Genomic DNA, 57671 nt, shown 5'->3' with positions numbered 1-57671 from the left:
CACCACCGACGCGGTGGCCGGCGGCACCTCGGCGTACGCGGCCATCGGGTCGGCCTTGTCCCGCCAGTGGCCGTCCGCGCCGAGGATCCGGTACTTGTACCGCTGCCCGACCGTCGCCCCGGGCACCAGGATCTCCCACACCCCGCTGGAGCCGAGGCAGCGCATCGGCCACCCGTCGTCCGGGCCCCAGCCGGTGAACTCGCCGACCACCTGGACGCCGCGTGCGTTCGGTGCCCACACCGCGAAGGCCACCCCGGCTTCGACGACCCGTGCCCCGAGCGCCTCCCAGAGCCGCTCGTGCCGCCCCTCACCGATCAGGTGCAGGTCCAGTTCACCGAGGGTGGGCGGGTGCCGGTACGGGTCGTCGTGCGTGGTGCCGTCCGCCTCGACCCGGTAGTCGGTCACCGTGCCCGGCACGGTCACCTCGAACACGCCGGCGTCGTGCACCCGGCGCATCGGGTGTCGCCCACCGTCCGCCAGCAGGGTCACCTCCGCCGCGCCCCGGCGCAGTGTGCGGACCGTGGTGCGCCCGTCGGCGGGGTGTGCCCCCAGCACGGAGTGCGGGTCGTGCGCCGCACCGGCGATCAACTGCTCCATTCCACATCCTTCCCAGCGGGGGCGACCGGCGCGGTGCCGCCGGAGAGGTCGTCCGGCACCGCCTCGATGGTCAGCTCGTTCGGTGCGGCCGGGACGGCGGCCGGCGGTTCGGCGGAGGTGGGCCGCCGGATCGTGAACACGTGCGCGGGTTGCAGGTACGGGTCGAGTCGCACGGCGTTGCGCTGCCCCCACTCGTAGCTGGCTCCGGTCAGCTCGTCGTGCACGGTGAACCGCTCGTGCCAGTCGAAGCCGAGGGCGGGCAGGTCCAGGGTGGTGTTGCCCCACTGCACGCTCCGCGCGTCGAACGAGCAGACCACCAGCACGGTGTTCCCGGTGTCGGCGTCCTGCTTCGACCAGCACAGCAGCATCGGGTTGTCGATCTCGTGGAAGACCAGGTTGCGCAGCTGGTGCAGGGCGGGGTTGTCCCGGCGGACCCGGTTGAGGGTGGCGATGAACGGTGCCAGCGAACGGCCGTGCGCCTGCGCGCCGGCCCAGTCCCGGGGGCGCAGCTCGAACTTCTCGTTGTCGAGGTACTCCTCCGCGCCGGGGCGGGCCTCGTGTTCGAACAGCTCGTAGCCGGCGTACATGCCCCAGGAGGGGGAGAGCAGGCTGGCCAGCACCGCCCGGATCTTGAACATCGGCGGGCCGCCGTGCTGCAACGTCTCGTGCAGGATGTCCGGGGTGTTCGGCCAGAAGTTCGGCCGCATCCAGTCGACCGAGGCGACCAGCTCCTCGCAGTACTCCCGCATCTCCGCCGGGGTGGTCCGCCAGGTGAAGTACGTGTACGACTGGGTGAAACCGATCTTGCCGAGCCCGTGCATCATCGCCGGCCGGGTGAACGCCTCGGCGAGGAAGAGCACGTCCGGGTCGACCTGCTTGACCTCGCCGATCAGCCAGTACCAGAAGTCGACCGGCTTGGTGTGCGGGTTGTCGACCCGGAAGATCTTTACGCCCTCGCCGACCCAGTGCAGCACCACGCGGAGGATCTCGGCGCGGATCCCCTCCGGGTCGTTGTCGAAGTTCAGCGGGTAGATGTCCTGGTACTTCTTCGGCGGGTTCTCCGCGTACGCGATGGTGCCGTCGGCGCGGGTGGTGAACCACTCCGGGTGCGCGGTGACCCACGGGTGGTCCGGCGCGCACTGCAACGCCAGGTCCATCGCCACCTCCAAGCCGACGTCGGCGGCGGCGGCGATGAAGTCGCGGAAGTCCTCCGGCGTACCCAGGTCGGGGTGGAGGGCGTCGTGGCCGCCCTCGGCCGCGCCGATCGCCCACGGCGAGCCGACGTCGTCCGGCCCGGCGACCAGCGTGTTGTTGCGGCCCTTGCGGTTGACCCGGCCGATCGGGTGGATCGGCGGCAGGTAGAGCACGTCGAAGCCCATCGCGGCGACCCCGGGCAGCCGGTCCATCGCGGTGACGAAGGTGCCCGAGCGGGCCGGCGCGTCGGCGGTGGCCGGGATCGCCCCCTCCGAGCGGGGGAAGAACTCGTACCAGGCGGAGAAGAGGGCGCGGGGACGGTCCACCCAGAGCGGGTACGCGTCGGCGGAGGTGACCAGCTCGCGGACCGGATGCTCCCAGAGCAGCTCGGCCAGTTCCAGGGCCGGGGCCACCCGAGCGGGCACCGGCAGTTTCCGGTCGCGCAACGCCTTCGCCGCCGCCCGGACCCGCTTCCGCTCGGCCGTCGGCACCGACTTCGCGGCGGCGTCCAGCACCTTCGCCCCGTCGGCCAGGTCGTTGGCCAGTTCGGCCGCCCCCTGCCCGGCGGCGATCTTCTTCGTCACCGCGTTCTGCCAGGTCAGGTACGGGTCGGAGAACGCCTCGACGGTGAACGTCCACCGGCCGACCGCGTCCGGGCGGATCGCGGCGTGCCAACGGTCCTGCCCCGGCTCGCCGGGACGCATCCGCACCGCCGGCCGCTCCCGCCCGTCCGGGCTCTGCCAGCGCACCGTGCAGCCCAGCGCGTCGTGCCCCTCCCGGTACGCGCGGGCGGACACCGGCACCAGCTCGCCGACGACCGCCTTGGCCGGGTAGCGACCGCAGGCCACCGAGGGGGTGATGTCTTCGATCGGAAACCGTCCAGTCACCCCGTCAACCTACTGCCCGAGATCGCCTCGCGCTCGGCCGAGCGCGCCCCTGCCCCCGGCGACGCCGACGTCGTCCGGTTCACGTCCCGGTGGTAGTCACAGGTCGTCGGTAGTTGTCGATTCTGATCACGGTTGCCGCCTTCCCGGTACCTCCGGCACTCTCGGTGCCAGCAGAGCCTGGAACGCCACGCCATCGGGGAGGAACGACCAAGGTGCATGACCATCGATACGTCGGTGATCCGCGACCGGAGGTCGGCGCGGATCTCGACCTGGGTGCGGTACGGGCGTTCCTCGCGGTGGTCGACGACCGCTACTTCGGCGCGGCGGCCGACCGGTTGCGGATAAGCCAGCAGGCGGTGTCCAAGCGCGTCGCGACCCTGGAACGCGACCTCGGGGTACGCCTGTTCACCCGGACGCCGCAGGGCGCCGCCCTCACCGTGGACGGTCAGGCGTTCCTGCCGCACGCTCGCGACCTGATCCGGCTGGCCGAGCGGGCCGTCGGCTCGGTCCAGCCCCGCCGTCGCGCGTTGCGGGTGGACGTGCTCAACCGGCGGATCGGACCGGCCGCGCTGCTACGCGACTTCCACCGGGCGTACCCGGAGACCGACCTGGACGTGGTGACCCTGGTCGAGTCGGATGCCGCCGCCGCGATCGCCGCCGTCGAGGCCGGCACGATCGACGCGACGTTCCGGGCCGTCACCGTGCCGCCTGCCGCGTTGCCGCCGGACGTTCGCGCCGTACGGGTCCTGGACGACCCGCACCAGTTGCTGACCGGGCCGGCTCACCCGCTCGCCGCCGCCCCCCACGTCACCATGGCCGACCTGCCCGGCTTGCGGATCTGGATACCCGGGATCGTGCCCGGCACCGAATGGGCCGCCTACTACGACGCCCTGGCCGGCGAGTTCGGCCTCACCATCGAACGGATCGGCCCCAACTTCGGCACCGACCACCTGCTCGACGTGCTGGCCGACTCGTCGACGCTGACCTCGCTGGTCGGTGCGAAGACCCGCATGCTCTGGCCGCCCACCCACGACCTGCGCCGTATCCCGGTCCTCGACCCGACGCCGGTGTACCCGCACTTCCTGATCTGGCGCACCGACAACCCGCACCCGGGACTGGCCCTGCTGCGCCGCCACATCGCGTCCGCGTCACACGACCACAGCGCCGGCCGGACATGGGTCCCTGACGGGACGGCCGAGCCGGTCGCACCCTGAGCCGGAACGCGGATCCAGGGGTCGGGGTGGGCCCGCACCGACGCTCGCGCGGGCCCCTGTGGCTCAGGTGTCCCAGCTCCTGCGCGCGGCGGCCGCCGGGCCCGTGGCGAGCGTGTTCGGCGGGACGTCCCTGGTCACCACCGCCCCGGCGCCGACCACGGAGTTGCGGCCGATCGTGACGCCCGGCAGAACGGTCACGGCGGCACCGAGCCACACGTTGTCCTCCAGCACGATCGGCGCCGCGTTGATGTACTCGCGCCGCTCCGCTGGCGGGACCGGATGTCCGGAGGTGACGAGGCTCGTCTTCGGACCGATCATCACGCCGGCGCCGATCCGGATGCCACCCTGGTCCAGGAACGTGCAGCCCTGGTTCACGAAGGCGTCCTCGGCGAACTCGGTGCCGAGGCCGTAGTCGGTGAAGAACGGCGGGAAAATCCGTACGGAATCCGGGAGAGGCCCTGCGAAGATCTGCGCGAACAGCGCGGCGCGTCCCTCCGCGTCGTCGAACGGCAGCACATTCAACCGTGACGTCAGGTCCGTGACCTGGTGGATCCGCTCGGCGACGCGGGCGAACTCCGGCGTCCGGACGTACCTGCGCTGGGTCGTTGCAGCAATCATGTAGTGATCTGAGCAGACGCCCCGAGCAGGTGGCAAACAACCGAAAGCTGCTTTCCCACAACCGCCGGTTGTGGGAATTCGTCACTCCTGGCAGTGGTACTACCCGAGGCCGTCATCGCGTGCGTCACGCAACCGGAGAATGTATGCCGCAGTGAGCGCGACAGCGCGATCTTCGTCATTCGACAGGTCTGTGAGGGCATCGGACGCCGTGCTTCCCGGGATGTCCGCGAGCGCCTGGGCCAGCCGTCGACGTGCCGACGGGTCGACCGTGTCGTGGGTGAGACGGTCGACGAGCCCGGTGGCGATCCGATCCGCCGACGCCGGGTCGCCGGCCAGCGCGCTCAGCCTGTCGGCCGCCTCGACGTCGTTCGCCTCCTCGACGACCATGTCGACGAGCGTCGGTACGGCGTCGGCGACTCCCCGTGCCCCGAGTGCCAGCGCCGCCTGCCGCCGGACCACGACGTCGGAGTTGGCGAGGGCGTCCTGCAACAGTGCGGTCGCGTTCCCGCCCGGGATCTCGGCGATCGACTCGACGGCGCGTTTCCGCACCTCCGCCACGGGGGAGTCGAGGCCCTCCGCCAGCAGTGCCAGTCCGCCGTCGCCCGCTTGCGCCAGCGCCCACCGAAGGGCGCCGGCCACGTTCGGGTCCGTCTCGTGCAGCGCTGCCTCGACCAGCGCCTCCACCGGCACCGGCACCTCGTCGACCGAGGACAGAGCCGCGCGCTGCCGCCTGCCGGCGCTCTCCGAGCCCAGTGCCTGGAGAAGGGCGACGATCTGGAGGACGTCCTCCCAGTCGGCGGGGTCCGCGGCATCGATCCGACGGAGCCGGGTGAGCAGCTCCGTCTCGGCGGCGATGCGTTCGCGCGTCCGGCGGACGAGGTCGTCGACGAGTGCCGAGGGTGTGACGTCGGGATCGTCGAGCGCCCGCCCGACGTCACGCAGGGACAGCCCCAGGGACCGCAGGATCTCGATGTGGAAGATCCTCCGGATGTCCTCGCGGGAGTACTCCCGGTAGCCGGCGACGGTGCGACCCGTCGGCCGCAGCAGGCCGAGCTGGTCGTAGTGCCGGAGCATGCGGGCGCTGACCCCGGACCGTCGTGCCACGTCGCCGATCAACATCGCCTCTCCTCACCCCTCCGGGCCGGTGCCGCCGAGCGCCACGACGCGCTTCGCCTCCTCGATGGCGAACGCGAAACCGGCGTCCGGGTCGCGCAACAACCGTTCCGTGGCGATCGCGTGCGCGCGGACGCCAGGGTCGCGGCCCGCCGTCGCCGCGTCCAGGGCCGGCATGATCACCTCACCGAGCGCGACCAGCGCCCGGCTCAGACTCAGCTGCGTCTCCCGCCCGCCGCGTCCGAGCTGTGTGGACAACACCGCGGCCAGCCCCGGCTCCTCACCGGCGGGCACGAGCACGACCGCCGCCCGCCAGGCGCTCCGCGCCACCTCGTCGTCGGCGTCGGTCAGCAGCGCCCGGGTCAGCGCCGGCCACGCCTGCCGGTCCCCGATCTTGGACAGCGTGTGCAACGCCTGGCTGCGTGCCTGCGCACCTCCCGAGCGGAGTTCGTCGAGGAGCCTCGGGACCGTCATCGCGGACGGGTGGCGGGTGAGTGCCCAGGTGAGCATGTCGCGCACGAAGAACTCGGGCTCGACGGCGCACCGCTCGACGAGCTTGTCGACGTGACCCGGGTCAGGGGTCGTGCCGACCGCCAACGCGGCCCGCAGCCGCACCGACGCGTCGCTGCTCTCCAGCCCGCGCAGGGCCGGCATCGGACCGTTCTCCTGGTTCGGCATGGTCGATCACCTCCCTGACGCAGTGAAGACCTTCTCACTGTGTCAAGGTCAAGCGGGGCGCACGGTGGGACGGCCGGGCAAGGGCCCCGACGCGTCGGGGCGGGACTGATCGGGGAGGGGTGCGATGAGCACCAGCGTCGAGGAACTTGGCCGCTGGTTCGACGAGGGTGTCGGACGGGGCGCCACGCACATGGTGGTCGTCTGCGACCAGTACGACCACACCGACTTTCCGGTCTACGTCCAGCCGGGGCAGGACGCGACCGAGGTCTTCGAGCAGGAGTGCGCGCGGTCGTTGCAGCAGGTGATGGAGGTGTACTGCCTCTCGATGGACCGGGCTGCCCAGCTGGCCGAGCGGCGCGCGTTCCACCTCGATCCGCCGCCGTCGCCGCCGGCTGCGGGCCAGGACTGCCGAGCCCGGCACTAGGGTGCTCTCATCGCTCGCGCAGCCGGGCGGAACGACGACAGGAGACCCGGCATGGGCAAGTTGATCTACTCGATGAACACGTCACTCGACGGCTACGTCAGTGACCCGGACGGCAATTTCGGCTGGGGTTTTCCCGACCAGGAGTCGCACGAGTTCATCGGCGAGTTGTCGCGCTCATTCGGGACGTACCTCTACGGCCGCCGCATGTACGAGACGATGGTCTACTGGGAAACCGCGCACACCCTGCCCGATGCGCCCCCGTTCGTCGTGGAGTACGCGCGGGTCTGGCAGGCCACCGACAAGATCGTCTACTCCACGACGCTGAACGAGGCCACCAGCGCGCGGACGCGGATCGAGCGGACGTTCGACCCGGACGCGGTGCGCGCGCTGAAGGCGGAATCGGATCTCGACCTCACCGTCGACGGGCCCAACCTCGCGGCGCAGGCGATTCGCGCCGGACTGGTCGACGAGTTCCAGGTTTTCGTCGGGCCGATCGTCGTCGGTGGCGGCAATCCGTTCTTCCCTCCGGTGCGCGTCGACCTCGAACTGCTGGACAAGCGTCGTTTCGGCAACGGCGTCGTCTACCTGCGGTACCGCGTCCGACACGACGCGTAGGAGCGTGTTCGGGATCAGTGCTGATCCCGAACACGGTTGCTAGCCGGGCGGGTCCGATGCCACGTACGAGCCTTTGCCCTGGTGCACCTCGATCCAGCCCCGTTCGTCGAGGACCCAGAGAGCTCGTTTGATCGGGTTGTCGGAGGAGCTGTACTGGCGGGCGAGTTCGGCGATCGTCGGCAGTTTGTCGCCGGGTTTGAGCGTGCCGTTGCGGATCGACGCGGTGACGTCATCAACCACCTGCTCGTACACGGGTTTGCGGGGCATGGGGGACCACCTCTCGTCAGCCTGTCCAGACTCTCACCAAGCGCGACACGGTGTGGACCCTGTGTTGACTCTGGCTACTGAGGGTCCTAAGTTGCTAAGCGGTAGAGGTCCTCTCGTCAGCAGCGGAGTGCCTCGGATCCGGGCGGGGTGGTTCCTCCCCGTGCCACCCCGCCCCTCCCACCGACAACCCCGAGGAGGCACGGATGCGTGAGCGTCCGCATGACGGGCCGTTGCCGGCGGCCCGCCCGGTGCCGGGTGCCCGGCCGCCGCACCCCGATGGTGATCAGGTGCCAGGTCCGGCCCGCCCGGATCGCGCGCCGCTCACCCGCCGGCAGTACGCCTACGGCCTGACGGTCGCGGTGCTCGTACTGATCCTGCTCCTGGTCGGGATCCTCGGATGAGCGGGACGGGCCGGCGGTGAACGAGCTGCCGGTGGGTCGCCGGGTGGCCCAGTGGCGGGCCCGGCGGAACATGACCCAGCAGCAGTTCGCCGACCGCCTCGGCCGGTCGAAGAGCTGGGTGGACAAGGTCGAGCGCGGGGTGCGCCGGCTGGAACGGGTGTCCAGTCTCCGGGAGGTCGCCGACGCGCTCCGGATCGACCTGGAAGTGCTGCTGGCCGACCAACCCGGCCGGCCGGACCAGGCCGCCGCCGGTGTGGAGGGGGTCGGTACCGCCCTGTCGCGGTACCACGTCGAGGCCCCGACCGGACCGCTCGACGTGGTGGAGTTGCGGACCCGGCTGGACCACGCGGAGCAGAGCTACCGGCACGCCCGCTACCCGCAACTGCTCGCCCTGCTGCCCGGCCTGCTCGACGCCGCCCGCACCGCGCGGGCTGTCCGCCCCGCACGGGCGACCGCCACCCTGCTGGTCTCCGCGTACGGGCTCACTGCCCTGGCGCTGGTCAAGGCCGACCAGGGGGAGCTGGCCTGGCTGGCCGCCGACCGGCAGATGGCGCTCGCCCAGGCCACCGGCGACCTGCGGGTCGCCGCCGCTGCCACGGTGTCACTCGCGCAGGTTCTGCGGCACGGGGGCCGGCGACGCTCGGCGATGGAGGCCGCCGTCGTCGCCGTACACCGGCTGAGGTCGGTGTCCTCCGGTGCCCCGGCCGATCCGTCCCTGCTCGGGCCGCTGTTGCTCCAGGCCGCGTTCGCGGCTGCCGACCGAGGGTTGGACCGGGACGCGCGGCAGTTGCTCGACCAGGCGGCGGAGGTGGCGAGGGACGTCGGGGCCGGTGACGGCGGGTTCGGCCGGGCGGCGGTCGAGGCCGCGCGGGTGGTGGCCGAGGCTGCCCTCGGGGACGTCGCGGCGGCGACGGTACGACACGAGCGGCTGATTGCCGGCGGCGAGTGGCGGTGGCTGCCGACCGAGCACCGGGCCGCCTACCTGCTCGACGCTGCCCGCGCGTACGTGCTGGCCGGCGACCTGCGACGGGCGGGCCGGGCGCTGCTGGAGGCGGAACGCACCGCCCGGGGTGAGGTGCACGACCGCCCGGCGGTTCGGGACCTGGTCGCCGTGGTGGCGCGGTCCGCTGCCGCCCCGCCCGACCTGGCCCGCCTCGCCGCCGCCCTCCGCGTCACGTGAGTCATCCGCATGGCGGAGCCACGCGGTCGGCGCAATGTGCACGACGGTGAGGAGGTGGACGTGACCGAAGAAGCAGACGAACCGCGTGCCGACGGTGCCGACACCCCTGGGCGACGCCTGGTCCGGCACATGCGCGGACGGGGCAGCGCCCACGAGACCGAGGGCATGACGACGGACGAGCTGATGGACATGCTCCGCCCTCGTGACCCTGACGCTGACCGTCCCCAGGAATGACCGACGGTCAGGCGGTTGCGCCGACCGAGCGGTACACCTCCACGGTGCGTTCGGCGATGGCGTCCCAGGAGAAGTGCTCGACCGCGCGGCGGCGGCCGGCGCGGCCGAACTTCTCCACCCGTCCCGGGTCGGCGAGCAGCGCGTTGACCGCCCCGGCCAGGTCGGCGACGAACCGCTCCGGGTCCAGCGGGGTGCCGCTGCCGTCGGTCGCCTGCTCGATCGGCACGAGCAGCCCGGTCTCGCCGTCGGCGACCACCTCGGGGATGCCGCCGGTGGCGGTCGCCACCACCGCCGTCTCGCAGGCCATCGCCTCCAGGTTGACGATGCCCATCGGCTCGTAGACCGACGGGCAGACGAAGACGGTGGCGTGCGTGAGCACCTGGATCACCTCGTGCTTCGGCAGCATCTCGGCCACCCAGACCACCCCGGACCGGGTGGCCCGCAGCTCGTCCACCAGCCCCTCCACCTCGGCGGCGATCTCCGGCGTGTCCGGTGCGCCGGCCAGCAGCACCAGCTGCGCGTCCGCCGGCAGCGACCGGGCCGCCCGGAGCAGGTAGGGCAGGCCCTTCTGCCGGGTGATCCGCCCGACGTAGACCACGCTGGGTCGGGACGGGTCGACGCCGAGCCGGGCCAGCACGTCGGTGCCGTGGTCCGGGGCGTACTGGGCGGTGTCGATGCCGTTGTGCACCACCCGGACCTTCGCCGGGTCGACCGCCGGGTACGCGGTCAGCACGTCCCGCATCATGCCGGCGCTCACCGCGATCACCGCGTCGGCGGCCTCGATTGCCGTCCGCTCGCACCAGGAGGAGAGCGCGTACCCGCCGCCGAGCTGTTCGGCCTTCCACGGCCGCAGCGGCTCCAGGCTGTGCACGGTCACCACGTGCGGCACGCCGTGCAGCAGCTTCGCGGTGTGCCCGGCGAGGTTGGCGTACCAGGTGTGGCTGTGCACCACGTCGGTGCCGGCACAACCGGCGGCCATCGCCAGGTCGACGCCCATGGTCCGCAGCGCCGCGTTTGCCCCGGCCAGTTCGGCCGGCTCGGGGTACGCCGTCACGCCCGGCTCGGTGCGCGCAGCGCCGAAGCAGTGCACCCGGACGTCGGTGAGTCTGCGCAGCTCACGGGCCAGGTACTCGACGTGCACCCCGGCCCCGCCGTACACCTCCGGCGGGTACTCCCGGGTGAGCAGGTCGACGCGGAGCGGCGCGGAGCCGTCGGTGCGCGGCGGCGCGGAGTGGGTCATGTTCCGCAATGTAGTGCACCCGCCGCCGGCCCACCCGATACGCGGGCCATCCACGTGTACCGCCGTCCCGCCGAGTGAGGCGGCCGACGATGTGTCTGTACGAGTGGTGAAGTTCTACGCGGGTGGTTAGCGTCAGTCCATGGCTGAGAAGGTGCTCGCTGATGGCTGAGAAGGTGCTCGCGATCGTCCTGGCCGGCGGGGAGGGCAAGCGCCTGATGCCGCTCACCGCCGACCGGGCCAAGCCCGCCGTGCCGTTCGGCGGGATGTACCGGATGGTGGACTTCGTCCTGTCCAACCTGGCGAACGCCGGGTATTTGAAGATCGTCGTGCTGACCCAGTACAAGTCCCACTCGCTGGACCGGCACATCACCAAGACCTGGCGGATGTCGACCCTGCTCGGCAACTACGTCACCCCGGTCCCGGCCCAGCAGCGGCGCGGCCCGTGGTGGTTCGCCGGCTCGGCCGACGCGATCTACCAGAGCTTCAACCTGATCCACGACGAGCAGCCGGACCACGTGATCGTCTTCGGCGCGGACCACATCTACCGGATGGACCCCCGGCAGATGGTGGAGGACCACATCGCCTCCGGGGCCGGGGTGACCGTCGCCGGGATCCGGCAGCCGCTGTCGATGGCCGACCAGTTCGGCGTGATCGAGGTGGGCGAGGACGGCCGGCGGATCCGGGCCTTCCGGGAGAAGCCCACCGACGCGGTCGGGCTGCCGGACGCCCCGGACGAGGTCTACGCCTCGATGGGCAACTACGTCTTCACCACCAAGGCGCTCTGCGAGGCCGTCGAGCGCGATGCGGAGGACAAGACCAGCAAGCACGACATGGGCGGCAGCATCATCCCGATGATGGTGGAGCGGGGCGAGGCGAACGTCTACGACTTCCGCGACAACGAGGTGCCCGGCAGCACCGACCGGGACCGCGGCTACTGGCGGGACGTGGGGACGCTCGACTCGTTCTACGACGCGCACATGGACCTGATAAACGTCCACCCGGTCTTCAACCTCTACAACTTCGACTGGCCGATCTACACCGGGCAGCTGACCTACCCACCGGCGAAGTTCGTGCACCAGTGGGGCGAGCGGGTCGGCCGGGCGGTCGCCTCGATGGTCTCGCCGGGTGCGGTGATCTCCGGGTCGCTGGTGGAGAACTCGATCGTCTCCCCGAAGGTGAAGGTCCACTCCTGGGCGCACGTGGACGGCGCGGTGCTGATGGAGGGGGTCGAGATCGGCCGGCACGCGGTCGTCCGCCGGGCCATCCTGGACAAGAACGTGTACGTCCCCGAGGGCGCCGAGATCGGCGTCGACCTCGAGAAGGACCGGCAGCGCTACACCGTCTCGGACAACGGCATCGTGGTGATCGGCAAGGGTCAACGCGTCGAGGTCTGAAGCTGTCGTCCCCGTCCGCCGGGCCCACCCGGGCCGGCGGTCCGCCCGTGTAGGAGGTTGCAGAAGTGGTCCACGCCCGTGCCGGAAAGCCCGCCGAGCCCGCCGACCTGGTCGACGTGCCCCGGCTGGTCACCGCCTACTACGCCGAGCACCCCGATCCGGCCGATCCGGCGCAGCAGGTTTCCTTCGGCACCTCCGGGCACCGTGGGTCGAGCCTGCGCAACGCCTTCAACGAGGACCACATCCTCGCCGTCACCCAGGCGCTCTGCGACTACCGGCGGGCCAACGGCGTCGACGGGCCGCTCTTCCTCGCCCGGGACACCCACGCGCTGTCCGCCCCGGCGACGGTGAGCGCGCTGGAGGTGCTCGCCGCCAACGAGGTGACGGTGCTGGTCGACAGCCGGGACGGCTACACCCCCACCCCGGCGCTGTCGCACGCGGTGCTCACCCACAACCGGGGCCGTACCGCCGGGCTCGCCGACGGCATCGTGATCACGCCTTCGCACAACCCGCCGGACGACGGCGGGTTCAAGTACAACCCCACCAACGGCGGCCCGGCCGACACCGACGTGACCCGGTGGATCCAGGACCGGGCGAACGCGATCCTCACGGCCGGCCTGACCGGGGTGAAGCGGATCCCGTACGCGCGGGCCCGCGCCGCCGACACCACCGGGGAGTACGACTTCCTCGCCGGCTACGTCGACGACCTGCCGGCCGTGCTGGACATCGCCGCGATCCGCGACGCCGGAGTGCGCATCGGCGCGGACCCGCTGGGCGGGGCGAGCGTGGCGTACTGGGGCGAGATCGCCGAGCGGCACAAGCTGGACCTGACCGTGGTGAACCCGACCGTCGACCCGACCTGGCGGTTCATGACCCTGGACGGCGACGGCAAGATCCGGATGGACTGCTCGTCGCCGAACGCGATGGCCTCGCTGATCGCCGCCCGCGCCGACTACCAGGTCTCCACCGGCAACGACGCGGACGCCGACCGGCACGGCATCGTCACCCCGGACGGCGGGCTGCTCAACCCCAACCACTACCTCGCGGTGGCGATCGGTCACCTGTTCCGGACCCGTACCGGCTGGGGGCCGGACGCGGCGATCGGCAAGACCCTGGTCTCCTCGTCCATGATCGACCGGGTCGCGGCCGACCTGGGACGGCCGCTGCTGGAGGTTCCGGTCGGCTTCAAGTGGTTCGTGCCGGGGCTGCTCGACGGCACGGTCGGTTTCGGCGGCGAGGAGAGCGCGGGGGCGTCGTTCCTGCGCCGGGACGGCAGCGTCTGGACCACCGACAAGGACGGCCTCCTGCTCTGCCTGCTCGCCGCCGAGATCATCGCGACCACCGGCCGGACGCCCAGCCAGCACTACGCCGACCTGACCGAGCGGTTCGGCGCGCCCGCGTACGCCCGGATCGACGCTCCGGCCAGCCGCGAGGAGAAGGCGGTGCTCGGCAAGCTCTCCCCGGAGCAGGTCACCGCCACCGAGCTGGCCGGTGAGCCGATCACCGCCACGCTCACCGCCGCGCCGGGCAACGGCGCGTCGATCGGCGGCCTGAAGGTGACCACCGCCTCGGGCTGGTTCGCCGCCCGCCCCTCCGGCACGGAGGACGTCTACAAGATCTACGCCGAGTCGTTCCAGGGACCGGAGCACCTCACCCGGATCCAGGAGGAGGCGCGGGAACTGGTCTCGACGGTGCTCGGGCAGAGCTGACGCCCGGGGCCGGGGCGTGACGGTCCCCGCGTGCCGGTGGGACCGTCACGGCCCCGCTTCGCCGCCCGGACCGTCGTCCCGGTCCCCGGGTGCCGGTGGGAGCGTCACCGCACCGCCGTCCCGTCGTTGGCCCCTCCGTGGCGTCGACGAGGGGAGCACGACCGTGACCAGGGTGATGACCGTGGTCGGCACCCGGCCGGAGATCATCCGGCTGGCCCGGGTGATGGACCGGCTGGACCGGACCGTGGATCACGTCCTGGTGCACACCGGGCAGAACTGGGACCACTCGCTCTCCGAGGTGTTCTTCAGCGAGCTGCGGCTGCGCCGGCCGGACCGGTTCCTCGACGTGGACACGTCGTCCCTGGGGCGCACCCTCGGCGGCGTGCTGGTCGGCATGGAACAGGCGATCGCCGAGGTGCGCCCGGACGCCCTGCTGGTGCTGGGCGACACGAACAGCTGCATCGCCGCGCTGATGGCCCGCCGGATGCGGGTGCCGGTCTACCACATGGAGGCCGGCAACCGCTGCTACGACCTGAACGTGCCGGAGGAGACCAACCGCCGTCTCGTCGACCACGTGGCCGACTTCAACCTGGTCTACACCGAGCACGCCCGACGTAACCTGCTCGCCGAGGGGCTGCACCCGCGCCGGATCCTGCACACCGGCTCCCCGATGCGGGAGGTACTGGAGCACCACCGCCCGGACATCGACGACTCGGCCATTCTCGACCAGCTCGGCCTGACGCCGCGCGGGTACTTCCTGGTCAGCGCGCACCGGGAGGAGAACGTCGACGCCCCGGCCCGGCTCGGCCGACTGCTGGACTGCCTGCGCGTGGTCCGGGAGGAGTGGGGCCTGCCGGTGCTGGTCTCCACCCATCCCCGCACCCGTAAGCGGCTGGAGGCACTGGCCCCGGACGACAGCACCCTGGACGGCATCACGTTCCACGAGCCGTTCGGCCTCTTCGACTACGTACGGCTCCAGCTCGGGGCGAACTGCACCCTGTCGGACAGCGGGACGATCAGCGAGGAGGCGGCGATCCTCGGGTTCCCGGCGGTGACCCTGCGCGAGTCCATCGAGCGTCCCGAGGCGCTGGATGCCGGAGGGATCATCATGACCGGGCTGGACCCGGCGGGCGTGGTCGAGGCGGTCCGGGTGACCGTCGACCAGGTCGGGGCCGACGGGGTGCCCTGTCCGGCCGACTACCGGGTGCCGGACACCTCCCGTCGGGTGGTCGACTTCATCCTCTCCACGGTCCGCCGGCACCACGCCTGGGCCGGCGTCCGCCGCTGACCCCCGCCCGGACCGCCGGGGCGGGTCAGCGGCGGGGGCGGCCGAGTAGGTGGGTCAGTGACCGGGCGACCAGGTCGTCGCGGGCCGCCGGGGCCAGTCCCTCCAGCCCGAATCCGAGGTAGACGCTGTCGGCGGTGACCACCGCCGCGCCCTCCTCGAAGGCCCGCTGGCTGCGCGACCAGTCGTTCGAGCCGGGCAGGGAGCCGGGCGGCGGCCCGGCCACCGTCCAGCCGCCCAGGTCGGCCGTCTCGAACGAGGTCTCCGCGACGGTGGCCCCGTCGACGATCACCCGGGCGTCGTCCAGGAAGACGCCGAGCCCCTGGGTGCCCCAGTCCGAGACGTACGAGATCGCCACCTCGACCCGCTTGCCGGCGTACGCCGACAGGTCGACCGAGAACTCCTTCCAGCCGTTGGACGCGCCGGTGGCGGCGTGCCACTGCCCGGTGCTGCCGGTCGGCGAGCAGTCCGCGCCCTGGTAGTGCAGGAGGAACGGGTGCAGCTCGGTCGCCAGGCCGCTTTCGCAGCTGTCCCCGGTGTCGGTGCTGGTCTTGCCGTTGCGGTCCGGCAGGGTGGTCCAGTTGTCGGTGCCCACCTCGTGCGCCTCGACGATCATGAAGTCCCAGCTCGGCTCGATGTCGTACGAGGCGAAGAAGCGCAGCTCACCGCTGGTGGCGGAGGTCAGGTCGACGGTCCGGGTGAGCCGCTTGTACGCCTCGTCGGCCCGCCCGCTGTAGAGGTACCACCCGCCGGTGCGCGGGTCGAACGGTGCGCCGCCGGGACGCACCCAGTCCACCACCGCCGTGGCGGAGAACTGCGGGAACTGGTCCGGCGGCAGGAAGCTCGACGTGCTGAGCAGGGACGCCGTGTGGTCCTGGTTGCCGGCCGAGCCGGGGGCGTTCAGGGTGCCCTGGAAGCCGGCGAACGGTCCCTCGGATCCCCGTACCGGGTACGGGCTGCCGTCCGCGCTGCCGCCGTCGCTGACGTAGTTGAACGCGCCCAGCCAGTACTGCTGGAAGTCGTTGGACAGCGGCAGGCAGGTGGTGTCGTCCGGGTCGGTGCACTCGGCCGGCGCGGTCGGCTGGTAGACGTACCCCCCGTCGGAAGCCTGCGCGTACAGCGCGTACTTACCGCTGACCAGCACCTTGCCGCCCTCGTTGAGGTAGTCCCGGACGGCCAGCTCGGTTTCGGCAGCCGCGCGGGCCGCCGTGCCCGGCACCTGGCCGGGGGAGCGGGGGATGACGTCGTCGCCGGTCTCCCAGACCACCGCCCGGTAGTGCGACAGCACGCCCAGGTGGTGCGGGGCCGTGCGGCCCATCCGGTCGACGTCGTACACGTCGCTGGTGCGTCCGGCGGCGGTCAGCGCGGCGGCCACCTCGTCGGCGTACCTGGCGCCGGTCCCGTCCTGCTCCGGGCTGAGGCCGGTGACGTCCTCGGCGGCGAGGACCAGCACCTGTCCACCGATGTCGGTGTGCACCCGGTAGGTGAAGTGTTCGCTGGCGACCACGCCCCGGCCGCGCTTGGCGCCGGTGAACCAGACCTCCACCCGGTCGCCGGGCCTGGCTCCGGTGACCGTGCCGCGCAGCTCGGCGTAGTAGTCGTCGTGGGTGTCGCCGTACCGTTCGCCGCCGCGCCACTCGCGCACGCCGACCGTCTTCGGCCGGCCGCCGTTGACGGTGTAGTGCATCCGCACGGTGGTCAGCGCCCGCCGGGTGATCGCGGCGACCTGCTGGGTGCGGCCGTACGAGGTGTCGAAGGCGTCGACCACGAAGTCCGGGGTGCTCCGGCCGACCACCGAGACCGGGTCGTCCGGGTCGTGGGTGGACCGTGCCACCGCGAGCGCGAACGGAAGGTTCTTCGCCACCTCGGCGGCGATCAGCTTCTCGTCGTCGGGGAAGACGAAGCTGCTGACGCAGTCCTCGGGACGCCACTGGTCGTCGGGGTCGGACGCCGCCGCCACCTGGCAGGTGGACATCTCCGGGGTGAAGCCGAGCGCCCCGTAGTGGACGGTGGCGTGGCTGTCGGTGTCGCCGTTGGTGCTGTACAGCTCGGCGGAGAGATCCGGATCGTAGCCGGGGACGGCCGAGTGGTGGTCGTCGCCGACCATCGCCTGGTAGATCACGTCGTCCGGGGTGGGGGTGGCGACCTGCCAACCGACGCCGTAGAGCAGCAGGTTCGCCGCCGAGTGGTAGTTGACGAAGAACTCGAAGCCGACCCGCCGGAAGAGCCGGTCCAGGGCCTGGGTCTCCGGCTCGGAACCGGGGCCGGGGCCACGGTAGGTGTCGCTGGCCGGGTCGGGCGAGGAGCCCTCGTTGTCGTAGCCCCACTTGTAGGCGAAGTTGCGGTTCAGGTCGACACCGTCGGCAGAGGTGATCTTCCCGTCGTTGTCGTTGTCCCGCAGGTTCTTGCGCCACAACCGGTTGCCGGGGGTGAAGGTGTGGTCGTACCCGTCGGGGTTGACCACCGGCAGGAACCACAGCTCGGTGCTGTCCACCAACCGGGTGATCTCCCGGTCGCGGCCGTAGTTGTCCAGTACGTGGTGCATCAGCCGCCGGGTCATCTCCGGGGTGATCCACTCCCGGGCGTGCTGGGTACTGGCGTAGAGCACCGCCGGCCGCCGGCCGTCCGGCACGGTCCGGGCGTTCTTGGTGACCTTGACGGCGAGGATCGGCTTGCCCTGGTGGGTGCGGCCGATGCTCTCCACCTTGGTCAGCTTCGGGTACCGGGCGGCGGTGGCGGTGATCTCGTCCCGGATGCCACCCGGCGCGGAGTACGGGCGGAACGCCGTCCAGCCGTCGGCCGCCTGCTCGCGCAACGCCTGGGAGGCGTCCCGGCCGGCGACCCGCTTCACCCGCAGCGGGACGCCCCGGGCGGTCAGCCGGTCGGCCTGCCGCCGGGTCAGCACCGTCTCGACCGCGGTGGCGCCGCCGGGCCCGGTGCCCCGGTGGTCGTGGCCGAGGTCGACGCCGGCCGCCCGTAGCTGTTCGAGCTGCTCCGGGCCGACCGTGCCGACGTACACCTCCAGGCCGTCGTTGCGACCGGCTGCCTCGGACGGGGGCCGCGCGCTCGCCGGAGCGGTCAGCGCCAGCGCGCCGACCAGCGTGAACACGCCGACGACCGCCAACCGTGTGCGCCTCATCGGGCTCCCTTCGGTGGGGACGGACCTCTAGCGGCGAGCCTTCCGGACGCACTTTATGTATGTCAATGAGTCGATCGGATCGTCACTCCCTCCCTGGCCGGTTCGTTGGCGAAGGCGGATATATGTGTTCTTTCCCGGCTTTTGTCCTGTTGTCGTCGAGTAGGGTGCGGTCCTGCCCGAGCCGGGCAGCTGCTGTCCACCGACCCGCCGGCAAGGAGTGGACCACGACATGCGCACGCGTGAGACGTACGGCCCGCCACCCCGCACGGGGCCGGAGAGCGGCGGCCCCCCGGGACCGGCCCGCCACCGGCCGCCACCGGGCCGCCGCTGGTTGACCCTGCTCGTGCTGGCCGGCTACGTCGCCCTGTTGCACCACGTGTACCAGCACGACGTCGCGCCGCTGTTCGAGTACCTGAACCTGGTGTACCGCACGCCCGACCCGTGGAACTACGCCCTGGTGCTCGGCATGGTCACGCTGGTCGCCCTGGCGATGCCGCAGCGGATCGGCCGGCCGTCGGACTTCGTCCTCTGGATCCTGTTCGTGATGGTGGTGACGCCCAGCATCGTGGTTCCGCAGTACGCCGACATCCTGTCGACCGGCGCGTCGGTGGAACTCGCGGCGGTGGTGGCGGCGGTCTTCCTGTTGGTGATCTTCGGCGCGCGGATCGGCCCGTCCTGGACCCTGCGGGTCAGGGGAATCCACGTGCTCGACGTCTGGGCGATCGTGGTGGTCCTCTCCCTCATCACCTACGCCTACATGGCGGTGACGGCGGGGCTGAGCTTCCGGCTGGTGGGTCTCGGTGACGTGTGGGAGATCCGGTCGGCGTACCGGGACCAGGTCGTCGCCAGCGGTCCCGTGCTCGGCTATCTGGTCCGACTTCAGGGCCACGTGCTCAACCCGCTGCTCCTCGCCCGGGGCCTCTACGCGCGGCGGTGGACGATGGCGCTGCTGGGCGCGGTCGGCCAGATACCGATCTTCGCCGCCACCGGGTTCAAGCTGACCCTGCTCTCGATCCCGGCGATCGTCCTCCTCGTACTCCTCTTCCGCTGGCAGAACCGGCCCCGGGGCTGGACGATCCTGGCCGGCATCGTCGGGGTCGTCGTGGCCGCGCTGGTGGCCGACGCGCTGCTGGACTCCCTGCTCTACACCCAGGTCTTCGTCAACCGCATGTTCCTCGCGCCGGGTGTGGCCACCGCCGCGCACGTCATGGTCTTCGCGGACATTCCCAAGGCGCGGTGGGGGCACAGCTTCCTCCGGCCGTTCGTCGACTATCCGTACGACCAGGTGCCCGACCACCTGGTCGGCGCGGTGATGTTCGGGCGGCCCCAGACCTCGGCGAACGCCAGTCTCTTCGGCGACGGCTACAGCAACCTGGGGTACGGGGGCGTGCTCGTCGAGGCGGTCGTCCTCGTCCTGCTGCTGTGGGCGGTCGACGGCGCGGCCCGGCACCTGCCCCTGAAGGTGAGTGGCGCGATCCTGCTGGTGCCCAGCATCGCGTTGGCCAACGTCAGCGTCTTCACCAGCATCCTGTCGAACGGCTTCCTCTACGCGATCGTGCTGATGGCCTGTCTGCCGGCCGCTGGTTGGGAGCGTGGCGGACCCGCCCGTCCACGGCACCGCCCGCCGGCCGGGGTATCCGGTTGACCTCGGGCGTTCCGTACCTGGTTGGGGTGGTTTGTCGTTGTGGGGGAGTGCGTGCCGGACAGGAGGGTGGCCCGATGGGCTTGGGGCGAGGTGGTCCGCTGCTGCTCGGGACCGACCCCACCGGGGATCGGCCGAGGGCGGCGCGATCGGACGCAGGTGCGGTCCTGGCCACGTCCGGGGCCCGGGTCGGGGTGCGCGACGTCGCGATGGTGCTGCCACTCGTCGCCCTTCCCGCGGCCACCGCACTGGACGCCTCACGCGTGGTGACCGACCTGGTGTCGCCCCTGTCCGGCGGGACCGGCCCACTGCGGCACCTGCTCCTCCTCCTCGTCCTCGCCGCCGTCGCGGTACTGATCGTGGTGACCTGGGCCGCCCGGCGTTTCCGGGCACCGGCGGGAGCCCTGCCGTTCCTCGGCCTGTTCCTGTCCTTCCTGCCCGGCTTCGCGTTGACGTCCATGGGTGGGTACCAGTCCGGCAAGGCGTTGCAGATGCTGACCACGACCCCGGCCTTCGTCGTCGCCACGCTCCTCGTGGTCGACCGACCGGCCCGGCGGGTGGCGCTGGCCTGGGCCAGCGCGGGGATCGGGGTGCTCGTCGCGCTGCTGGCGGCGGTCCGTCCGGACCCGGCGTACCAGGCCGTCGACACGGTCGTCCTGGCCGGCACCGTCTCGATCACCACGGCCCGGCTCATCGGGTACGGCGTGGTGGGCCTGCTCTGCCTGGCCGTCCTGGTGCGCCGGTGGCGACTGGTGGCGTTGCTCGGGGTCGTGGCGCTCGCCGTGCCGCTGCTGAGAACGGGTTCCCGGGGGCCACTCGTCGCGCTGGCCCTCGCCGGACTGGTGCTCGCCGTCACCGTCAGCGGTACCTGGCGCTGGCGACTGCTGCCGCCGCTGGCCGGGCTGGGCGGCGTCACCGCCCTGACCGTCGCGACGGTCCTGCCGGAGGCGGTGGCGTCGCGCTTCGCGGTGCTCTGGGGCGGGCCGCTGGACGCCTCCGCGGAGACCCGGGTGATGCTCTCCGGGCTGGCCGCCGAGGTCTTCCTGGATCGTCCGCTCGGAGTGGGCTGGGGCGGCTTCGGCTCGGTGGTGCCGAGCGGCTCGCTGATCGTCCTGCCCGGCCTCGAGGACGCCATCTATCCGCACAACCTGCCGCTCGAGGTGGCCGTGGAGGGCGGTCTCACCGCGCTGGCCGGGCTGGTGCTGCTGGCGGTGGCCGTCGCCCGGGTGCTGTGGCGGCGCCGGGCGGACAACTCCGTGGTCGCCGTCGCCACCCTGCTGACCTTCGCCCTGGTCAACTCGCTGTTCAGCGCGGACCTCAACGGCAACTACCTGGTGTGGGTGTTCGCCGCCGCGGTTCTGGCGGCCGGGGGGCGGGGTCCGCGTCGGAGCGGGCCGGACCCGGCTCGCCAGGCGAGGGAGGGGCCGCGCCCGGAGGCCGGGACGCGATGAGACGGCTCCCGGCGCTGCCCGTGCCGAGCCGCGACCGGGTGGGGACGGCCGCCCTCATGATGGCGGCGCAGGTGGTGAACCTCGCCGGAATCCTGCTGGTCACCCGCCTCTACACCCCCGCCGCCTTCGGCCGCTACGCGGCGGTGGCGGCGGTGGCGGCGGTGGCCGGGGGAGCCGGGGCGCTGCGACTGGACGTGGCCGCCGCCACCGCCACCGAGCGGGACGCCCCCCTGCTCCTGCGGATCGCCGCCCGGCTCAACGGTGTCGTCGGCGTCGTCGTGGCGCTTCTCGCGGTGGCCTGGGCGGTGGTCGTCGGCGACCTCGACCGTTCCGCGTTCGTCGAGGCGGTCGCGCTCGGTGCGCTGACCACGGCCCTGGGCCTGTCCGGCACGATGGTCTACGCCCGGGTCCGGGACCGCCGCTACCGGCTGGTCGCGGTGGTCAAGCTGGCCACCGCGCTGGTGCAGAGCGTCGCGATGGTGGCCTTCGCGCTGTCCGGCGACCGCTCGGCGACCGCGTTGCTGGCCGCCATGGCACTGGGCTACGCGACCGGCGCGCTGCTGCTGTTCCGCCCGCGAAGGCCGGCCGCGGACGTGGGTGTCCGGGACGTGTTGCGGCGACACCGGCCCTTCATGACCGCCTCCGCCCCGGCGAGCCTGATCAACGGCCTGACCCTCAACGTTCCCCTGTTCTTCGCCGCCGCCGTGAGCAGCGTCGCCGCGGCCGACCTGGCCCTGGCCCTGCGGGTCGGCGTGCTGCCGTCCGCGCTCCTCGGCCAGGCGCTGATGCCCATCCTGTTCGGCGAGATCGCCCACCAGTTGCGGTCCTCGCCCCGACGCGCCCGCTCCAGCTACGACCGCGCGCTGGTCGGACTCTTCGTGGCCGGTGCCGTCCTGCTGACGGTGCTCGCGGTCGGCACGCACCTCGCCGCGCCGTTCGTGTTGGGCCCGGAGTGGGCCGGCGCGGCGACGGTGCTCCTGCTCCTGCTGCCGTTCCTGGTCGGGCAGTTCGCCGTCGTCCCGCTCAGTCAGACGCTCGCCGGCACCGGGGGCAACCGGGAGCAGCTGCGCTGGGACGTCGGGCGGCTGCTGACGACGGGACTGGTCTTCCTGCCGGCCCTGGCCGGCTGGATCAGTTGGCCGGTGTCCCTGCTGGTGTTCTCCCTCGCGATGGTCGGGTGGTACGGCGTCCACGTCCTGCTGACCCGCGCGGCCCTGAGCCGGGCCCGTGCCGTCGAGGGTCAGCCGGTGGACGGCGACCGGGTCGCGGACACCCGATCGGGGACCGCGCGGCGGGGCACCGCCGGCCCGCTGACCCCGGCCGGGAGCGGCCGGACCGCCGGTGAGCAGGCGTGACCGGGGCGACGTGGTGCCCACCACCCCGACGAACCCACACGGAGGAATCATGATCGTCGACGCAGACCTGATCACCACCGCGCACTGGCGGCTGCGGGTGCCGACGGAGCCGCCGGCCGGTCGGACGGTGTGCGTGCCCACCGTCCACCCGGTCGGCGACCGGCGGGTGCTCCGGTGTGCCCAGGCGGTGCTGGACGCCGGCTTCGACGTCCACCTGATCTGGCTCGGGGGCGAGCCGGGCGAGTCCCGCCCGCACCCCCGGGTCCGGGAGACCCGGCTGCCCGAGCCGACCTCGGTCCGGCAGCGGCTGCGGCTGGTGCCGGCGGTCGCCGCGGTCGCCGAACGGATCCCCGCCGACCTGTGGCACATCCACGACTACTACCTGCTGCCGCACGCCCGGCGCTGGTCCCGCCGTACCGGCCGACCGGTGCTGTACGACGTGCACGAGTACTACCCCGAGTACTACTCGCAGCGCTTCGCCGCCCCGGCCCCGGTGCAGCACGCCGCCCTCCGGTTGGTGGCCGGGGCGGAGCGGTGGTACGCCGGCCGGCTCGGCGCCGCCAACGCGGTCAGCGAGCAACTGGCCGACCGGTTCCGGGCGCTGGGCCTGCCCGCCGTGGCGACCCCGAACTACCCGTCGGTCGACGCCTTCGCCCGGCCGCCCCGGCCGCTCACCCCGGAGCTGCTGCGCCGGGTCGTGCACACCGGCAGCCTGACCACCGACTACGGGGCCGACGTGCTGGTCGGGCTGGCGGTGGAGTTGGCGCGGCGGGCGCCCGAGGTGGAGGTGCTGGCCGTCTCCCGGTTCCCCAGCGAGGCGGCCCGGCGGCGGTTCACCGAGGCGGTGGAGCGGGCCGGCCACCCGACGAACCTGCGGATGCTGGACCCGGTGCCGGCGCACGAGGTGGCGGACCTCCTGGCCACCTGCGGGATCGGGCTGTCCCTGATGCAGGACGTGGGGGAGGCCCGGCTCTCGGTCAATTCCAAGTTCTACGAGTACGCGATCATGGGGCTGGCGGTGGTCACCTCGGACCTGCCCGCCGCCCGCCACTTCGTCGAGAACTCGGCGGTGGGGCGCTGCGTGCCGCCGGCCCGGCCCGACCGTTTCGCCCAGGCGGTCACCGACCTCGTCGCCGACGCCGACGCGACCTGCGCCGCGGTGAACCGGGTCGCCGAGCGGGCCCGGGACGAGTTGTCCTGGGAACGGACCTGCGCGCCGCGACTGCGGGCGCTCGTCCGCGACCTGGTCGGCACGGATGGCGGGGTGCCCGGTCAGGTCGTTCCCGGGCGTACCTCGGTCGCCGCCGACCGGTCGTAGCGGCCGGCGGCCCAGAGCCGTGGTGGGGCACCGAGCGTACGACTTCGCGGATCCCCAGCTGCCTCACCAGTCACTATCGTGCCAATCTTCCGAATTATGCGTTTCTTCGCTTTTTCGGTGCTCGTTGTTCCGGTGTCACGACATGTGGGAACGACGAAACGGGGGCTCCGCGTGACCGTGTTGCCTGCCGGGTGCCGGGTGTTGATCACCGGTGGTACCGGCTCCTTCGGACAGACGATGGTGCGACGCCTGCTCGACCGGGACGTCGCCGAGATCCGGGTGCTCAGCCGGGACGAGGCCAAACAGGACGCCATGCGCCGGGTGCTCGGCGACGACCGGGTCCGCTACCACGTCGGCGACGTCCGGGACCTGGACTCCGTCCTGAACGCCACCCGCGACGTCGACCACGTCTTCCACGCCGGGGCGCTCAAACAGGTGCCGTCCTGCGAGTTCTTCCCCCTGGAGGCGGTCCGGACCAACGTCCTGGGCAGCGCCAACGTGATCGAGGCGGCGGACCGCCACGGCGTCGGTTCGGTCGTGCTGCTCAGCACGGACAAGGCCGTCCACCCGGTCAACGCCATGGGGATCAGCAAGGCCCTGATGGAGAAGGTCGCCCAGGCGTACGCCCGGAACAACCCGCGCAGCCGGACCACCGTCTCCTGCGTCCGGTACGGCAACGTCATGTACTCCCGGGGCTCGGTGATCCCGCTCTTCGTCGAGCAGATCCGGGCCGGGCGCGCGCCGACGGTCACCAACCCGACGATGACCCGGTTCCTGATGTCGCTGGAGGACTCGGTCGAGCTGGTCGAGCACGCCTTCACCCACGCCCGCCCCGGTGACGTCTTCGTCCGCAAGGCGGTGGCGTGCACCATCGGCGACCTCGCCGAGGCCGTCTGCCAGCTGTTCGACGTGCCCACCAAGATCGAGATGATCGGCGTACGGCACGGCGAGAAGCAGGACGAGACGCTCGCCAGCCGGGAGGAACTCGCCCGCGCCGACGACTTCGGCGACTTCTTCCGGGTGCCGGTCGACGCCCGCGACCTGAACTACGCGCTCTACGTCACCGAGGGCGACCTCGGCGGGTCCACGGCCGAGGACTTCACCTCGGCCAACGCGCCCCGGTTGGACGTACCGCAGATCGTGGAGCTGCTCCGCACGCTCCCGGAGATCCGCGCGGAGCTGGCGCTGCGCGACCCGGTGCTGGCGTGTTGAGGGTCGCGGTCACCGGGGCGGGTGGCTTCCTCGGCTGGCACGTCCGGGTGCTCGTCCGGGCGCTCGGCTGGCCGGACCCGGTCGTGCTCACCCGCGCCGACCTGACCGACCCGGCGACGGTGGCCGCCCGGATCGCCGGCGTCGACCGGCTGCTGCACCTGGCCGGCGTCAACCGGGGCGACCCGACGCAGGTGGCCGCCGGCAACGTCCGGCTGGCCGCCGCCCTGGCCCGGGGACTGGAGCGCTGCCCGGAGCCGCCGGCTGCCGTGGTCTACGCCAACTCGGTGCAGGCCGGCAACGGCACCCCGTACGGCGACGCGAAGGCCACCGCCGCCGCCTCCCTCGCCGCGGTCCGCCCGGACCTGGTCGACCTGCGCCTGCCCAACCTGTACGGCGAGCACGGCCTGCCGTACTACAACTCGGTGGTGGCCACCTTCTGCCGGCTGCTCGCCGAGGGCGGTCGACCCGAGGTGCACGACGACCGCACGCTGACCCTGGTGCACGTCACCGACGCGGCGGCCCGGCTGCTGGGCGCGCCCGCCGGCCACCCCTGGGACGCCACCATGCCCGGGTTGCGCATCGGGGTACGCGAGCTGGCGGCGCTGCTCACCGGTTTCGCCACCACCTACCGCACCGGGGAGATCCCCGACCTGCCGGACCGGCACGCGGTACGGCTGTTCAACACCTACCGGTCGCACTGCTTCCCGGAGCACTACCCGATGCCGCTGACCCGCCGCGCCGACGTGCGGGGCGACCTGGTCGAGACGGTGAAGGCGCACGGCGGCGGGGGGCAGACGTTCTGTTCCACCACCCGACCCGGAGCGGTCCGGGGGGAGCACTTCCACCTGGCCAAGCTGGAACGGTTCTGCGTGCTCCGGGGCACGGCGGAGATCCGGCTGCGCCGGGTCGGTGACGACACCGAGGTCCGGTTCCCGGTCCGCGGCGACGACCCCGTGGTGGTGGACATGCCGACGATGTGGGCGCACCACATCGTCAACACCGGCCCGGAGGACCTGCTCACGCTCTTCTGGACCAACGAGGTCTTCGACCCGGCCCGCCCCGACACCTGGCCCGAGGCGGTCGGGCAGTCCACCCCCGAGCCGGCCGCCGCCCTGGCCGGCTGACCCCCGGCCGGCGGCACACGCTCCCCCGGCCGGACGCCCGGAGCCCCGCCGACCGGACGGTCGGCGGGGCTCCGGCTCACCGCCGCGCCGGGCTCAGCGGCCGAGGACGGCCTGCACGGTACGGGCCAGGATCAGCAGGTCACCGAGGAAGCTGCGGGTCTCGACGTACCGGACGTAGAGCTCCACCTTGCGCGGCAGCACCACCGAGACGTAGTACTCCTCCGGCCGGTCCGCGTGGGCCAGTTCCGCCGACTCGTTGCGGTACGCGATCGACGCCGGATCGGTGATGCCCGGCCGGACCGACAGGATGCGCCAGCGGGCCACCGACGGCCAGTGGTCGACGTAGCGCCGGACCTCGGGCCGGGGGCCGACCAGGCTCATCCGGCCGAGCAGCACGTCGTAGAGCTGGGGCAGCTCGTCGAGTTTGCCGGCCCGCAGGAGCCGACCGACCCGGGTGATCCGGTCGTCGCCGTCGGAGGTGACCTCCGGTCCCGGCGCGGCGCGCATGCTGCGGAACTTGTGGATCCGGAAGGGGCGGCCACGTCGGCCGGTGCGCTCCTGCCGGAAGAGCACCGGTCCGCCGTCCTCCGCGCGGATCGCCAGGGCGATCACGAGCAGCAGCGGGGCGCAGAGCACCAGCCCCACCGCCGCGACGACGATGTCGAAGAACCGTTTGATCATTGCAGAACCTTGCTGACGGTACGGATGACGAGGTCCACCTGTCCGTCGTCCATCGCCGAGAAGAGCGGCAGGCTGACCACCCGCCCGAACTCCCGGCTGGCGACGGGGAACATGTCGTCGGTCAGGGCGAGCCGACGACGCCAGTAGGTGTGCTGGTGCAGCGGGATGAAGTGGACGCTGCACCCGACGCCGTGCCGGGACATCTCGACGACGAACCGGTCCCGGTCGACCGGCGCGTCCGGACGCAGCCGGGCCACGAAGAGGTGCCAGGCGTGCACGTCCGCCTCCGGCGCGGGGGCGGGCAGGTCCAGCGGCAGACCGGCGAAGGCCGCCCGGTAACGACCGGCGATCTCCTCCCGTCGTCGCCGCATCGACTCGGCGCGGGCGAGCTGCACCAGCCCCATCGCCGCCGCCGGGTCGGTCAGGTTGTTCTTGAAGCCGGCCTCGACGACGTCGTACCGCCAGGCGGGCCGGTCGCTGCGGTACCGGTCGAAGCCGTCCCGGTCGAAGCCGTGCAGCCGCATCACCCGGACCCGGTGGGCGAGGTCGGGATCCCGGGTGACCAGCATGCCCCCCTCGCCGGTGGTGATGGTCTTGGTGGCGTAGAAGCTGAAGACCGTGGCGGCGGTCGGGCCGGCACCGACCGGCACGCCGGCGCTGGTCGCGGGGAAGGCGTGCGCGGCGTCCTCGACCACGGCCACGCCGTGTCGGCGGGCGAAGTCGTGCAGCCGGGGACCGTCGACCGGCTGGCCGGCGAAGTGCACCGGCAGGACGGCGACCGTGCGCCCGGTGACCTTGCCAGCGGCGTCGGCGAGGTCGATGTTGAGGGTCGCCGGGTCGACGTCCACCAGCACCGGGACCGCACCGAGGTGCACCACCACCTCGGCGGTGGCGGTGAAGGTCCAGGTCGGCACGAGAACCTCCGTGCCGGGGCCGACGCCCAGCGCCTCCAGCGCCAGGTGCAGCCCGGCGGTCGCCGAACTCAGCGCGACGGCGGTGGTACCCGGACCGCAGTACGCGGCGAACCGCTCCTCGAACTCGCGCACCAGCGGGCCGCTGGAGAGCCAGCCGGACCGGATCGCCGACGTGACCGCAGCGATCTCCGCCTCCCCGACATCGGGGAACGCGAAGGGAAGAGTGCGGTCGTCCATGCCGATCCTCCTGCATATGCGTTTTACGCACCAATTGATGCGGCTGAGGATAGACTTTCGCCGTCCGTTAGATGGCTGATTTCACGTATTGCAGCCGTTTGAGAAGAATCGAGGTGCGGGTGTGCGCGTCGGCCTGCTCAGCCAGTGGTTCGACCCGGAGCCCGGCCCGGCCGCGCTGCCCGGCGTCCTCGCCCGTGGCCTGGCCGCCCGGGGCCACCACGTCCGGGTGCTCACCGGGTTCCCGAACTGGCCCACCGGGCGGCTCGCCCCCGGCTACCGGATGGCCCGCCGCGCCGACGAGGTCGCCGACGGGGTCCACGTCCGGCGGGTGGCCCTCTACCCGAGCCACGACGGTTCGGCCCTGCGCCGGCTGGCCACCTACGGCTCGTTCGCCGCGTCCGCGCTCGTCTCCGGCACGCCCGCGCTGCGCGGCCTCGACGCGCTCTGGGTGAGCAACTCGCCGATCACCGTCGCGGCGCCGATGTGGTTGGTCCGGTACGCCCACCGGGTGCCGGTGGTGCTGCACGTGCTGGACCTGTGGCCGGACAGCGTCCGGGCCAGCGGCTTCCTCGACGCCGGACGCCCCGGGCGTCCGCTCGCCGAACGGGCGATGCACGGCTGGTGCGCGGCGATGTACCGGGCCGCCGCCCGGGTCGCCTACATCTCGCCCGGCGTCGGCGAGCTGCTGGCCCGGCGTGGGGTGCCCGAGGAGAAGCTCGTGCACATTCCGATGTGGGCGGACGAGAACCCGGTGCCCCCGACGCCCGACCTGCGCGCCGAACTCGGCATCACCGCGGACCGGATCGTGCTGGTCTACGCCGGCACGCTGGGCGAGGCCCAGGGCCTCGACACCCTGGTCGACGCGTGCGCCCAGGTCGACGACCCCCGGCTGCTCTGCCTGGTCGCCGGCTCCGGCACCGCCGAGCGGCGGTTGCGCGACCGGGCCGCGACGGTCGGCCTGACCAACCTCCGCTTCCTCGGACGCCTGCCCGGGGCACGGATGCCCGCCCTGATGGCGGCGGGCGACGTCCACTACGTCGGGCTCCGGCCGGGCGGCATGTCGGCGTACACCATGCCGAGCAAGGTGCAGGCCACCCTCGCCGCCGGTCAGGCCCTGCTGGTGGCCGCCGAGGGGGACGCCGCCACGGTCGCGCGGGACAGCGGAGCGGGGATCACCGCCCGCCCCGGCGACCCGGCGTCGGTCGCCGCCGCCATCCGCGAGGCCTGCCAGCTCGGCCGGGAGAAACTGCACCTGCTCGGCGCGGCCGGCCGGGAGTACTACGAACGGACCTTCTCCGTCGCCGCCGGGGTCACCCGGATCGAGGCGGCGTTGCGGGAGGCCGTGGCGGTCGGGGGCCGACGGTGACCGGAGCCGACCCCGGCGGGACCGCCGCGCTGACCGGCCACGACGTGCCCGCCGCGGCCGACCTGCACCTGCGGGCCTTCCCACGGTTCTTCCTGTCCAGCCTGGGCGCGCCGTTCCTGCGCGAGTTCTACGCCGGGTTCGTCGACGACCCGGACGCGGTCACCGTGGTGTCGCGGGGCGACGACGGCCGGCTGCTCGGGGTCGTGGTCGGCACCGTCACGCCCGACGGCTTCTTCGGTCGGCTGCTGCGCCGGCGCGGTCACCGGATGGCCGTGGCCGCCATCCGTCCCGCCCTGCGCGATCCTCGCGCCGTCGGGCGCCTGGTACGCGGCCTCGCGTACCGGGGGGACGTTCCGGTCACGACGCGTGGGGCGTTGCTCAGCTCGATCTGCGTCGACCCGCTGGCTGCCGGTGGCGGCCGGGGCCGGCAGCTGATCGACGCGTGGTGGCGGCAGGTGCGCCAGCGCGGGGTACGCGACGCCTACCTGACCACCGACGCCGACGACAACGACCCGGTCAACGCCTTCTACCGGCGGGCCGGCTGGACGCTGACGGGGGACTACGTCACCCGGGAGGGACGGCGGATGAACTGCTACACCGTCTCGGCCGGTTCGACCGTCCGGGCAGGACGCGTCGGGACGACCCCGGACGGGTAAAGTGCTGCGGCCGGCGGCAGGAACGCCGCCCGACCGCGGGGAGCTCGTCCGTGCTGCACCTGAGGATCATCACGCCGGCCGACCGGTCCGAGGCGGTGGCCGACCTGCTCGCCGCCGACCCGGGGGTGGCCCACCTGGCCGTCGTTCCGGGCGCCGCCCGCCAGCCGGCGGGTGACCTGATTCTCTGCGACGTGGTCCGGGAGAGCGCCGACCACGTGCTGCACCGCCTCCAGGAACTCGGTGTGGAGGCCCGGGGCGGGGTGAGCGCGGACGACGTCGAGCTGACCCTCTCCGCCGCCGCCGAGCGGGCCGCCCGGGATGCTCCCGGCCACGCCGACGACGCCGTCGTCTGGGACGAGATCGCCGCCAAGACGGGCGAGCAGACCGAACTCTCCGGCACCTACCTGGTGCTGATCGTCGTCGCCACCATGCTCTCCGGCATCGCGGTGCTGCTGGACCAGCCGATCCTCATCGTCGGCGCGATGGTGGTCGGTCCGGAGTTCGGGCCGCTCGCCGCGCTCTGCGTCGCCCTGCTGCGCCGCAACCCCCGGATCATCGTCCGGTCGGTGCAGGCGCTGGTCGTCGGCTTCCTGGCCGCGATCGTGGCCACCATCCTGAGCACCTGGGCGTTGACCGCCGCCGGCCTGGTGGACAAGGGGATGCTGCTCGCCGAACGGCCGGTGACCGATTTCATCTGGCGTCCCGACGCGCTCTCCTGGGTGGTCGGGCTGCTCGCCGGGGTCGCCGGCATGCTCTCCCTCACCTCGAAGAAGTCCGGCAGCCTGGTCGGCGTGCTGATCTCGGTGACCACGGTGCCGGCCGCCGCGAACGCGGCGGTCGCCCTGGCCTACGGGGTGTGGCACGAGGCGGGCGGTTCGATGCTCCAACTGCTGATCAACGTCTGCGCGATCGTGGTCTCCGGGCTGCTCACCCTGGCCGTGCAGCAGTTCTGGTGGTGGCGCGTCGCCCGACGCGCCACCGGACCGGTCACGGCCAGTCGTCCCCCGCGTCGAGTCGTCGGGTGAGCAACTCCCGTAGCGGGACGGAGTCGCCGTCCCGGCCGCCCTCCCCGACGACCAGCGGTGCCGGGTGGGGCTGCGGCGTCGCCCCGAACAGCCGGGACCGCAGGCCACCGGGGACGGTCAGCAGGTAGAACCGCCCCTCGACGTCCACCGCCCGGGTCGCGGCGCGGTCGACGTACCAGCCGGTCAGGCCGGTCCGGTAGCGGCCACCGCCGGAGTAGGAACCGGCCACCAGCGGAGTCGGCCGCAGCCCGCGCCGGGTCGCCTCGGCGACGAACCAGGCGACCATCCCGGCGGCCTCGGCCCGCTCGGCGGCACGGCGCCGCTCGTCCGCGTCGGCGTGCGCCCGCACCGCCCGCTGTCGCTGCTCCCGCCAGTCCCCACCCACACCCCGACGGTACGCGCCCCGCCCGCCCCGCCCCGGGGGTGGCCCGCTGCGTCGGAGTGGCCCGCTGCGCCCCGCCCCGCGGGTGGCCCGCTCCGTCGGAGTGGCCCGCAGCGCCCCGCCCCGCGGGTGGCCCGCTCCGTTCCGCCGATCCCGGGGCATCCAGGCCGCCGGACGCCCCGGGGATCGGCGAAACGAAGTGGATCAATGGTCGGCGGTGCGGTCAGAGCAGGCCGGCGCGGCGCAGGGCGTCGGCCATGGCGCCGGTCGGCGGAGGGGCCGCGCCGCCGCCCCGGCCCTGCCGGGCAGGAGCCCCACCCCGGCCGCCGGAGCCGGCCCCCGTGCCGCCGGAGCCGCCCCGCGCACCGCCACCGCCCCGCGTGCCGCCCTGGCCGCCGGCACCGCCCCGCGTGCCGCCACCGGCGCCGCCCTGGCCGCCGGTGCCGTCGCGGGCAGCGCTGCGACCACCGGCGCCGGCCCGGTCGCCGCGGGCACCCTGGCCGCCCCGGGCACCCTGGTCACCGCGCGGTCCCTGGTCACCGCGGGGGCCGCGCTCGCGCCGACCGCCGTCGCCCTGGCCCCGGTCGCCGCCGGTGGACGGCTCGTCGTCCAGTCGCAGGGTCAGCGAGATCCGCTTGCGCGGCACGTCCACGTCGAGCACCTTGACCCGGACCACGTCACCGGACTTCACCACGTCCCGGGGGTCCTTGACGAAGGTGTGCGACATGGCCGAGACGTGCACGAGGCCGTCCTGGTGCACGCCGACGTCCACGAACGCGCCGAAGGCGGCCACGTTGGTGACCACGCCCTCCAGCACCATGCCCGGGGTCAGGTCACCGATCTTCTCCACGCCCTCGACGAACGTGGCGGTCCGGAACTCCGGGCGCGGGTCGCGGCCCGGCTTCTCCAGCTCGGCCAGGATGTCGGTGACCGTGGGCAGGCCGAAGGTGTCGTCGACGAACTCGGTCGCCCGCAGCCCGCGCAGGATGCTCGACCTGCCGATCAGCGACCGCAGGTCCTGCCCGGTCGAGGCGAGGATCCGCCGCACCACCGGGTACGCCTCCGGGTGCACGCTGGAGGAGTCCAGCGGGTCGTCGCCGCCGGGGATGCGCAGGAAGCCGGCGCACTGCTCGAACGCCTTCGGCCCGAGCCGGGCCACCTTCTTCAGCTCCGCCCGGGTCCGGAACGGCCCGTTGGCGTCCCGGTGCAGGACGATGTTCTCGGCCAGCCCGGCGCCGATGCCGGAGACCCGGGTCAGCAGCGGCGCGGACGCGGTGTTGACGTCCACGCCGACCGCGTTGACGCAGTCCTCGACCACCGCGTCCAGCGAGCGGGAGAGCTTCACCTCGGAGAGGTCGTGCTGGTACTGCCCGACCCCGATCGAGCGCGGATCGATCTTGACCAGCTCGGCGAGCGGGTCCTGGAGCCGACGGGCGATGGAGACCGCCCCGCGCAGCGAGACGTCCAGGTTGGGCAGTTCCTGCGAGGCGTACGCGGACGCGGAGTAGACCGACGCGCCGGCCTCGGAGACCACCACCTTGGTCAGCGTCAGCTCCGGGTGCCGCTTGATCAGGTCGGCGGCGAGCTTGTCGGTCTCCCGGCTGGCCGTGCCGTTGCCGATCGCCACCAGCTCGACGCCGTGCGCGGCGGCCAGCTTGGCCAGGGTGGCGACCGAGGCGTCCCACTGCCGGCGCGGCTCGTGCGGGTAGATCGTGTCGGTGGCGACCACCTTGCCGGTGGCGTCCACCACGGCGACCTTCACCCCGGTCCGCAGCCCCGGGTCCAGCCCCATGGTCGGGCGGGTGCCGGCGGGCGCGGCGAGCAGCAGGTCCCGCAGGTTGGTGGCGAAGACCCGGACCGCCTCGTCCTCGGCCGCCTGCCACAGCCGCATCCGCAGGTCCGCGCCGAGGTGGATGAGGATCCGGGTACGCCAGGCCCAGCGCACCGTGTCGGCGAGCCAGCGGTCCGCCGGTCGGCCGGCGTCGCTGACCCCGAACCGGCCGGCGATGGCCGCCTCGTAACGGGTCGGGCCGGTGACCGGGGCGTCGGCGTCGCCGTCGGGTTCCGGGTCCATGGTCAGGTCGAGGACGCCCTCCTTCTCGCCCCGCAGCATCGCCAGGATCCGGTGCGAGGGGAGTTTCGGGTACGGCTCGGCGAAGTCGAAGTAGTCGGCGAACTTCGCGCCGGCCGACTCCTGTCCCTCGCGTACCCGGGCGACCAGCCGGCCCCGCGACCACATCTGCTCGCGGAGCGTACCGATCAGGTCGGCGTCCTCGGCGAACCGCTCGATGAGGATGGCCCGCGCCCCCTCCAGCGCGGCGGCCGGGTCGGCGACGCCCTTCCCGTCGTCGACGTAGCCGGCGGCGACCGTCTTCGGGTCCTGCGTCGGGTCGGCCAGCAGGGTGTCGGCCAGCGGTTCCAGCCCCGCCTCGCGGGCGATCTGCGCGCGGGTCCGCCGCTTCGGCTTGTACGGCAGGTAGATGTCCTCCAGGCGGGCCTTCGAGTCGGCGGCCATGATCTGCGCTTCCAGGGCCTCGTCGAGCTTGCCCTGGCCGCGGATCGACTCCAGGATCGCGGCGCGCCGCTCGTCCAGCTCGCGCAGGTAGCGCAGCCGCTCCTCGAGGGTGCGCAGCTGCGCGTCGTCGAGCAGGCCGGTGGCCTCCTTGCGGTAGCGGGCGATGAACGGCACGGTGGCGCCGCCGTCGAGCAGCTCCACGGCTGCGCGTACCTGACGTTCGGTGACGCCGATCTCCTCGGCGATCCGCTGATGAACGGACTGGGTCACTGTGTTGATCCGCCTTCTCCGGTCGGTTCCGTCCTGCAACTCCGGGGGTTCCGTCCTGCATTGTGCCGCCCCGCCCCGACCCGACCGTCGTGGCGGTAGGTGGGCGCGCCGGCCGGGACCGCTGCGCTAGCGTGGCGATCATGGAACAACCTGCGGACCCCCGGGCCCGGCGGCTCTTCGGCGGCAGCTCCCGCGCCCTGGGTGACCTCGCGGCGAGCCCGTTCCGGGCCGACCGGGACCGGATCGTGGGCTCGCCCTTCTTCACCCGGCTCGGCGGCGTGACCCAGGTGGTCAGCCCCGGCGGCTCCGGCCTGCTGGTGCACAACCGCCTCACGCACAGCCTGAAGGTCGCCCAGGTGGCCCGCGCCATCGCCGAGCGGCTCACCGCCGACGACCGCTACCGCGACCTGCTGGTCGCCCTCGGCGGCTGCGACCCCGACGTGGTGGAGGCCGCCGCGCTCGCCCACGACCTCGGTCACCCGCCCTTCGGGCACCTGGGGGAGCGGGTGCTGGACCGGCTGGCCCGCGAGCGCCTCGGCCTGACCGACGGCTTCGAGGGCAACGCCCAGTCGTACCGGATCGTCACCTCGACCGAGATCGGCGGCGCGGCCACCATCGGCCTCGACCTCACCGCGGCGGTACGGGCCGCGATGCTGAAGTACCCGTGGACCCGGCTGGACCACCCCGACCCGCACCCCCGGCACCTGGACCCGCCGCCCCGGGGGGCCGCCGCCCCGCCGGACGACCCGGACAGCGGCTCGGCGAAGTTCGGCGCCTACCGCACCGAGCTGGACGACCTGCGGCAGGCCCGGGAGCCCTTCGCCGGCCGGATCGCCGACTGGCAGCAGACCGTCGAGGCGTCGGTGATGGACACCGCCGACGACATCGCGTACGCCATCCACGACGTCGAGGACTTCCACCGGGTCGGCGTGCTCCAGCAGGGCGCGGTGGCCGCCGAGCTGATCGCCTGGCAGCGGGAGCACGGGCACTACCGGTCGGTCACCGACGCGGCGCTGGCCAGCACCGCCCGCCGGCCCGGCGCGGCGATCGAGCGGCTGCGCCGGCAGCTGCACCGCAAGGACGGCTGGATCGCCGACGACGAGGCGTTCGCCGCCGCCGTCGAGCACGTCCGCCGGGAACTGGTCGAGGGGCTGCTCGCGCTGCCGTTCGACGGCTCGATCGAGGCGGAGCAGTACGTGGCCCGCTTCTCGGCCCGCTGGACCACCCGCTTCGTCGACGCGATCGAGGTGGTCGAGAAGCCGTCGGTGCGCTCCGGGCACGTGCAGCTCGCCGCGCCGCAGTGGCACGAGGTGCAGGTGCTCAAGTTCGTCCACCACCGGTTCGTGCTGGCCCGCCCGGATCTCGCGCTGCACCAGCGGGGCCAGGCCCGGCTGCTCGGCTCGCTGGTCGAGGCGCTCTGGGAGTGGTTGCTCGACCCGGAGGAGGCGTCCCGGCTGCCGCGCCGCCTGCACGACCTGGTGGAGCTGGCCGAGGCGGAACTGCACCCGCGCACCGCGGACCGGTCGGCGCGGGCCCGGGGGCGGGCCATCGTCGACTTCGTCGCGCTGCTCACCGATTCGCAGGCGGTGGCGATGCTGGACGCGCTCTCCGGTCGCTCCGGCGCGCTCTGGACCGACGCCTTCGTCCTCTGACCGGCACCCCCGGCCCCCGGGGGCGGTCAGGCGACGTGGTCCCACCAGGCGTCCACCGGCGGTGGGTCGTCGACCGTCACCCGCTCGCCGGGGCGCGGCACGGCCAGCTGGACGCCCCGGGCCTTCGCCTCCCGCCAGAGCCGGTTCACCGGCTCGGCCCAGTCGTGCAGGGCTAGGGTGAAGGTGCACCAGTGCACCGGCACCAGCAGCCCGCCCCGCACGTCGAGGTGGGCGGCGACCGCCTCCTCCGGGAACATGTGGATGTTCGGCCAGGCCCGGTCGTACGCGCCGATCTGGGTCAGCGTCACGTCGAACGGCCCGTACCGCTCGCCGATCTCGGCGTACCCGGGGAAGTAGCCGGAGTCACCGGTGTAGAAGACCCGGCGGTGCGCCCCGGCCACCACCCACGACCCCCAGAGCGTGCCGTCGCGGCGCAGGCCCCGGCCGGAGAAGTGCTGGGCGGCGGTGGCGGTGACCGTCAACCCGGCCACCCGGTGACTCTCCGCCCAGTCCAGCTCGACGATCCGGTCCGCCGGCACCCCCCACCGGTCCAGGTGCGCGCCGATGCCGAGCGGCACCAGGAACGGGGCGGACTGGGTGTCCCGCAGGCGGCGCACCGTCGCCATGTCGAGGTGGTCGTAGTGGTCGTGCGAGATCAGGACCGCGTCCACCGGGGGCAGCTCGTCGAGGCGTACCGGCGGGGCGTGCAGCCGGCGCGGGCCGAGGACCTGGGACGGGGAGCAGCGGTCGCTCCACACCGGGTCGACGAGCACCCGCCGTCCCTCGATCTCCACCAGCGCGGACGCGTGGCCGTACCAGACGACGGCGAGTTCCCGATCGGCAGCGCTGCCGGGGCCCGGACGCCGCAGCGGCACCGGTCGCGCCGGCCGGCGGCGCTGCTGACCGAAGAACAGTTCCCACGCCAGGTTCCGCCCCGGGTCGCCGATCGTCGTGCGGACGTCGGCGGGGTTGTGGAACACGCCGTCGTGGAACTGCGGTGAGCGGCGGACCCGATCGGCACGGACACCGGTCAGCCGGCCACCGAGGGCGGCCGGCACGTCCCGCGCGGCCCAGGCCAGGGCGGCCAGCGCGGCCAGCCCCAGTACCCCGGCGACCCCGCCGCCCCGGCCCCGCCCGGTCTGCTGCGCCCGTCCCCCCATGATCGTTCCCCTCCGCCCGGTGGATCCCGGGGCCCACGGTAGCCCTCGGCGCGTCAGCCGCCGTTACCCGGACGCTGCCGGGTGACCGGGTGCGCCGTCCCGGAGCCGGTCAGGCCGTCCACCGCGTCGAGGAAGCTCCGTCCCATCTTCGCCCGTGCCGTGACCGCCGGGTGGGTTCCGCCGAAGTTGCCCGGATCGGACTGTCCGGCGGCGAAGAGGGCGTACGTCAGCACCGGGGCCCCGGCCCGGTCGAAGATCACGCCCGCCTCGTTACGGGCGTCGGCGTACCAGCCGCCCTTGGCGGCCACCCGGGCCCGTTCGTCCGAGGACATGATGCGCCGGACGCCGTCGGTGTGGGCGATCGGCGCCCGCAGCTGGCGGAGCAGGAACGCCGTGGAGGCGGGGGCGAGCAGGGTGCCGGCCACCAGCGCCCGGAGCAGGCCGTTGGTCTCCCGGGGGGTGCTGGTGCCGAGGTAGAACCGGTTCGGGTTGGCCACCGGCTGGACCTGGGTCTTCGGGAAGCCCTTGGCGACCAGGATCGCGTTCAGCTCGGCCGCCGGACAGACCAGACCGCACAGCCGTACGGCGGTGTCGTCGGAGACGGTGAGCAACGCGGCGAGCGCGTGGCCGAGGGTGACCGAGCTGGGGTACGCCCCGTCCAGGCTGAAGATCCCGTCGCCGCCGGGGATCACGATCGCGGTGGTGACGTCGAGCCGCTGGGTTAGCGTGAGCAGCCCTCGGTCGACCTTGTCCAGCACCGCCGTGGCGACGGCGATCTTGTTCACGCTGTACGCCTCGAGGAGACGGTCCGGCTCGTCGGCGACCGCCGCCAGCGGCGGGCCCGCCGGATCGGCCACGCTGACGTACGCCTGCCAGCTGCCGCCCGCCTCGGTGGTCCGCTGCTGGTAGGCGGCGGCGACCAGGGCCGCGGCCTGGGCGGGGGTGCCCGCGGTGGGTGCCACGACACGCTCCTTCGCCGCTGCCGCTGTGCTCGGCCCGAGCACACCGGCAGCAGCGGCGGTGGTGCCCAACCCGAGAGCGGACCTTCGGTTCATCCTGACGGTCACGCGCGTCTCCTCGTCCCGTGCGGCCGGAATGCCCATCCGGTCACCCTAGGCGATCAGGCGCGCGCGGTGGGTACCCCCGATCGCCCCCGCGCCGGTGACCACCACCGACTCACGGGGCCAGCACGACCTTGACGCAGCCGTCCTCCTTCTTCTGGAACATCTCGTACGCCTTCGGCGCGTCGGTCAGCGGCAGCCGGTGGGTCCGCAGGTCCTCCACGCCCAGCGGGTCGTCGTCGCCGGCCAGCAGCGGCAGGATCTCGTCGGTCCAGCGGCGCACGTGGCACTGCCCCATCCGCACCTGGACGCCCCGGTCGAACATCTCCATCAGCGGCAGCGGGTCCACCTCGCCGCCGTACACGCCGGAGATGGAGACGGTGCCACCCCGGCGGACGGCCTTGAGCGCGGCCTTCAGGACGACCAGCCGGTCCACGCCGACCTTGTCGGTCATCGCCTGGGCCAGCTTGTCGGGCAGCAGCCCGGCGGCGGTCTGGGCGAACTTGCCGGAGCTGGAGCCGTGCGCCTCCATGCCGACCGCGTCGATCACCGCGTCCGGGCCGCGCCCGTCGACCAGGTCGATCAGCGCGGAGGGAACGTCGTCGAGTTGGGAGACGTCGAGCGTCTCGATGCCGTGCCGGCGGGCCATCGCCAGCCGCTCCGGCACCAGGTCCAGCCCGATCACCCGGTCCGCCCCGAGGTGCCGGCCGATCCGGGCGCAGAACTGCCCGACCGGGCCGAGCCCGAACACCGCGAGGGTGCCGCCGGGCGGGGTGTCCGCGTACGTCACCGCCTGCCAGGCGGTGGGCAGGATGTCGGAGAGGTAGAGATACCGCTCGTCCGCCCCGGTCGCCGGGACCTTGATCGGCCCGAACTGGGCCTGCGGCACCCGCAGGTACTCGGCCTGGCCGCCGGGCACCGAGCCGTAGAGGGAGGTGTAGCCGAACAGCGCCGCGCCCTTGCCCTCCCCGGTGACCTGCGTGGTCTCGCACTGCGCGTAGAGCTGCCGGTCGCACATCCAGCAGGAGCCGCAGGAGATGTTGAACGGCACCACCACCCGGTCGCCCGGCTTGAGCCGGGTCACCCCGGGGCCGACCTCCTCGACGATTCCCATCGGCTCGTGCCCAAGGACGTCACCCGGCTTCAGGAACGGCCCGAGCACCTCGTAGAGGTGCAGGTCCGAGCCGCAGATGGCGGTCGAGGTGATCCGGACGATCGCGTCGGTCGGCTCCTCGATCCTCGGGTCGGGGACCTCCTCCACCCGGACGTCCCGCTTGCCGTGCCAGGTCAGTGCTCTCATACCGGTCCCTCCACCGCGTCACGTCGTTCCTTCCGGGACTGCTACCCGGGAAGGGACCGGTGAACCGTCCCGCCGCTCGTCGGCGTCCCGGGGGTGGGCAGGGAGACGGTGACGACCAGGCCACCGTCCGGCCGGGGCGCGGCGTGCACCGTGCCGCCGTGGGCGCGGGCCACCGCCCGGACGATGGACAGGCCCAACCCGAAGCCCCGGTTGCCGGCGGCCCGTTCCCGGCTCAGCCGCCGGAACGGCAGGAAGATCGACTCGACCTCGTACCCGGGCACGACCGGCCCGCTGTTGCGGACGGTCAACACGGCCCGCCCGTTCGTCGTGGCGGTGGTGACGGTCAGCCATCCGTCCTCGCCGACGTTGTGCCGAACCGCGTTCTCCAGCAGGTTCTGGGTCAGCCGTTCCAGCAGCACCGGGTCACCGACCGTCCAGGCCGGGGCCAGCTCCCGGGAGACCACCAGGTCGGTCCGGGCGGCGGTCTGGTCGGTGAGGTGGCCGGCCACCTCGGCGAGGTCCACCTCGGTCCGCTCGGTCAGCGCGTTCTCCGAGTCGGCGAGGGTGAGCAGCCCGTCGATCAGCCGTTCGTGCCGTTCGTTGACGGAGAGCAGCGTCTCGCCGAGCTGGCGCAGCTCCGCCGGGGCGTCCGGCCGGGTGATGGCCAGTTCGACCAGGGACCGGTTGATCGCCAGCGGGGTGCGCAGCTCGTGCGAGGCGTTGGCGACGAACCGCCGCTGGCCGTCGAAGGACCGGTCGAGCCGTTCCAGCATCAGGTCGAAGGTGTCGGCGAGTTCCTTGACCTCGTCGGTCGGGCCGGCCAGGGCGATCCGCTCGTGCAGGCCCCGACCGGCGCCGTCCGCGCCGGCGATCCGGCGGGCGGTCCCGGTGATCTGGTTCAGCGGCTGCAACGCCCGCCCGGCGACCAGCCAGCCGAACGCGACGGCGGCGACCGTCACCACGGCCAGCGCCACCCCGCCCTGGGTCAGCAGGGAGTCCAGCGCGTCCTGCCGGGCCTCCTCCTGCACCTGCCGCACCAGCCCGCGCAGGGTGTCCGCCTGTTCGGCGGTGAGCTTCGTGCCGGACTGCGGCAGCGACACCCGGCCCGCGTCCCGGCTGCGGAGGTCGAACCCGAGACCCCGGGTGAGGCGCTGGTCGACCAGCACGTAGGTCACCGCGAGCAGCACCGTCCCGGCGAGCAGGAACAGTCCGCCGTAGACCAGCGTGAGCCGGGCGCGGATGGTCAGCTTCTTCACCGGATCCGGTACCCCGCGCCGGGCACCGTCTCGATGACGGGCGGTTCGCCGAGCTTGCGGCGCAGCTTCATCACGGTCACCCGCAGCACGTTGGTGAGCGGGTCGATGTGCTCGTCCCAGGCCCGTTCCAGGAGTTCCTCGGCGGAGACCACCGCCCCGTCGGCCCGCAGCAGCTCGACCAGCACGCCGAACTCCTTGCGGGACAGTGGCACGGGGTGCCCGTCCCGGGTCACCTCCCGCCGGGCCGGGTCCAGCGCGATGCCGGCCCGGGTGAGCCGGGGTGGCGCGGCCGGCCGGGTACGCCGGGTCAGGGCGTGCACCCGCGCACTCAGCTCGATGAACGCGAACGGCTTGGTCAGGTAGTCGTCGGCGCCGATGGCCAGCCCGGCGACCCGTTCCCGGACCGCGGCGGCGGCGGTCAGCATCAGCACCCGGGTGTCCCGGTCGGAGTCGACCACGGCCCGGCACACGTCGTCGCCGTGCACCACCGGCAGGTCCCGGTCGAGCACCACCACGTCGTACCCGTTGACCCCGAGCCGTTCCAGCGCGGCGTCCCCGTCGTACACGACGTCCACCGCGAACGCCTCCCGGCGCAGCCATTCGGCGATCGCGTCCGCCAGGAGCCGTTCGTCCTCGACCACCAGTACCCGCACCGCTACATCCTCGCCCACGCCGGCATAACCACGCCGTAAACGGCACCGCGACGTTTACGCTCCCGCTACGCCCCGTGACGTTGACTCGTCGGTGGACGCCGGTTTCCCGCCGGCCGGGGAAAGGAGCACAAGACGATGCGGAGACGGCTGACGGGCGTACTGCTCGCCCTGCCGCTCGCGGCGGCGGTCGGTCTGGCCGGCTGCGGTGGGGCCGACCGGGACGACGACGGGGTGGCCACGGCCGGGGGCGGCGGCGCGCGGCCGACGGTCGACGCCGCCGCGCTCACCGACGAGGAACGCCGGATCAAGTTCACCGGTTGCCTGCGCGAGCAGGGGCTGGACGTGGCGGATCCGGCGCCGGGCCAGAACGGCCCGCGTTTCAAGCAGGGCTCCGACGTGGACCGCACCAAGGTCCAGGCGGCCCTCCAGGCGTGCCGGGAGTTCGCCCCGAACGGGGGACAACCCCGGCAGCTCAACGCCGACCAGGTCGAACAGGTTCGCAAGCTCGCCACGTGCATGCGGGAGAACGGCGTGCCGAACTTCCCCGATCCGGACGCCGACGGCCGGATCCAGCCCGGGAAGGCCGACATCGACCGGAAGGACCCGGCAGTCCGTGCGGCGTTCGACAAGTGCCGCGAGGTGGTGCCCAACCTCGACGACCGCCTGGGGGCGTCGTGAGCGCGCCACTGGGCGGCGACGTCAAGGCGGCCCCGGAGCCCGCTGCCGGCGGCACGACGGAGGCACCGCGCCGTCGACGCCGGTGGCGGCCGGGCACCGTGCTGGCCGCCGGGACGGCCGTGGTGCTGGCCGGCGGGGCGGTCGCGGTCGGCATGGCCGTCGACGGCAGCGCCGGGGAGTCGGCCGGGGCCGCCCCGCTCCCGCCGACCACCACCGCCGTCACCCGGCAGACCCTGGTCGACCGGGAGACCAAGAGCGGCGAGCTGGGGTACGGCACACCGCGCGCCCTGGACACCCGGTACAACGGCACGCTGACCTGGGTGGCGGCCACCGGGAGCACGGTCGCCCGGGGCAAGGCCCTGTACCGGGTCGACGACGAGCCGGTGGTGCTGCTGCACGGCAGCCTGCCGGCGTACCGCACCCTGCGTGCCGGGGTCAGCGGCCGGGACGTCACGCAGTTCGAGCGGAACCTGACCGACCTGGGCTACACCGGTTTCACCGTCGACGACGACTACACCTCCGCCACCGCCGACGCGGTCCGCCGCTGGCAGGAGGACCTGGGGGTGCCCGAGAGCGGGCAGGTCGAGCCGGGCCGGATCGTCTACGCCGCCGGCACGGTCCGGGTGGCGAGCCAGGGCGCCGAGGTGGGGGACGCCGTCGCCCCGGGCCGGACGGTGCTCTCGACCACGGGCACCACCCGGCTGGTCACCTGCACGCTGGACGTCGACGACCAACGGCTGGCCCGCACGGGCGCGGAGGTCACCATCACCTTGCCGGACGGCAGGCGGACCACCGGCAAGGTCGGCACCGTCGAGACGGTGGTCCAGACCTCGGCCGGGGCGACCGGCCAGGACCCGGTCAGCGAGACGAGGATCGAGGTCTCGGTGACCGGCGACGACCCGGCCGCCCTCACCGGCTTCGAGCAGGCGGCGGTGGACGTCGGGTTCGTGGCGGCGGAGCGGGCCGACGTGCTCAGCGTGCCGGTCGCCGCGCTGCTCGCCCTCGCCGAGGGCGGCTACGGCCTCCAGGTGGTGAACGACGCGGGCACCCGGATCATCGCGGTGCGGACCGGCCTCTTCGCCGCCGGCCGGGTGGAGGTCTCCGGTGACGGCGTCGTCGAGGGGCTGACGGTGGGGATGCCCGGTGACTGACCGGAGCTACGCCGCCGCCGACCACGTCGTGCGGTTGCGCGACGTGTCCAGGCGGTACGGCGACACCGTGGCCGCCCTCGACCGGGTCGACCTGACCATCGGCCGGGGTGAACTGGTGGCCATCGTCGGCCCCTCCGGCTCCGGCAAGTCCACCATGCTCAACGTCATCGGCACCCTGGACCGGCCCACCTCGGGCACCGTGTCCGTCGACGGGTACGACACGTCCCGGCTCTCCGACCGGGAACTGTCCGCCCTGCGGGCCAGCCGGATCGGTTTCGTGTTCCAGCAGTTCCACCTCGCGGTGGGCGTACCGCTGGTGGAGAACGTCGCCGACGGTCTGCTCTACGCGGGCGTACCCCGGCGGGAGCGGCACCGGCGTGCGGAGGTCGCGTTGCGCCGGGTCGGGCTGGGTCACCGCCTCGACCACCGTCCGCACCAGCTCTCCGGCGGCGAACGGCAGCGGGCCGCGATCGCCCGAGCCGTGGTCGGCGAACCGCCGCTGCTCCTGGCCGACGAGCCCACCGGCAACCTGGACTCCACCTCGGGGGCCGGGGTGATGGAGCTGCTGCACGGGCTGCACGCGGCCGGCACCACGGTCGTGGTGATCACCCACGACCGGGAGATCGCGGCGAGCCTGCCCCGCCAGGTGCGGATGCGGGACGGGCGGATCGTGGCCGAGGGTCTGCCGCTGGTCGAGGGGGTGCTCCGGTGACCGCGACGACGACCCGGGCCGCCGACCGCCCGCAACGGCTGCGGCCCGCCCGGATGCACCCGCGCGACGTGCTGCGGGTCGGCGGCGTGGGGCTGCGGACCCGGCCGCTGCGGGCCTTCCTCTCGGCGCTGGGCATCGCCATCGGCATCGCGGCGATGATCAGTGTCGTCGGGATCTCCTCGTCGTCCCGGGCCGACCTGGACCGGACCCTGGCGGCCCTGGGCACCAACCTGCTCACCGTCGCGCCGGGCAGCACCCTCTTCGGGGCCGACGCCCAGCTGCCCACCGAGTCGGTGGCGATGATCTCCCGGATCGGGCCGGTGCAGCAGGTCGCCGCGGTGGCCCAGCTCGCCGACACGCCGGTCTACCGCTCCGACCGGATCCCGGCGGCGCAGACCGGCGGCCTGGGTGTCCAGGCGGTCACCCTGGACGTCCTGGACACCGTCGGCGGCACGGTCGCCCACGGCACCTGGCTCAACGACGCCACCGCCCGGTACCCGGTCACCGTGCTCGGGGCGGTCGCCGCGCAACGGCTCGGGCTCGGCGCGGCCGGGCCGGACATCCAGGTCTACGTCGACGGCCGGTGGTTCACCGTGATCGGGATCCTCCGGCCGGTGCCGCTCGCCCCGGAGATCGACTCGGCGGCGCTGGTCGGCTGGCCGGCCGCCACCACCTACCTCGGGCTGGACGGGCACCCGACCCGGATCTACACCCGCTCGGCGGAGCAGCACGTCGAGGCGGTACGGGAGGTGTTGGCGGCGACGGCCAACCCGGAGCAGGCCAACGAGATCCAGGTGTCCCGCCCGTCGGACGCGCTCGCCGCCCGGCAGGCCACCGACGAGGCGTTCACCGGCCTGCTGTTGGGCCTGGGCGCGGTGGCCCTGCTGGTGGGGGGCGTCGGGGTGGCCAACACGATGGTCATCTCGGTGCTGGAGCGGCGGGCGGAGATCGGGTTGCGCCGGGCGCTCGGTGCCACCCGGGGCCAGGTCCGGACCCAGTTCCTCGCCGAGTCCCTGTTGCTGTCCGCCCTCGGTGGGCTGGGTGGGGTGCTGCTGGGGGTCCTGGTCACCGCCGGCTACGCCCTCTCCCAGGGCTGGCCGACGGTGGTGCCGCTCTGGGTGATGGCCGGTGGCATCGGCGCGACGATCGTCATCGGCGCGGTGGCCGGGCTCTACCCGGCGATCCGGGCCAGCCGGCTGTCGCCCACCGAGGCCCTGGCGACGTCCTGACGGACACCCCGCGTGGGGGACGCGGGCGGCGCCCGCCGGCCGGTGGGGACACCGGCCGGCGGGCGCCGCGTCGGGTCAGCGTCGGGTCAGCTTGAGCAGTTCCCAACCGCCCAGGTGGGTGGTCGGGTCGGTCCGCAGGTTCAGCGGGTTCGCCATGCCGAGGTAGAGCGTGGAGCCTTCCGCGACCATGGTCCGTACGCCCTGGTTGAGGGGGTTGCCGAAGCCGGTCTTGTCGACCGCGCGGGCCGGCCGCCCCGGCGCGTCGAACACCCACAGGTCGGAGCCGAAGGTGGGCGGGTCGACGCCGGGCTCCGGCTCCGTCGGCATCTCGCCCTCCAGCGCGATGTAGGCGAAGTCCATGGTGCCGACGTAGAGCCGTCCGGCGGCCACCGTCATCTTCCAGGCGTACAGGTTGTAGGGGTCACCGAACCCGGATGCGCCGTGCAGCGGGGTCACGCCGGTCGGCACGGGACGCCAGGCGCCGACGCCGTTGTTCGCCGTCGCGTCGAACGCCGGGAGCTGGGACTCGCCGTAGAGCGTCTCGACCGTCTCGTCGGTGCCGCCGAAGTCCCGACCCCGGAACATGACCAGCGCCCGCTGGGTGTTCTCGATGGTGGCCTGGAGCTGCTGCTGGTTCTTCGGCGGGTAGACCTTGACGTGCAGCGCGGTGGCCTGGAGCGGGACGTGCATGCTGCCCCAGTAGAGGTAGCCGCCGTAGGAGGCGAGACCGCCGAGCGCGTACGCCCGCCGGACCACCGGGTCCGGCTCGTACTCGGCGGGCGACCAGACCTGCGTCCAGCCGGCGGCGTCGCCCGGGGTGAGGCCCGGATCCCCGTCGGCCAGCGGCGGACTCATCCAGATGCTGGCCAGGTCGGTGGTGTTGGCGGCGGCCGTCGCGGCCCCCTCCACGATCGCCTTCGGCCAGGTGGTGACGTAGAGCCGGCCCTTGTGCGCGGTGATGTCGGCGGCCTGGGTCGGCAGCTCACCGACCACGCTGAAGGCGAACGGGTCGGTCCGGTCACCCGTCCAGCGCAGGACCCGACCGGAGTCACCGCCGTTGGTGCCCATCCCGACGCCCGCGTAGAGGACGCCGTCGGCGACGGCGAAGTGCCGGATGTTCTCGTAGTCGGAGAGGTTGGCCGAGCCGAGGTAGCGGCCGGTCAGGCTGTCGAAGGCGAACAGGTTGATGCCGGCGACGACGCTGGGGCCGCCGAGCAGCACGACGCCCCGGTGGGCGGCGCCGCTGCGCAGCCCGGCCGTGGACCGCAGCAGGGCGGCGTCCGCCGGCGAGGCGTCGGTGATGGCGGCGGTCCGCTCGGTGAGCTGCTCGTTAGCCAGGTCGTAGGTGTAGACCTCCGGCGGCCGGTGGTCGCCGAGGTTCGCCGGCAGGGCGGGGTTCTGTCGGGCGGGCTGGCTGTTGGCGAACTCGCAGGCGTAGTCGTCGTTCAGGATCGGTTCCCGGACGTTGTAGCCCTCCGGCTTGAGGCAGAGGACGTTGGCTCCGGTGCCGAACCAGAGCTTGCGTCCGGCCTTGGCCAGGCCCCAGACGTACGACTGGTTGACCTTCTCCTGGCCCACCGCGCAGGGTGGCCCGGCCGGGTAGTCGACGCCGATCCCGGCGAAGCACTCGTCGGCGGCGGCCTTGGCCAGCAGCCGTACGCTCTCCGGGGGCCGTGCGCCCCCGGCGTCGACCTCGGCCACGGCCGGGGCGGCGGAGGTGGCCACGAGGCCCAGGGCGACGAGGACGGTCAGTAGTCGACCTGGTGGTTGGAGTCGACGCATCTGTCTTCCTTCCGACACGTTCGCCAGCGGCGCGGAACCCGGAACGGGGTCACCGGGATCGCCGCCGAGTGGAGGGGTTGCCGCACGACTCACCGGGGTGTACCCGGGCATCGGGTTACCGTTTTCCGGGGCCGTGCGGGAGAGACGCTAACACGCTCATGAATGGCGTTCTATCGATTCCGACCATTAAATAAATTGGAACGGCAGACGGTTCGTGGGTTGACCTTCCGGCCCGGCGGGAGCGTGTGTCGGGCGGCGGGCGCGGGCATTGGCGGGCACCCGCAAAAGCTGGTCAAAGGTGCACAAGGTGCCGGCTGTCCGGGAACGGGGCAACCAGGGCGGACAGAGGTGTCCACAGTGTGGCGAAGGGGGCGGCCGGCCGGCTCGCGCACCAGGGGGACGGGGATTCTGGTGCGGCTATTTCCGGCCTGCGTCATAACGACCGTTGTTTACGCGGCATAAACCCGCGAGACGACGGTTGTCCACGTTCACCAATCGTTCGCTATCGCCGGTGGAATTCGATCGACATCCACCCCGCCGGCCCCGCCGGACGAAACCTCAGGGGGTGCCGCCGCGCTTCGCGGTCGCCTTCAGGTAGTCCCGGTTGAGCCGGCCGATCGTGGTCAGCGGGATGCCCTTCGGGCAGGCCACCGTGCACTCACCGGCGTTGGTGCAGCCGCCGAAGCCGGCCTCGTCGTGCGCGTCGACCATGTCGACCACCCGGGAGTACCGCTCGGGCTGCCCCTGCGGCAACAGCGAGAGGTGGGTGACCTTGGCGGCGGTGAAGAGCATCCCGGACCCGTTCGGGCAGGCGGCCACGCAGGCGCCGCAGCCGATGCAGGCCGCCGACGCGAAGGCCGCGTCCGCGTCGTCCTTCGGCACCGGGGTGGCGTGCGCCTCCGGGGCGCTGCCGGTCGGCGCGGTGACGTACCCGCCGGCCGCGACGATCCGGTCGAGGGCGCCCCGGTCGACGACCAGGTCCTTGACCACCGGGAAGGCGCGGGCCCGCCACGGCTCGATGTCGATGGTGTCGCCGTCGGAGAACTGCCGCATGTGCAGCTGGCAGGCGGTGGTGCCGCGCTGCGGCCCGTGCGCGGCACCGTTGATCATGAGGCTGCACATGCCGCAGATGCCCTCGCGGCAGTCGTGGTCGAAGGCGACCGGCTCCTCACCGGCGAGGATCAGCCGCTCGTTGAGCACGTCGAGCATCTCCAGGAAGGACATGTCCGGGGAGACGTCCTCGACCCGGTAGGTCACCATCCGACCCTTGTCCTTCGGGCCGGACTGGCGCCAGATGCGCAGGGTCAGGTTCACTTGTAGCTCCGCTGCGTGGGGTGGACGTACTCGAAGGTCAGGTCTTCCTTGTGCAGCACCGGGGGCCGGTCGCCGTCGGTGAACTCCCAGGCCGCCACGTACGCGAACCGCTCGTCGTCGCGTTGCGCCTCGCCGTCGGTGCTCTGGTGCTCGGCGCGGAAGTGGCCGCCGCAGGATTCCTCCCGGTGCAGGGCGTCGACGCACATCAGCTCGGCCAGCTCGAAGAAGTCGGCCACCCGGCCGGCCTTCTCCAGCGACTGGTTGAGGCCCTCGCCGTCGCCGGGCACCCGGACCCGCTGCCAGAACTGCCCGCGCAGGGCCCGGATCTCGTCGATCGCCGTGCGCAGCCCGGCCGCGCTGCGCTCCATGCCGCAGTGCTCCCACATGATCTGGCCCAACTCGCGGTGGAACGAGTCCACGGTCCGGTCGCCGTTCACGGCGAGCAGCCGGGCGATCCGGTCCTCGACCTCGGCGCGCGCCGCTACCGCCTCCGGGTGGCCCGCGTCGACCTTCTCGAACGGGCCGGCGGCCAGGTAGTTGGCGATGGTGTTCGGCAGGACGAAGTACCCGTCGGCGAGGCCCTGCATCAACGCGGACGCGCCGAGCCGGTTCGCTCCGTGGTCGGAGAAGTTCGCCTCGCCGATCACGAAGAGTCCGGGGACGGTGGACTGGAGGTCGTAGTCGACCCAGAGCCCGCCCATCGTGTAGTGCACGGCCGGGTAGATCCGCATCGGCACCCGGTACGGGTCCTCACCGGTGATCCGCTCGTACATCTCGAAGAGGTTGCCGTACTTCGCCTCGATGGCCTTGCGGCCGAGCCGGCCGATCGCGTCGGCGAAGTCCAGGTAGACCCCGAGCCCGGTCGGACCGACCCCCCGTCCGGCGTCGCAGACGTTCTTCGCGGCCCGGGAGGCGATGTCCCGGGGCACCAGGTTGCCGAAGGACGGGTAGATCCGTTCGAGGTAGTAGTCCCGCTCGTCCTCGGGGATGTCGCCGGGGCTGCGCCGGTCGCCCTCGGCCCTCGGCACCCAGACCCGGCCGTCGTTGCGCAGCGACTCGCTCATCAGGGTCAGCTTCGACTGGTGGTCGCCGGAGACCGGGATGCAGGTCGGGTGGATCTGCGTGTAGCAGGGGTTGGCGAAGTACGCGCCCTTGCGGTGCGCCCGCCAGGTGGCGGTGACGTTGCAGCCCTTGGCGTTGGTGGAGAGGTGGAAGACGTTGCCGTACCCGCCGGTGGCCAGCACCACCGCGTCGGCGAACTCGCCCGAGACCTCGCCGGTCACCAGGTCCCGGACCACGATGCCCCGGGCCCGGCCGTCCACCACGATCAGCTCCAGCATCTCGTGCCGGGCGTTCATCTCCACCGTGCCGAGCCCGATCTGCCGTTCGAGGGCCTGGTACGCCCCGAGCAGCAACTGCTGGCCGGTCTGGCCCCGGGCGTAGAAGGTGCGCTGCACCTGCGCGCCGCCGAAGGACCGGGTGTCCAGCAGGCCGCCGTACTCGCGGGCGAACGGCACGCCCTGGGCGACGCACTGGTCGATGATGTTCACCGACACCTCGGCCAGCCGGTGCACGTTCGACTCCCGGGAACGGAAGTCGCCCCCCTTGACCGTGTCGTAGAAGAGCCGGTGCACCGAGTCGCCGTCGTTGCGGTAGTTCTTGGCGGCGTTGATGCCGCCCTGGGCGGCGATCGAGTGCGCCCGGCGCGGGCTGTCCTGGTAGCAGTAGCTCTTCACCCGGTAGCCCTGCTCGGCCAGGGTGGCGGCGGCCGACCCGCCGGCCAGCCCGGTGCCGACCACGATCACCGTCATCTTCCGGCGGTTGGCGGGGTTGACCAGCTTGGCCTCGAAACGGCGGCGTTCCCAGCGGGTCTCGATCGGGCCGGCGGGGGCCGTGGTGTCGGCGATCGGGTCGCCCTCGCGGTAGAGATCCATGGTCAGTCCACCAATCCGGTGAGTACGGCGAACGGCACCACCAGGTAGCCGGCGCAGAGCGCGACGGCGAAGAGCAGGGCGACGACCCGGGCCCGGCGCTCGCCGCGCGGGGTCTGCTGGCCGAGGCTGCGCAGCGCGCTGAACAGGCCGTGCCGCAGGTGGAGGCCGACGGCGACGATCGCCAGGGTGTAGCAGAGCGTGACGTACCAGCGCGACGGGGCGAAGTCGGCGACCACGTTCGCGTACGGGCGGCCCGGGTCGCCGACCGGGTTCAGCGTCCCGGTGGTCAGGTCGAGGATGTGGTAGATCACGAAGAGCAGGATGATCACGCCGCCCCAGCGCATGGTCCGGGCGGCGTAGCTGCCCCGCACCTTCCCGCGGTGGGCGTAGCGGACCGGGCGGGCGGCGCGGGCCCGCCGGGCGAGCGCGGTGGCCGCCGCGATGTGCCCCAGCACCGCCCCGAGCAGGCCGACCCGCAGGATCCAGAGGAACCAGACCCCGGGCAGGATCGGTGCGCCGATCTCCCGGAGCCAGTGGGCGTAGTGGTCGAACGAGGTCTGGCCGGCGAAGACCTTCAGGTTGCCGAGCATGTGCGCGACGAGGAAGAGCACCAGGACGATGCCCGTCACCGCCATGACGGCCTTCAGGCCGACGCTGGAGCGGACGGGCGACCGGGACGACGTGACTACCACCCGATCGACGCTAGGAGGAAGTGCGACCAGTCGTCCAATGCATCGAACTCGCAGCTTGTATAGCTATAGGCTATGTAGATGCAGATCCATCAGCTCCGGTACTTCGTGGCGGTGGCCGAACTACGACATTTCACGCAAGCCGCCGAGTTCGTGGGGATCACCCAGCCATCGTTGAGTAAGCAAGTTCACGCCCTGGAGACGTCCCTCGGCACCCCGCTCTTCGAACGGGTCCGGGGCAACATCGCCCTCACCGCCGCCGGGGAGGTGCTGCTCCCCTCCGCCAAACGGATCCTCGCCGACGTGGAGACGGCCCAACGCGAGGTGCAGGAACTGGTCGGCCTGCGCCGGGGACGCGTCCGTCTCGGCGCCACGCCCAGCCTGATCACCTCGCTCGCCCCACCGGTGCTGGCCCGGTTCCGCGCCGCGTACCCGAGCGTGGACCTGCGGGTGGAGGAGGGCGGCTCCCAGGACCTCGTCCGGGACCTGCTCCGCGGTGACCTCGACCTGGCGCTGATCATCATGCCGGGCCAGGGCACCGACCCCGGGCTCCGGGCCGACCCGATCCTGCGGGAGAGCCTGGTGGTCGCCTCCCTGGACCCGCTCCCGGCCGCCGACACCGGCGAGTTGCGCATCGCCGACCTGCGTGATCAGCCCCTGGTGATGTTCCGGCAGGGCTACGACATCCGCGACGCGACCCTGGAGGCGTGCCGGGCCGCCGGCTTCGAACCCTCCTTCGCCGTCGAGGGCGGCGAGATGGACGCCGTGCTCAGCTTCGTCGAGGCCGGGCTCGGGGTGGCCCTGGTGCCGGGCATCGTGGTCGCCCGCCGCCCCCGCATCCGGGTCACCCCGCTGGCCCCACCCGGTGTGCACCGGACCATCGCGGTGGCCCGTCGGCGCGACGCCGTGCCCACCCACGCCGGTCGGGCGCTGCGCCGGATCCTGCTCGACCACATCCGGGACGCCACCGAACAGGGGAACCTGCCGTCCGGCGTCGTGCCGCTCTGAGCCGCGACCGGGCGGCCGGCTCAGCGCCCCTCGGCCACGTCCATCGCCCGGTAGATCCGCTGCTCCGAGACCGGGTACGGGGTGCCGAGCGCCTGGGCGAACACGTTCACCCGCAGCTCCTCGATCATCCAGCGGATCTGCCGGACCGCCTCGGCGTTGCGTCGGGTCGGCGGCAGGGCGGCCAGCATGTCCTGGTACTCCTTCTGCACCACCGCGATCCGGTCCTGCTGCTGGCGGTCCCGTTGCGGGTTGCCCGGCAGCCGTTCCAGCCGCCGTTCGATCGCCGCGAGGTACCGCAGCAGGTCGGGCAGCCGGGCGTGACCGGCCTCGGTGACGAACCCGGCGTGCACCAGTCCGGCGAGCTGGGCCTTGATGTCGGCCAGCGCGGCCACCAGGTTCAGGTCGGTGGTCCGGGACAGCCGCTGCTGCACGGCGTGGGCGGCGGCGAGCACCTTGCGGACCCGGTCCATCACCTCGACCACGGTGTCCACCAGTTCGGCGCGGACCTTGTCGCGCAGTGCGGCGAAGCCGTCGGCGTCCCAGGCCGGGCCACCCGCGTCGGCCACCAGCCGGTCGATCGCCGCCCCGGTGGCGTCGGCGATGAGAGCCTGGACGCCGCCGTGCGGGTTGCGGCTCAGCGCGAGCTTCGCCTCGTTGGAGAGCCGTCCCTGGAGGAACTTGGCCGGGTTCGCCACGGTCAGGCGCAGCAGCCGCCGGGTGCCCGCCCACATCGCCGCCGCCTGCTCGGCCTCGGAGTCGAAGACCTTCACCCCGACCGTCTCGCCCTCGTCGACCAGCGCCGGGTAGGCGGTGACCCGGTAGCCGGCCCGGACCTGCTCGATGGTGCGCGGCAGCGTCCCGATGCTCCACTCGCGCAGCCCGGTGCGGGCCACGTCCGGCGCGGCGGCGGCGACCACCTGGCGTACCTCGGCCTTGAGCTGGCGTTGCAGGGCCGGCAGGTCCTTGCCCTCGGCGACCGGCTTGTCCTCCTCGTCGAGCACCCGGAAGGTGACCCGCAGGTGTGCCGGGAGCCGGTCGAGGTCCCAGGCGTCCCGGGGCACGGTCACCCCGGTCATCCGGCGCAGCACCCGGGTCAACGCGTCGAGCAGCGGCTCCGCACCCGGCGTGATGGCGGCCAGGGCGGCTCGGGCGAAGTCCGGCACCGGCACGAAGTTGCGCCGTACCGCCTTGGGCAGTGAGCGGATCAGCGCGACCACCAGTTCCTCGCGCAGCCCCGGCACCTGCCAGTCGAAGGTCTCCGCCGGCACCTGGTTGAGCAGGGGCAGCGGGATGTCCACGGTCACCCCGTCGGTCGGGGTGCCCGGCTCGAACCGGTAGGTCAGCGGCAGCGCCACCCCGTCGGAGTGCCACTGGTCCGGGTAGTCCGCCTCGTCCACCGGACCCCGGCCGGAGTTGACCAGCAGGTCGCGGGTGAAGGTGAGCAGGTCGGGCCGCTCCCGGCGCTCCTTCTTCCACCAGGCGTCGAAGTGCCGGCCGGAGACCACGTCGCCGGGGATCCGGGCGTCGTAGAAGGCGAAGATGGTCTCGTCGTCGACCAGGATGTCCCGGCGGCGGGCCCGGTGCTCCAGCTCCTCGACCTCGTCGCGCAGCTTCTGGTTGTCCCGCCAGAACTGGTGGTGGGTGGACCAGTCGCCCTCCACCAGGGCGTGCCGGATGAACAGCTCCCGGCTCAGGCCCGGGTCGATCCGGCCGAAGTTGACCTTCCGGGCGGTGACCAGCGGGATGCCGTAGAGGGTGACCTTCTCGTAGGCGAGGACCGCCGCCTGCTTCTTCTCCCAGTGCGGCTCGCTGTAGCTGCGTTTGACCAGGTGCTGAGCGAGCGGCTCGACCCATTCCGGCTCGACCCGGCCAGCCACCCGGCCCCAGAGCCGGGAGGTCTCCACCAGCTCGGCCGCCATCACCCAGCGCGGTGGCTTCTTGAACAGCGCCGAGCCGGGGAAGACCGCGAACTTGGCGCCCCGCGCGCCGAGGTACTCGTGCTTCTGCGGGTCCTTCAGGCCGACGTGGGAGAGCAGCCCGACCAGCAGCGACTGGTGCACCCTGGGGGTGTCGATCTCCTCCGGCAGGTCCGCGCCCCGGTCGCGCCGGCCGCCGCCCTCTGCCGTGTCGCGCCGGCCGCCGTCCGCCGTGCTCTGCGCCGGCCCGCGCCGGCCCCGTCCCCCCTCACCCGGTTCCGGGGTACGGAGCACCTGGCGCACCTGGCTGACGATGTCCTGCCACTCGCGCACCCGCAGGTAGTTCAGGTACTCCGCCTTGCACATCCGCCGGAACGCGCTGGAGGAGAGGTCGCGCTGCTGCTCGCGCAGGTAGCGCCAGAGGTTCAGCAGGGTGACGAAGTCCGACTCGCGGTCGGTGAACCGGGCGTGCGCCTGGTCGGCCTGGGCCTGCTTCTCCGCCGGCCGTTCGCGCGGGTCCTGGATGGAGAGCGCGGCGGCGATCACGACGACCTCGGTGGCGCAGCCGTTGCGTTCGCCCTCCACCACCATCCGGGCGAGCCGGGGGTCGACCGGGAGCTGGGCCAGCCGCCGCCCGAGCGGGGTGAGCCGCTTCGCCGGGTCGGTCTGGGTCAGGTCGAGCGCGCCCAGCTCGTGCAACAGGTTCACGCCGTCGGTGATGTTGCGCCGGTCCGGCGGGTCGAGGAACGGGAACGCGGCGATGTCCCCGAGCCCGATCGAGGTCATCTGGAGGATGACCGAGGCCAGGTTGGTCCGGAGGATCTCCGGGTCGGTGAACTCGGGACGGGAGAGGAAGTCCGGCTCGTCGTAGAGGCGGATGCAGATCCCGTCCGAGGTACGCCCGCAGCGCCCCTTGCGCTGGTTCGCCGAGGCCTGCGAGACCGGTTCGATCGGCAGCCGCTGCACCTTGAGCCGGCTGGAGTAGCGGGAGATCCGCGCGGTCCCCGGATCCACCACGTACCTGATGCCGGGGACGGTCAGCGAGGTCTCCGCCACGTTGGTGGCGAGCACCACCCGGCGTCCGGTGTGCGGGGCGAAGACCCGGTGCTGCTCGGCGGAGGAGAGCCGGGCGTACAGGGGGAGGATCTCGGTGCCGAACAGCGACCGCTTCTTCTCCACCAGCCTGCCCAGCGCCTCGGCGGTGTCCCGGATCTCCCGCTCGCCGCTGAGGAAGACCAGGACGTCCCCCGGCCCCTCGGCGGCCAGTTCCTCGACCGCGTCGCCGATCGCCTGGATCTGGTCGCGGACGTTCTCCTCGTCGTCGCCCTCGTCGTCCTCGGCTCCGGCGACCTCCACCAGCGGCCGGTAGCGCACCTCCACCGGGTACGTCCGCCCGGAGACCTCCACCACCGGCGCGGGCTTCCCCTCGGTCGCGTCGTCGGTCGGCGGCGCGGCGAAGTGCCGGGCGAACCGGTCGGTCTCGATGGTCGCCGAGGTGATGATCACCTTCAGGTCGGGCCGGCGGGGAAGGAGCTGTTTCAGATACCCGAGGATGAAGTCGATGTTCAGGCTGCGTTCGTGCGCCTCGTCGATGATCAACGTGTCGTACTGGCGCAGCATCCGGTCGGTCTGGAGTTCGGCCAGCAGGATGCCGTCGGTCATCAACTTGACCAGCGAACGGTCGCTGACCTGGTCGGTGAAGCGCACCTTGTAGCCGACCACGTCGCCCAGCTCGGTACCCAGCTCCTCGGCGATCCGGTCGGCGACGGTCCGGGCGGCCAGCCGGCGGGGCTGGGTGTGCCCGATCAGCCCGTGCACGCCCCGCCCCAGCTCCAGGCAGATCTTCGGCAGCTGGGTGGTCTTGCCCGAGCCGGTCTCGCCGGCCACGATCACCACCTGGTGCTCCCGGATCGCGGCGGCGATGTCGTCCCTGCGCTCACTGACCGGCAGACCCGCCGGATAGGTGACCGTCGGGACGGCCGCCCGGCGGGCGGTCAGCCGTGCCTCCGCGCCGGTTACGTCGGCCACGATCTCGGCCAGCGCGGCCTCCCGCCGGGCCGGGTCGCGCAGCCGGCGTACCCCGTCCAGCCGGCGTTGGACGCGGCGCTGGTCACGGAACATCAGCGCGGCGACCCGGCGGTGCAGCTCACGGAGGGAGGCGGCGGGCTCGGGGGCGCTCTCGGGCGCGGCGGAGGCGGAAGGATTCTGCATGTCGTCGCCAAGGATAGGCAGCCCGCCGCCCGACCGCTTCCGGGTTACCGCCGACGCCGCCGGCAGTACCCGGGGCGCGGCCGGTAGCCCGCCAACGGGCTGCCGGCACGGGCTGGCCAACGGGCCTGCCGGCACGGGCTGGCCAACGGGCCTGCTCGGCGTGGGCCTGCCGGTACGGGCCTGCCGGCGTGGGCCTGCCGGCACGGGCCTGCCGGTCCGGCCGGACGGGGCCGCTACCGCCGTCCGCCGCCGTCTGGCGTGGAGGGAACACGGGGCACCGCGCGCTCCGCGCACGGTCTACAGTTGGTCGCCGACCGACCACGGGGGGACGCGATGACGATGCGGGACACCGACCGGGCGCTGGTGCAGGCCGCTGGCGCGGTCGCCCGGCTGCGCTGCCGTAGTGCCCGGCACACCGTGGCCGCCGCGGCGAGGACGCCGCAGGGACGGGTCCTCACCGGGGTCAACGTGCACCACGCGACCGGCGCAACCTGCGCCGAGGTGGTGACCGTCGGGGCGGCCGTGACCCAGGGGGTCGCCGAACTGGAGACGATCGTCGCGGTGGGGGACCGGGGCCGGGAGATCCTGCCGCCCTGCGAACGGTGCCGGGCGGTGGTGCTCGACTGCTTCCCGGCGATCCGGGTGATCGTCGGTCCGATGGACGACCCGCGCGTGCTGTTCCTCGCCGACCTGTCGGCAGCGGCGTCGGCCTGAGCCGGGAGCGCCGGTCAGCCCTCGGCGCTCTCCGGCCGCGCACCCGCGTCCGGCCGCCCACCCGCGTCCGGCCGTGCTCCGGCGGTGCCGTCGGCGTCCCGCGTCCCTGCGGCGTCGGACGGATCGCCCCCGCGCCGCCCCCGGGCCCACAACGTCCCGGCGGCGACTGCTCCGACCGCGACCAGGGCGATCTTGAAACCGGCCTTGCCGAACGCCAGGTAGCCGAGGCCCGTGGTCATCGAACCGGCCCACCACGACGGGTCGAGGAACCTGCCCCGGTCGGTGGAGAACTCCCAGTCGCGCAGCCACCAGCCGAGCGCGACCAGACCGAGGGCACCCAGAGCGGTGAGAAGAGCCGCCACGACCAGCCGTCCCGAACCGTTCCGCCCCGCAGTCATGCCCCGACCCTAGATGTCTCCCGCCAGCCACCCCGAATCGCTTGTCCGGACCTGCGCGGATCATGGCGGCATGCCCGGTTGATCCCGGTCGACAGGGTGCTGTCCGGCCCGCCGCGGTGGCTGACGTGCGGATTGTCCGGTTCGGTGACCGTCGTCCGGATGCGCTGGCGGGGTGCCGCCGGGAATCGGGTCGGGGTCGGGGGCGTTGGACCGGGCTCACCCCCCAGGCAGCACTGACCCGCCCCCGGGCCGGGCCGCCGCCTCGGAATGCGGGTCGGGCCGGTGGCGTTGGAGATGGCTCACCCCCGAGCACCGCCGCCCCGCCCCCCGAGGGTCGGGTGGACCGCGTGCGGAATGCGGGCCGGGCCGGTGGCGTTGTACATGGCTGGCGCACCCGCCAGGGCACGAGCCCCGGGTCCGCCCCCCCCAATACTTCCCCGCCCGTGACACCCCCGTGCCACGTGTCGGAAACCCCTGATGCGTCGACCCGCGCCGCCTGGGCGCCCCCGTGCCCGT

The 57671-nt window shown here is 73.0% G+C and carries 48 protein-coding genes (1 of these 48 running past the window's edge); 25 read left to right on the top strand and 23 right to left on the bottom strand.

Annotated elements, in window-relative coordinates:
- Both glgB and AB0F58_RS12445 read right to left on the bottom strand, forming a co-directional pair.
- A protein-coding gene (glgB, locus tag AB0F58_RS12450; protein WP_357142029.1) for a 1,4-alpha-glucan branching protein GlgB crosses the window boundary here: on the bottom strand, positions 1-597 show its beginning. The gene continues 1506 nt to the left of window position 1, outside the view; only the first 597 of its 2103 coding nucleotides appear in the window; its start codon is at positions 595-597; its stop codon lies off the left edge, out of view.
- A complete protein-coding gene (locus AB0F58_RS12445; RefSeq protein ID WP_357142026.1) occupies positions 585-2678 on the bottom strand; it encodes a maltotransferase domain-containing protein in 2094 nt (697 codons plus the stop codon). Before AB0F58_RS12445 ends, glgB begins: the two co-directional genes overlap by 13 nt.
- A gap of 212 nt (positions 2679-2890) precedes the next feature.
- Between AB0F58_RS12445 and AB0F58_RS12440 the strand changes: the two genes are divergently transcribed.
- Positions 2891-3892 (top strand): LysR family transcriptional regulator, encoded by a 1002-nt coding sequence (locus AB0F58_RS12440; RefSeq protein WP_357142022.1) that lies wholly within the window; start codon positions 2891-2893, stop codon positions 3890-3892.
- Between the two features lie 63 nt (positions 3893-3955).
- Here AB0F58_RS12440 and AB0F58_RS12435 read toward each other — a convergent pair whose 3' ends face one another.
- The 3 genes from AB0F58_RS12435 to AB0F58_RS12425 all read right to left on the bottom strand — a co-directional run bounded on the left by AB0F58_RS12435 (position 3956) and on the right by AB0F58_RS12425 (position 6301).
- Positions 3956-4510 (bottom strand): sugar O-acetyltransferase, encoded by a 555-nt coding sequence (locus AB0F58_RS12435; RefSeq protein ID WP_357142019.1) that lies wholly within the window; start codon positions 4508-4510, stop codon positions 3956-3958.
- A 99-nt stretch (positions 4511-4609) separates the two neighbouring features.
- Entirely contained in the window at positions 4610-5629 is a 1020-nt protein-coding gene (locus AB0F58_RS12430) for a HEAT repeat domain-containing protein (protein ID WP_357142016.1), read from the bottom strand.
- Between the two features lie 9 nt (positions 5630-5638).
- A complete protein-coding gene (locus AB0F58_RS12425; RefSeq protein ID WP_357142013.1) occupies positions 5639-6301 on the bottom strand; it encodes a HEAT repeat domain-containing protein in 663 nt (220 codons plus the stop codon).
- Positions 6302-6425: 124 nt separating this feature from the next.
- Here AB0F58_RS12425 and AB0F58_RS12420 point away from each other — a divergent pair, with 124 nt between their 5' ends.
- Positions 6426-6725: a hypothetical protein gene (locus tag AB0F58_RS12420; RefSeq protein WP_357142009.1), complete on the top strand. Its 300-nt coding sequence runs from the start codon at positions 6426-6428 to the stop codon at positions 6723-6725.
- 51 nt (positions 6726-6776) lie between these two features.
- Entirely contained in the window at positions 6777-7340 is a 564-nt protein-coding gene (locus AB0F58_RS12415) for a dihydrofolate reductase family protein (RefSeq protein ID WP_357142006.1), read from the top strand.
- A gap of 39 nt (positions 7341-7379) precedes the next feature.
- Here AB0F58_RS12415 and AB0F58_RS12410 read toward each other — a convergent pair whose 3' ends face one another.
- Positions 7380-7607, bottom strand: a complete 228-nt coding sequence (locus tag AB0F58_RS12410; protein WP_357142004.1) for a winged helix-turn-helix domain-containing protein — start codon at positions 7605-7607, stop codon at positions 7380-7382.
- A gap of 203 nt (positions 7608-7810) precedes the next feature.
- On the opposite strand from AB0F58_RS12410, the gene AB0F58_RS12405 reads away from it, so the two are divergent.
- Genes AB0F58_RS12405 through AB0F58_RS12395 form a run of 3 tightly spaced genes read left to right on the top strand, consistent with a single transcriptional unit; the run spans position 7811 to position 9422 of the window.
- Positions 7811-8008 (top strand): hypothetical protein, encoded by a 198-nt coding sequence (locus tag AB0F58_RS12405; RefSeq protein ID WP_357142002.1) that lies wholly within the window; start codon positions 7811-7813, stop codon positions 8006-8008.
- Between the two features lie 16 nt (positions 8009-8024).
- Entirely contained in the window at positions 8025-9188 is a 1164-nt protein-coding gene (locus AB0F58_RS12400; RefSeq protein ID WP_357142000.1) for a helix-turn-helix domain-containing protein, read from the top strand.
- 60 nt (positions 9189-9248) lie between these two features.
- Entirely contained in the window at positions 9249-9422 is a 174-nt protein-coding gene (locus AB0F58_RS12395; RefSeq protein WP_357141997.1) for a hypothetical protein, read from the top strand.
- 7 nt (positions 9423-9429) lie between these two features.
- On the opposite strand, the gene glgA is transcribed toward AB0F58_RS12395, so the two are convergent.
- Entirely contained in the window at positions 9430-10662 is a 1233-nt protein-coding gene (gene glgA / locus AB0F58_RS12390; protein WP_357141994.1) for a glycogen synthase, read from the bottom strand.
- A 161-nt stretch (positions 10663-10823) separates the two neighbouring features.
- Here glgA and glgC point away from each other — a divergent pair, with 161 nt between their 5' ends.
- The 3 genes from glgC (at position 10824) to wecB (ending at position 15053) form a co-directional block, all read left to right on the top strand.
- On the top strand, positions 10824-12056 hold the full coding sequence (glgC, locus tag AB0F58_RS12385) for a glucose-1-phosphate adenylyltransferase (RefSeq protein WP_357141991.1): 1233 nt from the start codon (positions 10824-10826) through the stop codon (positions 12054-12056).
- Positions 12057-12121: 65 nt separating this feature from the next.
- The gene (gene pgm / locus AB0F58_RS12380) at positions 12122-13765 is read left to right on the top strand and encodes a phosphoglucomutase (alpha-D-glucose-1,6-bisphosphate-dependent) (RefSeq protein WP_357141988.1); all 1644 of its coding nucleotides are present in this window, start codon (positions 12122-12124) and stop codon (positions 13763-13765) included.
- 163 nt (positions 13766-13928) lie between these two features.
- Complete coding sequence (wecB, locus tag AB0F58_RS12375) at positions 13929-15053, top strand: UDP-N-acetylglucosamine 2-epimerase (non-hydrolyzing) (protein WP_357141985.1); 1125 nt, start codon at positions 13929-13931, stop codon at positions 15051-15053.
- Between the two features lie 25 nt (positions 15054-15078).
- Here wecB and AB0F58_RS12370 read toward each other — a convergent pair whose 3' ends face one another.
- Complete coding sequence (locus AB0F58_RS12370) at positions 15079-18189, bottom strand: M14 family zinc carboxypeptidase (RefSeq protein ID WP_357141982.1); 3111 nt, start codon at positions 18187-18189, stop codon at positions 15079-15081.
- Positions 18190-18418: 229 nt separating this feature from the next.
- Here AB0F58_RS12370 and AB0F58_RS12365 point away from each other — a divergent pair, with 229 nt between their 5' ends.
- From AB0F58_RS12365 to AB0F58_RS12340, 6 genes are all read left to right on the top strand, one after another.
- Positions 18419-19834, top strand: a complete 1416-nt coding sequence (locus AB0F58_RS12365) for a hypothetical protein (protein ID WP_357141979.1) — start codon at positions 18419-18421, stop codon at positions 19832-19834.
- 74 nt (positions 19835-19908) lie between these two features.
- On the top strand, positions 19909-21282 hold the full coding sequence (locus tag AB0F58_RS12360; RefSeq protein WP_357141976.1) for an O-antigen ligase family protein: 1374 nt from the start codon (positions 19909-19911) through the stop codon (positions 21280-21282).
- The gene (locus tag AB0F58_RS12355; RefSeq protein ID WP_357141973.1) at positions 21279-22637 is read left to right on the top strand and encodes an oligosaccharide flippase family protein; all 1359 of its coding nucleotides are present in this window, start codon (positions 21279-21281) and stop codon (positions 22635-22637) included. Before AB0F58_RS12360 ends, AB0F58_RS12355 begins: the two co-directional genes overlap by 4 nt.
- Positions 22638-22686: 49 nt before the next feature.
- Positions 22687-23955 carry a glycosyltransferase gene (locus tag AB0F58_RS12350; RefSeq protein WP_357141970.1) on the top strand — a complete coding sequence of 423 codons (1269 nt, stop codon included), beginning with the start codon at positions 22687-22689 and terminating at the stop codon, positions 23953-23955.
- Between the two features lie 171 nt (positions 23956-24126).
- Positions 24127-25167 (top strand): polysaccharide biosynthesis protein, encoded by a 1041-nt coding sequence (locus AB0F58_RS12345; protein ID WP_357141967.1) that lies wholly within the window; start codon positions 24127-24129, stop codon positions 25165-25167.
- Complete coding sequence (locus tag AB0F58_RS12340) at positions 25161-26291, top strand: NAD-dependent epimerase/dehydratase family protein (RefSeq protein WP_357141964.1); 1131 nt, start codon at positions 25161-25163, stop codon at positions 26289-26291. The genes AB0F58_RS12345 and AB0F58_RS12340 overlap by 7 nt, the downstream gene beginning before the upstream one ends.
- A 93-nt stretch (positions 26292-26384) precedes the next feature.
- Here AB0F58_RS12340 and AB0F58_RS12335 read toward each other — a convergent pair whose 3' ends face one another.
- A complete protein-coding gene (locus tag AB0F58_RS12335) occupies positions 26385-26972 on the bottom strand; it encodes a sugar transferase (RefSeq protein ID WP_357141961.1) in 588 nt (195 codons plus the stop codon).
- Entirely contained in the window at positions 26969-28123 is a 1155-nt protein-coding gene (locus AB0F58_RS12330; protein ID WP_357141958.1) for a DegT/DnrJ/EryC1/StrS family aminotransferase, read from the bottom strand. The genes AB0F58_RS12335 and AB0F58_RS12330 overlap by 4 nt, the downstream gene beginning before the upstream one ends.
- 121 nt (positions 28124-28244) lie before the next feature.
- On the opposite strand from AB0F58_RS12330, the gene AB0F58_RS12325 reads away from it, so the two are divergent.
- The 3 genes from AB0F58_RS12325 to AB0F58_RS12315 are packed head-to-tail and all read left to right on the top strand — an operon-like array spanning position 28245 to position 31170.
- Positions 28245-29489, top strand: coding sequence for a glycosyltransferase family 4 protein (locus AB0F58_RS12325; protein WP_357141954.1), 1245 nt, complete (start codon positions 28245-28247; stop codon positions 29487-29489).
- Positions 29486-30145 (top strand): GNAT family N-acetyltransferase, encoded by a 660-nt coding sequence (locus AB0F58_RS12320; RefSeq protein WP_357141951.1) that lies wholly within the window; start codon positions 29486-29488, stop codon positions 30143-30145. The genes AB0F58_RS12325 and AB0F58_RS12320 overlap by 4 nt, the downstream gene beginning before the upstream one ends.
- 50 nt (positions 30146-30195) lie before the next feature.
- A complete protein-coding gene (locus AB0F58_RS12315; protein ID WP_357141948.1) occupies positions 30196-31170 on the top strand; it encodes a DUF389 domain-containing protein in 975 nt (324 codons plus the stop codon).
- On the opposite strand, the gene AB0F58_RS12310 is transcribed toward AB0F58_RS12315, so the two are convergent.
- Together AB0F58_RS12310 and AB0F58_RS12305 are read right to left on the bottom strand one after the other, a co-directional pair.
- Positions 31133-31555, bottom strand: coding sequence for a hypothetical protein (locus AB0F58_RS12310; protein ID WP_357141945.1), 423 nt, complete (start codon positions 31553-31555; stop codon positions 31133-31135). The genes AB0F58_RS12315 and AB0F58_RS12310 overlap by 38 nt on opposite strands.
- Positions 31556-31775: 220 nt before the next feature.
- Positions 31776-34337 carry a Tex family protein gene (locus tag AB0F58_RS12305; protein WP_357141942.1) on the bottom strand — a complete coding sequence of 854 codons (2562 nt, stop codon included), beginning with the start codon at positions 34335-34337 and terminating at the stop codon, positions 31776-31778.
- Positions 34338-34477: 140 nt separating this feature from the next.
- Between AB0F58_RS12305 and dgt the strand changes: the two genes are divergently transcribed.
- Entirely contained in the window at positions 34478-35989 is a 1512-nt protein-coding gene (gene dgt / locus AB0F58_RS12300; RefSeq protein WP_357141939.1) for a dGTP triphosphohydrolase, read from the top strand.
- A gap of 26 nt (positions 35990-36015) precedes the next feature.
- Here dgt and AB0F58_RS12295 read toward each other — a convergent pair whose 3' ends face one another.
- The 5 genes from AB0F58_RS12295 to AB0F58_RS12275 form a co-directional block, all read right to left on the bottom strand.
- Positions 36016-37149, bottom strand: a complete 1134-nt coding sequence (locus AB0F58_RS12295; RefSeq protein ID WP_357141936.1) for an MBL fold metallo-hydrolase — start codon at positions 37147-37149, stop codon at positions 36016-36018.
- Between the two features lie 53 nt (positions 37150-37202).
- Positions 37203-38111 (bottom strand): serine hydrolase, encoded by a 909-nt coding sequence (locus tag AB0F58_RS12290; protein WP_357141933.1) that lies wholly within the window; start codon positions 38109-38111, stop codon positions 37203-37205.
- Between the two features lie 214 nt (positions 38112-38325).
- Complete coding sequence (locus tag AB0F58_RS12285) at positions 38326-39510, bottom strand: zinc-dependent alcohol dehydrogenase (RefSeq protein ID WP_357141930.1); 1185 nt, start codon at positions 39508-39510, stop codon at positions 38326-38328.
- A gap of 41 nt (positions 39511-39551) precedes the next feature.
- Positions 39552-40766, bottom strand: a complete 1215-nt coding sequence (locus AB0F58_RS12280) for a HAMP domain-containing sensor histidine kinase (protein WP_357141926.1) — start codon at positions 40764-40766, stop codon at positions 39552-39554.
- Complete coding sequence (locus AB0F58_RS12275; protein ID WP_357141923.1) at positions 40763-41419, bottom strand: response regulator transcription factor; 657 nt, start codon at positions 41417-41419, stop codon at positions 40763-40765. The genes AB0F58_RS12280 and AB0F58_RS12275 overlap by 4 nt, the downstream gene beginning before the upstream one ends.
- Before the next feature lie 135 nt (positions 41420-41554).
- Here AB0F58_RS12275 and AB0F58_RS12270 point away from each other — a divergent pair, with 135 nt between their 5' ends.
- The 4 genes from AB0F58_RS12270 to AB0F58_RS12255 are packed head-to-tail and all read left to right on the top strand — an operon-like array spanning position 41555 to position 45189.
- Positions 41555-42097: a hypothetical protein gene (locus AB0F58_RS12270; protein WP_357141919.1), complete on the top strand. Its 543-nt coding sequence runs from the start codon at positions 41555-41557 to the stop codon at positions 42095-42097.
- A complete protein-coding gene (locus tag AB0F58_RS12265; RefSeq protein ID WP_357141915.1) occupies positions 42094-43248 on the top strand; it encodes a peptidoglycan-binding protein in 1155 nt (384 codons plus the stop codon). The genes AB0F58_RS12270 and AB0F58_RS12265 overlap by 4 nt, the downstream gene beginning before the upstream one ends.
- Positions 43241-43960: an ABC transporter ATP-binding protein gene (locus tag AB0F58_RS12260; protein ID WP_357141912.1), complete on the top strand. Its 720-nt coding sequence runs from the start codon at positions 43241-43243 to the stop codon at positions 43958-43960. Before AB0F58_RS12265 ends, AB0F58_RS12260 begins: the two co-directional genes overlap by 8 nt.
- Positions 43961-44013: 53 nt before the next feature.
- Positions 44014-45189 (top strand): ABC transporter permease, encoded by a 1176-nt coding sequence (locus AB0F58_RS12255; protein WP_357142430.1) that lies wholly within the window; start codon positions 44014-44016, stop codon positions 45187-45189.
- A gap of 75 nt (positions 45190-45264) precedes the next feature.
- Here the strand turns inward: AB0F58_RS12255 and AB0F58_RS12250 are convergent, their stop codons facing one another.
- From AB0F58_RS12250 to AB0F58_RS12235, 4 genes are all read right to left on the bottom strand, one after another.
- The gene (locus AB0F58_RS12250; RefSeq protein ID WP_357141909.1) at positions 45265-46971 is read right to left on the bottom strand and encodes a hypothetical protein; all 1707 of its coding nucleotides are present in this window, start codon (positions 46969-46971) and stop codon (positions 45265-45267) included.
- A gap of 558 nt (positions 46972-47529) precedes the next feature.
- The gene (locus tag AB0F58_RS12245; RefSeq protein WP_357141906.1) at positions 47530-48285 is read right to left on the bottom strand and encodes a succinate dehydrogenase/fumarate reductase iron-sulfur subunit; all 756 of its coding nucleotides are present in this window, start codon (positions 48283-48285) and stop codon (positions 47530-47532) included.
- A complete protein-coding gene (locus tag AB0F58_RS12240) occupies positions 48282-50219 on the bottom strand; it encodes a fumarate reductase/succinate dehydrogenase flavoprotein subunit (protein WP_357141904.1) in 1938 nt (645 codons plus the stop codon). The genes AB0F58_RS12245 and AB0F58_RS12240 overlap by 4 nt, the downstream gene beginning before the upstream one ends.
- A gap of 2 nt (positions 50220-50221) precedes the next feature.
- Positions 50222-50911 (bottom strand): succinate dehydrogenase cytochrome b subunit, encoded by a 690-nt coding sequence (locus AB0F58_RS12235; protein WP_357141900.1) that lies wholly within the window; start codon positions 50909-50911, stop codon positions 50222-50224.
- 78 nt (positions 50912-50989) lie between these two features.
- Here AB0F58_RS12235 and AB0F58_RS12230 point away from each other — a divergent pair, with 78 nt between their 5' ends.
- On the top strand, positions 50990-51916 hold the full coding sequence (locus AB0F58_RS12230) for a LysR family transcriptional regulator (protein ID WP_357141897.1): 927 nt from the start codon (positions 50990-50992) through the stop codon (positions 51914-51916).
- Between the two features lie 20 nt (positions 51917-51936).
- Here the strand turns inward: AB0F58_RS12230 and hrpA are convergent, their stop codons facing one another.
- Positions 51937-56043, bottom strand: a complete 4107-nt coding sequence (gene hrpA, locus AB0F58_RS12225; RefSeq protein ID WP_357141894.1) for an ATP-dependent RNA helicase HrpA — start codon at positions 56041-56043, stop codon at positions 51937-51939.
- Between the two features lie 333 nt (positions 56044-56376).
- Between hrpA and AB0F58_RS12220 the strand changes: the two genes are divergently transcribed.
- Positions 56377-56757 carry a cytidine deaminase gene (locus tag AB0F58_RS12220; RefSeq protein ID WP_357141891.1) on the top strand — a complete coding sequence of 127 codons (381 nt, stop codon included), beginning with the start codon at positions 56377-56379 and terminating at the stop codon, positions 56755-56757.
- A gap of 14 nt (positions 56758-56771) precedes the next feature.
- Here AB0F58_RS12220 and AB0F58_RS12215 read toward each other — a convergent pair whose 3' ends face one another.
- Positions 56772-57155, bottom strand: a complete 384-nt coding sequence (locus AB0F58_RS12215; protein WP_357141888.1) for a hypothetical protein — start codon at positions 57153-57155, stop codon at positions 56772-56774.
- Positions 57156-57671: the final 516 nt, after the last annotated feature.

Source organism: Micromonospora sp. NPDC023956 (assembly GCF_040639195.1).
GTDB lineage: Bacteria > Actinomycetota > Actinomycetes > Mycobacteriales > Micromonosporaceae > Micromonospora.
Note: the sequence above shows the minus strand (reverse complement) of the source record. Positions and strands in the feature narration are given on the sequence as shown.

Excerpts from the sequence above, each read along its gene's own strand:
- AB0F58_RS12350 (WP_357141970.1), top strand. The coding sequence starts at position 22,687 with ATGATCGTCGACGCAGACCTGATCACCACCGCGCACTGGCGGCTGCGG.
- AB0F58_RS12270 (WP_357141919.1), top strand. The coding sequence starts at position 41,555 with ATGCGGAGACGGCTGACGGGCGTACTGCTCGCCCTGCCGCTCGCGGCG.
- AB0F58_RS12285 (WP_357141930.1), bottom strand. The coding sequence starts at position 39,510 with ATGAGAGCACTGACCTGGCACGGCAAGCGGGACGTCCGGGTGGAGGAG.
- glgC (WP_357141991.1), top strand. The coding sequence starts at position 10,824 with ATGGCTGAGAAGGTGCTCGCGATCGTCCTGGCCGGCGGGGAGGGCAAG.
- AB0F58_RS12430 (WP_357142016.1), bottom strand. The coding sequence starts at position 5,629 with ATGTTGATCGGCGACGTGGCACGACGGTCCGGGGTCAGCGCCCGCATG.
- AB0F58_RS12335 (WP_357141961.1), bottom strand. The coding sequence starts at position 26,972 with ATGATCAAACGGTTCTTCGACATCGTCGTCGCGGCGGTGGGGCTGGTG.
- AB0F58_RS12425 (WP_357142013.1), bottom strand. The coding sequence starts at position 6,301 with ATGCCGAACCAGGAGAACGGTCCGATGCCGGCCCTGCGCGGGCTGGAG.
- AB0F58_RS12405 (WP_357142002.1), top strand. The coding sequence starts at position 7,811 with ATGCGTGAGCGTCCGCATGACGGGCCGTTGCCGGCGGCCCGCCCGGTG.
- glgA (WP_357141994.1), bottom strand. The coding sequence starts at position 10,662 with ATGACCCACTCCGCGCCGCCGCGCACCGACGGCTCCGCGCCGCTCCGC.
- AB0F58_RS12330 (WP_357141958.1), bottom strand. The coding sequence starts at position 28,123 with ATGGACGACCGCACTCTTCCCTTCGCGTTCCCCGATGTCGGGGAGGCG.
- AB0F58_RS12365 (WP_357141979.1), top strand. The coding sequence starts at position 18,419 with ATGCGCACGCGTGAGACGTACGGCCCGCCACCCCGCACGGGGCCGGAG.
- AB0F58_RS12255 (WP_357142430.1), top strand. The coding sequence starts at position 44,014 with ATGCACCCGCGCGACGTGCTGCGGGTCGGCGGCGTGGGGCTGCGGACC.
- AB0F58_RS12415 (WP_357142006.1), top strand. The coding sequence starts at position 6,777 with ATGGGCAAGTTGATCTACTCGATGAACACGTCACTCGACGGCTACGTC.
- dgt (WP_357141939.1), top strand. The coding sequence starts at position 34,478 with ATGGAACAACCTGCGGACCCCCGGGCCCGGCGGCTCTTCGGCGGCAGC.
- AB0F58_RS12360 (WP_357141976.1), top strand. The coding sequence starts at position 19,909 with ATGGGCTTGGGGCGAGGTGGTCCGCTGCTGCTCGGGACCGACCCCACC.
- AB0F58_RS12220 (WP_357141891.1), top strand. The coding sequence starts at position 56,377 with ATGACGATGCGGGACACCGACCGGGCGCTGGTGCAGGCCGCTGGCGCG.
- AB0F58_RS12370 (WP_357141982.1), bottom strand. The coding sequence starts at position 18,189 with ATGAGGCGCACACGGTTGGCGGTCGTCGGCGTGTTCACGCTGGTCGGC.
- AB0F58_RS12420 (WP_357142009.1), top strand. The coding sequence starts at position 6,426 with ATGAGCACCAGCGTCGAGGAACTTGGCCGCTGGTTCGACGAGGGTGTC.
- AB0F58_RS12230 (WP_357141897.1), top strand. The coding sequence starts at position 50,990 with ATGCAGATCCATCAGCTCCGGTACTTCGTGGCGGTGGCCGAACTACGA.
- AB0F58_RS12215 (WP_357141888.1), bottom strand. The coding sequence starts at position 57,155 with ATGACTGCGGGGCGGAACGGTTCGGGACGGCTGGTCGTGGCGGCTCTT.
- AB0F58_RS12240 (WP_357141904.1), bottom strand. The coding sequence starts at position 50,219 with ATGGATCTCTACCGCGAGGGCGACCCGATCGCCGACACCACGGCCCCC.
- AB0F58_RS12250 (WP_357141909.1), bottom strand. The coding sequence starts at position 46,971 with ATGCGTCGACTCCAACCACCAGGTCGACTACTGACCGTCCTCGTCGCC.
- hrpA (WP_357141894.1), bottom strand. The coding sequence starts at position 56,043 with ATGCAGAATCCTTCCGCCTCCGCCGCGCCCGAGAGCGCCCCCGAGCCC.
- AB0F58_RS12410 (WP_357142004.1), bottom strand. The coding sequence starts at position 7,607 with ATGCCCCGCAAACCCGTGTACGAGCAGGTGGTTGATGACGTCACCGCG.
- AB0F58_RS12355 (WP_357141973.1), top strand. The coding sequence starts at position 21,279 with ATGAGACGGCTCCCGGCGCTGCCCGTGCCGAGCCGCGACCGGGTGGGG.
- AB0F58_RS12435 (WP_357142019.1), bottom strand. The coding sequence starts at position 4,510 with ATGATTGCTGCAACGACCCAGCGCAGGTACGTCCGGACGCCGGAGTTC.
- AB0F58_RS12295 (WP_357141936.1), bottom strand. The coding sequence starts at position 37,149 with ATGGGGGGACGGGCGCAGCAGACCGGGCGGGGCCGGGGCGGCGGGGTC.